Annotated in this window: 51 protein-coding genes and 2 pseudogenes (1 of these 53 cut by a window edge); 17 read left to right on the forward strand and 36 right to left on the reverse strand. The window is 44.0% G+C overall.

What is annotated here, in order from left to right:
- From QUB16_RS02615 to QUB16_RS02675, 13 genes are all read right to left on the reverse strand, one after another.
- Positions 1 to 1,053: FkbM family methyltransferase (locus tag QUB16_RS02615; protein ID WP_333313813.1), on the reverse strand; the 1,053-nt coding region annotated here is incomplete at its 3' end.
- A 237-nt stretch (positions 1,054 to 1,290) separates the two neighbouring features.
- Positions 1,291 to 2,409: a DegT/DnrJ/EryC1/StrS family aminotransferase gene (locus QUB16_RS02620; protein ID WP_333313815.1), complete on the reverse strand. Its 1,119-nt coding sequence runs from the start codon at positions 2,407 to 2,409 to the stop codon at positions 1,291 to 1,293.
- A 4-nt stretch (positions 2,410 to 2,413) separates the two neighbouring features.
- Positions 2,414 to 3,151, reverse strand: a complete 738-nt coding sequence (locus QUB16_RS02625; RefSeq protein WP_333313816.1) for a cephalosporin hydroxylase family protein — start codon at positions 3,149 to 3,151, stop codon at positions 2,414 to 2,416.
- On the reverse strand, positions 3,148 to 3,885 hold the full coding sequence (locus tag QUB16_RS02630) for a WbqC family protein (protein WP_333313818.1): 738 nt from the start codon (positions 3,883 to 3,885) through the stop codon (positions 3,148 to 3,150). Before QUB16_RS02630 ends, QUB16_RS02625 begins: the two co-directional genes overlap by 4 nt.
- Complete coding sequence (locus QUB16_RS02635; protein WP_333057126.1) at positions 3,872 to 4,399, reverse strand: GNAT family protein; 528 nt, start codon at positions 4,397 to 4,399, stop codon at positions 3,872 to 3,874. The genes QUB16_RS02630 and QUB16_RS02635 overlap by 14 nt, the downstream gene beginning before the upstream one ends.
- An 11-nt stretch (positions 4,400 to 4,410) precedes the next feature.
- Positions 4,411 to 5,571: a methyltransferase domain-containing protein gene (locus tag QUB16_RS02640; protein WP_333313819.1), complete on the reverse strand. Its 1,161-nt coding sequence runs from the start codon at positions 5,569 to 5,571 to the stop codon at positions 4,411 to 4,413.
- Between the two features lie 22 nt (positions 5,572 to 5,593).
- Entirely contained in the window at positions 5,594 to 6,424 is an 831-nt protein-coding gene (locus QUB16_RS02645) for a phytanoyl-CoA dioxygenase family protein (RefSeq protein WP_333313820.1), read from the reverse strand.
- 66 nt (positions 6,425 to 6,490) lie between these two features.
- Complete coding sequence (rfbC, locus tag QUB16_RS02650) at positions 6,491 to 7,045, reverse strand: dTDP-4-dehydrorhamnose 3,5-epimerase (protein WP_333313821.1); 555 nt, start codon at positions 7,043 to 7,045, stop codon at positions 6,491 to 6,493.
- On the reverse strand, positions 7,042 to 8,322 hold the full coding sequence (locus QUB16_RS02655) for a class I SAM-dependent methyltransferase (RefSeq protein WP_333313822.1): 1,281 nt from the start codon (positions 8,320 to 8,322) through the stop codon (positions 7,042 to 7,044). The genes rfbC and QUB16_RS02655 overlap by 4 nt, the downstream gene beginning before the upstream one ends.
- Entirely contained in the window at positions 8,319 to 9,317 is a 999-nt protein-coding gene (locus tag QUB16_RS02660) for a GDP-mannose 4,6-dehydratase (protein ID WP_333313823.1), read from the reverse strand. Before QUB16_RS02660 ends, QUB16_RS02655 begins: the two co-directional genes overlap by 4 nt.
- Positions 9,314 to 10,090, reverse strand: a complete 777-nt coding sequence (gene rfbF, locus QUB16_RS02665; RefSeq protein WP_333313825.1) for a glucose-1-phosphate cytidylyltransferase — start codon at positions 10,088 to 10,090, stop codon at positions 9,314 to 9,316. The genes QUB16_RS02660 and rfbF overlap by 4 nt, the downstream gene beginning before the upstream one ends.
- A gap of 138 nt (positions 10,091 to 10,228) precedes the next feature.
- Complete coding sequence (locus tag QUB16_RS02670; RefSeq protein WP_333313827.1) at positions 10,229 to 10,462, reverse strand: hypothetical protein; 234 nt, start codon at positions 10,460 to 10,462, stop codon at positions 10,229 to 10,231.
- A gap of 74 nt (positions 10,463 to 10,536) precedes the next feature.
- Complete coding sequence (locus tag QUB16_RS02675) at positions 10,537 to 11,148, reverse strand: DUF5678 domain-containing protein (protein WP_333313828.1); 612 nt, start codon at positions 11,146 to 11,148, stop codon at positions 10,537 to 10,539.
- Between the two features lie 246 nt (positions 11,149 to 11,394).
- Here QUB16_RS02675 and QUB16_RS02680 point away from each other — a divergent pair, with 246 nt between their 5' ends.
- A complete protein-coding gene (locus tag QUB16_RS02680; protein WP_333313830.1) occupies positions 11,395 to 12,639 on the forward strand; it encodes a methyltransferase domain-containing protein in 1,245 nt (414 codons plus the stop codon).
- 14 nt (positions 12,640 to 12,653) lie between these two features.
- Here QUB16_RS02680 and QUB16_RS02685 read toward each other — a convergent pair whose 3' ends face one another.
- The 5 genes from QUB16_RS02685 to nadD all read right to left on the reverse strand — a co-directional run bounded on the left by QUB16_RS02685 (position 12,654) and on the right by nadD (position 22,485).
- Complete coding sequence (locus tag QUB16_RS02685; protein ID WP_333313832.1) at positions 12,654 to 18,566, reverse strand: FkbM family methyltransferase; 5,913 nt, start codon at positions 18,564 to 18,566, stop codon at positions 12,654 to 12,656.
- 72 nt (positions 18,567 to 18,638) lie between these two features.
- Positions 18,639 to 18,917, reverse strand: a complete 279-nt coding sequence (locus QUB16_RS02690; protein ID WP_333313834.1) for a DUF5678 domain-containing protein — start codon at positions 18,915 to 18,917, stop codon at positions 18,639 to 18,641.
- Between the two features lie 22 nt (positions 18,918 to 18,939).
- Positions 18,940 to 19,893, reverse strand: coding sequence for a GDP-mannose 4,6-dehydratase (locus tag QUB16_RS02695; protein ID WP_333313835.1), 954 nt, complete (start codon positions 19,891 to 19,893; stop codon positions 18,940 to 18,942).
- 664 nt (positions 19,894 to 20,557) lie between these two features.
- Positions 20,558 to 21,577, reverse strand: a complete 1,020-nt coding sequence (locus QUB16_RS02700; RefSeq protein WP_333102385.1) for a type I glyceraldehyde-3-phosphate dehydrogenase — start codon at positions 21,575 to 21,577, stop codon at positions 20,558 to 20,560.
- Positions 21,578 to 21,768: 191 nt separating this feature from the next.
- The gene (nadD, locus tag QUB16_RS02705; protein WP_333313837.1) at positions 21,769 to 22,485 is read right to left on the reverse strand and encodes a nicotinate-nucleotide adenylyltransferase; all 717 of its coding nucleotides are present in this window, start codon (positions 22,483 to 22,485) and stop codon (positions 21,769 to 21,771) included.
- A gap of 620 nt (positions 22,486 to 23,105) precedes the next feature.
- On the opposite strand from nadD, the gene murC reads away from it, so the two are divergent.
- The 4 genes from murC to QUB16_RS02725 all read left to right on the forward strand — a co-directional run bounded on the left by murC (position 23,106) and on the right by QUB16_RS02725 (position 26,855).
- Positions 23,106 to 24,662 (forward strand): UDP-N-acetylmuramate--L-alanine ligase, encoded by a 1,557-nt coding sequence (gene murC, locus QUB16_RS02710; protein ID WP_333313838.1) that lies wholly within the window; start codon positions 23,106 to 23,108, stop codon positions 24,660 to 24,662.
- Positions 24,663 to 24,812: 150 nt separating this feature from the next.
- Complete coding sequence (gene murB / locus QUB16_RS02715) at positions 24,813 to 25,769, forward strand: UDP-N-acetylmuramate dehydrogenase (protein ID WP_333313938.1); 957 nt, start codon at positions 24,813 to 24,815, stop codon at positions 25,767 to 25,769.
- Positions 25,770 to 25,831: 62 nt separating this feature from the next.
- Positions 25,832 to 26,182: a YbaB/EbfC family nucleoid-associated protein gene (locus tag QUB16_RS02720; RefSeq protein WP_190742781.1), complete on the forward strand. Its 351-nt coding sequence runs from the start codon at positions 25,832 to 25,834 to the stop codon at positions 26,180 to 26,182.
- Between the two features lie 181 nt (positions 26,183 to 26,363).
- A complete protein-coding gene (locus tag QUB16_RS02725) occupies positions 26,364 to 26,855 on the forward strand; it encodes a low molecular weight protein-tyrosine-phosphatase (protein ID WP_333313840.1) in 492 nt (163 codons plus the stop codon).
- 10 nt (positions 26,856 to 26,865) lie between these two features.
- Here QUB16_RS02725 and QUB16_RS02730 read toward each other — a convergent pair whose 3' ends face one another.
- Together QUB16_RS02730 and QUB16_RS02735 are read right to left on the reverse strand one after the other, a co-directional pair.
- Entirely contained in the window at positions 26,866 to 27,606 is a 741-nt protein-coding gene (locus tag QUB16_RS02730) for a response regulator transcription factor (protein WP_333313842.1), read from the reverse strand.
- Between the two features lie 519 nt (positions 27,607 to 28,125).
- A complete protein-coding gene (locus tag QUB16_RS02735) occupies positions 28,126 to 29,724 on the reverse strand; it encodes a glucose-6-phosphate isomerase (protein ID WP_333313844.1) in 1,599 nt (532 codons plus the stop codon).
- A gap of 463 nt (positions 29,725 to 30,187) precedes the next feature.
- Between QUB16_RS02735 and dusB the strand changes: the two genes are divergently transcribed.
- From dusB to QUB16_RS02755, 4 genes are all read left to right on the forward strand, one after another.
- Entirely contained in the window at positions 30,188 to 31,201 is a 1,014-nt protein-coding gene (gene dusB / locus QUB16_RS02740; RefSeq protein WP_333313845.1) for a tRNA dihydrouridine synthase DusB, read from the forward strand.
- Between the two features lie 205 nt (positions 31,202 to 31,406).
- Positions 31,407 to 32,327 (forward strand): ornithine carbamoyltransferase, encoded by a 921-nt coding sequence (gene argF / locus QUB16_RS02745; RefSeq protein ID WP_333313847.1) that lies wholly within the window; start codon positions 31,407 to 31,409, stop codon positions 32,325 to 32,327.
- Between the two features lie 217 nt (positions 32,328 to 32,544).
- Complete coding sequence (locus tag QUB16_RS02750) at positions 32,545 to 33,855, forward strand: AAA family ATPase (protein WP_333313849.1); 1,311 nt, start codon at positions 32,545 to 32,547, stop codon at positions 33,853 to 33,855.
- Positions 33,852 to 34,334, forward strand: coding sequence for a type II toxin-antitoxin system VapC family toxin (locus QUB16_RS02755; protein WP_333313850.1), 483 nt, complete (start codon positions 33,852 to 33,854; stop codon positions 34,332 to 34,334). The genes QUB16_RS02750 and QUB16_RS02755 overlap by 4 nt, the downstream gene beginning before the upstream one ends.
- Before the next feature lie 101 nt (positions 34,335 to 34,435).
- On the opposite strand, the gene QUB16_RS02760 is transcribed toward QUB16_RS02755, so the two are convergent.
- From QUB16_RS02760 to QUB16_RS02775, 4 genes and pseudogenes are all read right to left on the reverse strand, one after another.
- Entirely contained in the window at positions 34,436 to 36,052 is a 1,617-nt protein-coding gene (locus QUB16_RS02760; RefSeq protein ID WP_333313852.1) for a family 10 glycosylhydrolase, read from the reverse strand.
- A gap of 107 nt (positions 36,053 to 36,159) precedes the next feature.
- Positions 36,160 to 36,285: pseudogene (locus tag QUB16_RS02765) on the reverse strand (alpha-E domain-containing protein); the annotation flags it as partial.
- Between the two features lie 4 nt (positions 36,286 to 36,289).
- Positions 36,290 to 37,072, reverse strand: coding sequence for a hypothetical protein (locus tag QUB16_RS02770; protein WP_333313853.1), 783 nt, complete (start codon positions 37,070 to 37,072; stop codon positions 36,290 to 36,292).
- Positions 37,065 to 38,432, reverse strand: coding sequence for an AAA family ATPase (locus QUB16_RS02775; protein WP_333313854.1), 1,368 nt, complete (start codon positions 38,430 to 38,432; stop codon positions 37,065 to 37,067). The genes QUB16_RS02770 and QUB16_RS02775 overlap by 8 nt, the downstream gene beginning before the upstream one ends.
- 201 nt (positions 38,433 to 38,633) lie before the next feature.
- Between QUB16_RS02775 and QUB16_RS02780 the strand changes: the two genes are divergently transcribed.
- Together QUB16_RS02780 and QUB16_RS02785 are read left to right on the forward strand one after the other, a co-directional pair.
- Positions 38,634 to 40,697, forward strand: a complete 2,064-nt coding sequence (locus QUB16_RS02780; RefSeq protein ID WP_333313855.1) for an Eco57I restriction-modification methylase domain-containing protein — start codon at positions 38,634 to 38,636, stop codon at positions 40,695 to 40,697.
- A 134-nt stretch (positions 40,698 to 40,831) separates the two neighbouring features.
- Positions 40,832 to 42,196, forward strand: coding sequence for an MFS transporter (locus QUB16_RS02785; RefSeq protein WP_333313856.1), 1,365 nt, complete (start codon positions 40,832 to 40,834; stop codon positions 42,194 to 42,196).
- Positions 42,197 to 42,209: 13 nt separating this feature from the next.
- Here QUB16_RS02785 and QUB16_RS02790 read toward each other — a convergent pair whose 3' ends face one another.
- The 4 genes from QUB16_RS02790 to QUB16_RS02805 form a co-directional block, all read right to left on the reverse strand.
- Positions 42,210 to 43,052 (reverse strand): transposase, encoded by an 843-nt coding sequence (locus QUB16_RS02790; protein WP_333313857.1) that lies wholly within the window; start codon positions 43,050 to 43,052, stop codon positions 42,210 to 42,212.
- On the reverse strand, positions 43,018 to 43,644 hold the full coding sequence (locus QUB16_RS02795; protein WP_333313858.1) for a helix-turn-helix domain-containing protein: 627 nt from the start codon (positions 43,642 to 43,644) through the stop codon (positions 43,018 to 43,020). The genes QUB16_RS02790 and QUB16_RS02795 overlap by 35 nt, the downstream gene beginning before the upstream one ends.
- Positions 43,645 to 44,362: 718 nt before the next feature.
- On the reverse strand, positions 44,363 to 45,721 hold the full coding sequence (locus QUB16_RS02800; RefSeq protein WP_333313860.1) for a calcium-binding protein: 1,359 nt from the start codon (positions 45,719 to 45,721) through the stop codon (positions 44,363 to 44,365).
- 215 nt (positions 45,722 to 45,936) lie between these two features.
- Positions 45,937 to 47,298: a calcium-binding protein gene (locus QUB16_RS02805; RefSeq protein WP_333313862.1), complete on the reverse strand. Its 1,362-nt coding sequence runs from the start codon at positions 47,296 to 47,298 to the stop codon at positions 45,937 to 45,939.
- Between the two features lie 134 nt (positions 47,299 to 47,432).
- On the opposite strand from QUB16_RS02805, the gene QUB16_RS02810 reads away from it, so the two are divergent.
- The 4 genes and pseudogenes from QUB16_RS02810 to QUB16_RS02825 form a co-directional block, all read left to right on the forward strand.
- Positions 47,433 to 47,636, forward strand: a complete 204-nt coding sequence (locus tag QUB16_RS02810; RefSeq protein WP_333036629.1) for a hypothetical protein — start codon at positions 47,433 to 47,435, stop codon at positions 47,634 to 47,636.
- A gap of 4 nt (positions 47,637 to 47,640) precedes the next feature.
- Complete coding sequence (locus tag QUB16_RS02815; protein ID WP_333313863.1) at positions 47,641 to 48,177, forward strand: GNAT family N-acetyltransferase; 537 nt, start codon at positions 47,641 to 47,643, stop codon at positions 48,175 to 48,177.
- A 452-nt stretch (positions 48,178 to 48,629) separates the two neighbouring features.
- Positions 48,630 to 49,376 (forward strand): HEAT repeat domain-containing protein, encoded by a 747-nt coding sequence (locus QUB16_RS02820; RefSeq protein ID WP_333313865.1) that lies wholly within the window; start codon positions 48,630 to 48,632, stop codon positions 49,374 to 49,376.
- 37 nt (positions 49,377 to 49,413) lie between these two features.
- Positions 49,414 to 49,674: pseudogene (locus QUB16_RS02825) on the forward strand (Rpn family recombination-promoting nuclease/putative transposase); the annotation flags it as partial.
- Between the two features lie 56 nt (positions 49,675 to 49,730).
- Here QUB16_RS02825 and QUB16_RS02830 read toward each other — a convergent pair.
- Positions 49,731 to 50,903: a transposase gene (locus QUB16_RS02830; RefSeq protein ID WP_333313867.1), complete on the reverse strand. Its 1,173-nt coding sequence runs from the start codon at positions 50,901 to 50,903 to the stop codon at positions 49,731 to 49,733.
- Between the two features lie 184 nt (positions 50,904 to 51,087).
- Between QUB16_RS02830 and QUB16_RS02835 the strand changes: the two genes are divergently transcribed.
- Positions 51,088 to 51,879 (forward strand): Rpn family recombination-promoting nuclease/putative transposase, encoded by a 792-nt coding sequence (locus tag QUB16_RS02835; RefSeq protein ID WP_333313869.1) that lies wholly within the window; start codon positions 51,088 to 51,090, stop codon positions 51,877 to 51,879.
- A gap of 111 nt (positions 51,880 to 51,990) precedes the next feature.
- On the opposite strand, the gene QUB16_RS02840 is transcribed toward QUB16_RS02835, so the two are convergent.
- From QUB16_RS02840 to QUB16_RS02870, 7 genes are all read right to left on the reverse strand, one after another.
- Entirely contained in the window at positions 51,991 to 52,764 is a 774-nt protein-coding gene (locus tag QUB16_RS02840) for a class II aldolase/adducin family protein (RefSeq protein ID WP_333052907.1), read from the reverse strand.
- A 132-nt stretch (positions 52,765 to 52,896) separates the two neighbouring features.
- Complete coding sequence (locus QUB16_RS02845; protein WP_333313870.1) at positions 52,897 to 53,565, reverse strand: hypothetical protein; 669 nt, start codon at positions 53,563 to 53,565, stop codon at positions 52,897 to 52,899.
- A 173-nt stretch (positions 53,566 to 53,738) separates the two neighbouring features.
- Positions 53,739 to 54,995, reverse strand: coding sequence for an NAD(P)/FAD-dependent oxidoreductase (locus QUB16_RS02850; protein ID WP_333313872.1), 1,257 nt, complete (start codon positions 54,993 to 54,995; stop codon positions 53,739 to 53,741).
- 24 nt (positions 54,996 to 55,019) lie between these two features.
- Positions 55,020 to 55,178 carry a rubredoxin gene (gene rd, locus QUB16_RS02855; RefSeq protein WP_333313874.1) on the reverse strand — a complete coding sequence of 53 codons (159 nt, stop codon included), beginning with the start codon at positions 55,176 to 55,178 and terminating at the stop codon, positions 55,020 to 55,022.
- 332 nt (positions 55,179 to 55,510) lie between these two features.
- Positions 55,511 to 56,278 (reverse strand): ChaB family protein, encoded by a 768-nt coding sequence (locus QUB16_RS02860; protein ID WP_333313875.1) that lies wholly within the window; start codon positions 56,276 to 56,278, stop codon positions 55,511 to 55,513.
- A 176-nt stretch (positions 56,279 to 56,454) separates the two neighbouring features.
- Entirely contained in the window at positions 56,455 to 56,826 is a 372-nt protein-coding gene (locus QUB16_RS02865; RefSeq protein ID WP_333313877.1) for a DUF5615 family PIN-like protein, read from the reverse strand.
- The gene (locus tag QUB16_RS02870; protein WP_333245239.1) at positions 56,823 to 57,116 is read right to left on the reverse strand and encodes a DUF433 domain-containing protein; all 294 of its coding nucleotides are present in this window, start codon (positions 57,114 to 57,116) and stop codon (positions 56,823 to 56,825) included. The genes QUB16_RS02865 and QUB16_RS02870 overlap by 4 nt, the downstream gene beginning before the upstream one ends.
- Before the next feature lie 79 nt (positions 57,117 to 57,195).
- On the opposite strand from QUB16_RS02870, the gene QUB16_RS02875 reads away from it, so the two are divergent.
- Positions 57,196 to 57,671: the 5' portion of a polysaccharide deacetylase family protein gene (locus tag QUB16_RS02875; protein WP_333313878.1), read on the forward strand. 214 nt of this gene lie beyond the right edge of the window; only the first 476 of its 690 coding nucleotides appear in the window; its start codon is at positions 57,196 to 57,198; its stop codon lies off the right edge, out of view.

The following is a 57,671-nucleotide window of genomic DNA, read 5'->3' on the forward strand; positions in this document are numbered from 1 at the left end:
TGCCTGCGTGGAATGCAGTTGAGCTTGATACTCTTGCAACAGTTTCTCAGCTTGTTGCATTTGATCTTGGAATTGTTCCAATACTTCCTGAGTTTGATGCAGTTGACTTTGACACTGTTGCGCTTCTCCCTGAGTCTGTTGAAGCAAAACCTTATACTGTTCCAATTCCTCTCTAGTCTGGTGCAACTGAAACTGAGACAGCTCTAGTTCTTCTGTTGCTGATATTGTTATTACATTTTTATTGCCTCCTGAACCATCATTGGGGGGGGTCATTTCATAATAGGGAGCGCAAACTTTTGCAACTTCCTCTGGGGCTATATGAAAATCACGAAAAGCAATAATGTTTCCGTAGCCGCCGTTCGGATAAAATATTGAATCTGGTTCTAAATTAGACGATTGCAAGTCAAATATCCGCGCTTCTGTGTCAAGTGCATTATCTATCATAATGCTGAAGTTGTATTCGCACTTTTTCAATGCTCTGAGGCACTCCATAGTAGCGTTCAAATACTTTGGAGACCAACCATCTTGACTTGTTTTTTTTGTCCCCGCCCCACCACCATACTCAAACATAACTATATTTGGCAGCCAAGCTTTAGGCAATCCTTCCAATTTAGTAATAACGGTAGACTCCGCACCTTCTATGTCTAGCTTTAAACAAGTTACTTTTTGAGCATTTAAGTTTAACAGTAATTTAGATAAAGTCAATGATTGTACTTCTAGTGTTTCTGTTGAAACACCAAACCAATCGGGTTCAATAGAAGCATAATTACTATCCAATCCAGCAGATTCATTTCCTAAATGAAGCATTTTGGTGCCGTTGACATCTGACAGACAGGCTTCTATCAAAGTGATGCCGTCATATTGGCACAAAACCCGCACTCCCTCGACAGGGAGGGGTTCAACGGCGATAGTTTTAAATCCCAGCATGGAAAACATCTCACAGTAAAATGCAAATGTTCCTACGCCAACATCAATACAAAGGCCCTCTCGTTTTTCGTCTACCAAGGGAAGAACATAGCTTAAAATTCTTTGACAACAAGCTTCAACCCGCATCAGCCATCCTCCTTACTTATGATTCTGATTCCAGAAATTACTATCTAATAAATATTCTATTTTTAACTTCCAATCAGCCTGCGACAACTTACTGCCACAATGGTTTCTCAGAATTTTACCACAAATGAGGGTAATTTTCGCCCGATCGCCCCCAATCAACTCCAAATGAACTTAAGGCGTTGCCTTGCCAAGGATATCAGACTTCAGCCCCTCTGAGGATGTTCCAGCAAAATCAGGTTAAGTTGTCACACACCTCTTTAAACCTTCAGTTACATATATTACTTGCTCTTGTGTGAGATTCAGTGCCGAAGGTAAATTTATACCGAATGGCGATAGACTCAAAGATACCGTATTTTGGGGTTGAAGTTCTGGTAAAACTCCTTGGTACGCTGGTAGAGTGCTGAGGGGATTAAAAAAAGGTCTAGCATCAATACCTTTTTCCTTAAGCCGCTCAATCAACTCTGGTTTTTGAACTCCCAACTTTTTATTCAGAATTGCCGTCACCATCCAGTAGGTATTTTTTACTCCCTCTGCCTCATGGTTCAGATTTATGCCAGAGAAACCGCCTAAAGATTCTTTGTACCAATCAAAAATCTGACGCTTGCGGATGACCAACTCTTCAATCCGCTCAAGTTGAGCTAAACCCAAAGCTGCTTGCATACTGCTCATTTTGTACTTGTACGCCACTTCCGTATTCCAAAACATTTTACTGTGGGGATCTCTGCCATGATCGCGGAGGAACAGACAACGCTGGTAAATATCCTCTCTATCTGTTACTAACATTCCCCCTTCTCCAGTGGTTAAAGTTTTGGAACCATGAAAGCTAAAGGTACTCACTTCACCAAAACTCCCAGCTTTTCTACCCTTATACTCAGAGCCGATCGCCTCTGCTGCATCCTCAATAACAGCTATACCATGTTTTTCTGCAAGTTCTAGAATCGCATCCATATCTGGCATATTGCCATATAAATCGACAATGATCACTGCCTTGGTTTTCGGTGTAATCCGTTCAGCAAAAGATTCAGCAGAAAGACACCAAGACAGCTCATCAATATCTGCAAAAACTGGACTAGCACCCACATAACTAATAGGTGCCGATGTCGCGATCCAAGTAATATCTGGTACAACTACTTCATCTCCAGTTCCTACCCCAAGAGACAGTAACGCTAAATGTAGACCTGATGTACAAGACGGTAAACTAATCCCGTATTTACGTCCCACATAAGCAGCAAAAGCATTCTCAAAGCGATCGTGGTATATATTAGCGTTGTTGTACCAAGCATTAGTAACAGCATCAGTAACATAGTCAATTTCTTTCTGGGTAATCCAAGGCCCAGCAACAGGGATACGTTCCATTTTTTTAATTTTCCACACACTTTAGATAACCGTCAGGTGCAACAGTAATAAGCAATTTTGCTTCGATATTTGTGTCAATTTCAAAACGTTTATTCGTCTTGAGAAATTCCCATACTGCTGTTTTAGGATTGTTGCCTTTTCCCCAGGGTCTATCTTGGAAAAAATTATCAGGCATATCTTCGATAAGTGTATCAAATACGACTAAATAACTGTTTTTAGTAACCAGTGGAGAGTAAAGCTGCAATTCCTTTAAAACATGATCGTGGATATGATTTGAATCCAGTAAAACTAATACCGTCTTTTTGCCTTTAGCAAAATCATAGACCTGGTGTGCTACTTTTTCATCTATTGAAGACCCCTCTATCATTGTGATCCGTTTAAACATAGAATGACTTTCTATTTCTAGACGATTGTGTTGGCGAATGTCAACATCAATCCCTAAAATTTCACCATCTCCGCCAATTAATTCGAGCAGTGAAGCATAAAGTATTAAGGAACCTCCATGAGCTATTCCTGTTTCAATAATCAAATCCGGTTTCACTTCCCAAATAATTTCTTGCATTGCCATGATATCTTGAGGAAATTGGATTATTGGTCGTCCCATCCAAGTAAAATTATATGGATACTTGTGAGGCGAGATTTCTCTAACCCAAATCCGCGACAGTGCCTGAATATCCTGATCTGCCTTCAATCCTTCAATATTAGTAGCCACTTGGGTGAAAAATTTTGCCATCTCGTTCATTTGAGAAACTCCTTCCAATTTATAGTTGTTGGACTAATTACTTTACCACCTTCTTTACCCATATTTGCAATTAAATCTAGGATAGACACATAAGGTGTAAAACCTCCATGTAACTGCGGGTAAGCTTTCTTTTGGTAATTCATATACTCCACAGTAACACCCTCTCGTTCAAATGATTCGTGATCGAGATAGTTTCGTGCCCCATGACCAGTCACATAAATTGTCCCTTTCAAATATTTAACAATCTCCAATACTCTCCGATCGCTTTTCCCTTCTATTCCTATATGTGAGGAGGATAAAAAATTTATATGATTACCTATTCCCAAATAGCTACAAACAGTTTCTATACTTGCTATAGCTAGTTCTGAGATATGAGTATAATCCTTGTTGTAAACTTGCTCAACTAACTTAATCATATCATTTTTATATGGAGCTTGAGCATAGGACTGAGAAAGAAAAGCAAGATGGGAAGCACGCCATTTTTTTTGACTTAGCTCAACCTCTCTAATTTCTTGTCCTAGAGTCAAATTTTGCAAAGGTACGGTTAACCATTGAGAACCTTTATTAGTTTTAATTTGGACTCGATTAACAAAACTTCCTTTGGAGAATTGAACGTCGTTATAATGAACATATATATCAGCCAGTTGAATCTGTTCAAACAAGCCAACCCAAGGAAAAAACATTGGCTGAGAAATTACTATTTTCATGTTGATTATATCTTTAACATCTACCACTTAAATCTAAAAACTTTTCCATTAAAACAATATCTGAAAAATTCCCTTGATTATAAAAATGTTTTTGATAACAACCTACTTTAGAATACCCTAATCTCTCATAAAGACTTATAGCATTCAGATTGTCAGCAAGCACCTTTAAAATTATTTTCCTGATATTAAATATTTCTTCCACATATTTTTCTAACACTTGAATAGCATCTTTTCCATAACCCTTACCTTGTGATGATTGTACCAAACAAATTCCCAACTCCCCAAAACGGTTAATAAAATCCATGTTGACAAGTTGAATATATCCACAAGGATTATTATCAGTTTTTGTTGCAACAATGAAAAACACTGTGTGAGGGTTATTTAGATGATTTGTTAGCCAGTCTTTAACTCTTTGGATTGTATTTGCCTTGGGAAAAGTCATCAACTTAATTTGTAAATCTATATCATTTCTCATCGAAACAAGTAAACTGATATCTGATTCCCAGGGTTCGCGTAAACATATCATATCTCCATTAAGCATAAACACCTCCTTTAAAGATAAAAGTAGTTAAAATTGCAATCTTTCCAAAACTCAATCTGTTCTATGCTTTTAACAGCAGTCGCTGGATTTAGAGCCACATATATAGTATCAATATTTTTGCTAATCTGTTGAGGATCGACAATTGGCTTATCCAATAAGAACTTACCTTGTAGATAAGGATTACGATCAATAAAACACTCTATTTTGCCAATGTCTTTAAGACATGATGCAATAAAAGTACCGTAAAATCCTGAGCCGTATATAGCCGAGGCTGAATTGTTTGTATGTTGCTCTTCAAATACGAGTATTTTTTCAGCAATATTTTGCCAGTACCCAGCCATTTCGTTAACTTTTTCTTGGAAAAAAATTATTTTTTGCTTGTCTAAAAGAACAGATTTTTGCTCATCTGAATCCGAATGACGTGCTACTACTACAAAAGCTCCTGCATGAGATTCACCATCAATATCAATTGAATCAAAACCCTCTTCTTCGAGTAAAAATTTTAAAGAAGTTTCGGAAAAATGATTAACATGATCGACTACTACGAAGTCAGCCGGATTAGTATATACATTGGGAATCACAAAATAGCACAAACCACCGGGTTTTAGTAGTTGGCTAATATTTTTTAGCATTTCTTTTGGGTTAGCAACGTGTTCAAGAGCAAAGAATGAAGTAACTAAATCGAAATATCCATACCAATGTGGTTTGATTGTATAGGTTGCCCAATTCTCAGACTTGACAAACTTGGCCCAAAAAGGAATATACATTTCACTAACATCAAATAAGTGGGGGATTATATCAGGTCTAGTTTGACCTAATTTTTTTAATGTTGCACTTTTGGCGCATCCGTAGTCAAGTATTTTAGCGTGCTGAGGCAAAGATACTTTATCAAGAAGCACTTTCACTTGATGATCGATCCTAAATATTTTTTGCCCATCAAAGACTTTATATAACTGATCTTCCTCTTCTGAATCAATCAAAATCTTATATATCGTATCATAGTATTCTTCCAAATTAGTTATTTCGGTTGTTTGAAGATGACCACAGTTTTCGCAGAAAAATACCTCTGTCTTTTCTGGATATATTTGACACAAAGAAGTGATAGATATATTTCCTGTAGAAACATATACGGGTTGCTTAATAGAGTTTTGACAAACATTGCATTTAGTCATTTTATTTCTCCTTTTGTGCTAGTTAATTTAAAAACAATTCTGGATGTACATTTTTGATGTTTGTAGCTGTAGCAAAAGAACCAGGCCACCCTAGCTTAATTCCTGTAGAATCATTAAAATTAAAGTAGCGCATTTGCATTGACCATCTTGCTCGTTCTCCTGTATTTAATCCCGATCTATGTATAGTAAGAAAATCAATAATAATCAAATCGCCAGGATTACTTTCATGTGATACACGCTCATAACGATTAATTAAATTTTCCTCATTTTCTAAAATTAAAGCATAAGCACCTGATTTTTCTGGATTTTTGGAATCTTTAGTATGAACTCTTACTAAACCATCATGATGCGATTTAAGACAAAAGTCAACAGGCCCCAAAGAATAAGTAACTGGAACTAAACTACTCCAAAATACGAGTCCATCTAAACTACGAAATTGGGCAGGATAATCCTGATGCCAAGGAGCTCTATACTTTTCCTCACAAGGATTGTCAATGCGAATACCATAACCTCCAGCAGCAATACCAGGTAGATTAGTTTGCCTGAGTTGAGAAACTAACTTACAATGAGACTCGGAAGCTACCAGCCTTACGAATTCAGGAATTTGCTTGATAGCATCGTATATTTCCCCGCCTATTTTACGATCAAAATTAATTAAATCTAAATAACCATAATCAAAAGTATCAGGAGAAAATGACAACTGATTGATTGGCAATTGATATTTGTGAATAACTATTCCAATTATTTGATAAATCCTATACTGAATGGGTTCTATTTCTTGTTCAAGGTTGTAAAAAGACTTGACAATAAGTAAGCCATTTTGATTGAATTCGCTCACTTGTTGTTCAGTCAACAAATTATTTCCTTTTATCAAAATAAAGTTCTCCTTGATTGAAGTAAAATTCAGCAACCTTTTAGATCAGTGAAAAACAGATTGGTTGTTTCTATCCACTAAAGGATAAAATTTATCTTTTTCGGAAATAACTAAATCCTGTTTAATCAACCATTTTATCTTAAACTCTGGGTCATCCCATCTTAACCCAGTAGCAGACTCAGAATTATAGAACTCTGACATCTGGTAAAAAACTTCTGTATTATCTACCAAAGTCTGAAACCCATGAGCCATTCCTTCGGGAATATAAAGCATTTTCCGACTGTCAGCAGTTAGCTCGACCCCAATCCACTGCTTAAACATCGGTGAATCTGAACGCAGATCAATAATGACATCATAGACGGCACCCATTGTACACCGAACTAGCTTCGCTTCTTGGTATGGTTTAGCCTGGTAGTGCATCCCCCGCAAAGTACCTTTCTTGAGGTTAAAAGAAATATTGCACTGCACTAGGTTAGGATTCAAACCATGTTCTGCAAACTCCTTTTGACACCAACTGCGGGCAAAAAATCCCCTCTCATCTGCTATGGGTTCTACCTCAATAACATAAGCTCCCTTAAGCTTGGTTTCAGTAAACTTCACCCTATCACCTCCACTTGAGGAATCAGCACCACAAACTTACCTCCCCACTCGCGGATATAATCCATCTGACTTACTATCTCATCTTTAATGTTCCAAGGCAAGATAGCCAAATAATCCGGTTTAGTCTCCCGAATTTTATCTGGATGATATATCGGAATCTGAGTTCCCGGCAAAAACAAACCCTGCTTGTGCGGGCTTAAATCCACCGTATAATCAATCAAATCCGTGCGGATACCGCAATAATTCAGCAGCGTATTAGCCTTCGCCGGCGCACCGTAGCCCGCAATTGATTGGCCCTGGTTTTTGGCATCAATTAGGAAACTGAGCATTTGGCGCTTAGTAGACTTAACCTGTTCGCAAAATCCTACATAAATTTGAATCTGATTTAACCCAGCTTGCACTTCCTTAGCTTTCAGTTGGGAAATGCGATCGCCAACTGCTATACTCTCAAAATCCTCATGCCTCCCGTAAATCCGCAGAGAACCGCCGTGCGTCTGTAATTCCTCCACATCAAACAAAGTTAAACCGTGACTTGCAAAAACTTTCTCAACCGTCAACAGCGAAAAATAAGAGAAATGCTCGTGGTAAATCGTGTCAAACAGATTGCCTTTAATTAGTTGCAATACATGAGGAAACTCCATTGTCAAGACGCCGTTTGGTTTCAGGATAATTTTCATCCCCGCCACAAAATCGTTCAAGTCAGGCACATGAGCCAATACATTATTTCCCAGCAACAAATCAGCCTGCTTTCCTTTTGAAACCAACTCTTTAGCCGTTTGAACGCCAAAAAACTTGACTAAAGTGGGAATCCCTTTTTCCTCAGCCACCTTAGCTACATTTGCAGCAGGTTCAATCCCCAATACGGGAATACCTTTCTGCTGAAAATACTGGAGTAAATAGCCATCATTGCTAGCGAGTTCAACTACCTGACTGGTTTCGTCAAATCCAAAGCGCTCCACCATCAAATCAGTGTAATTCTTGGCGTGCCGCAACCAAGAGTCTGAATAGGAAGAAAAATAAGCATAATCGCTAAAAATGCTATCCGGGGATTCAAACTCTTCTAACTGCACTAAAAAACAATTGCCACAGACATAAGTATGAAGAGGATAAAATTTCTCTGCACAATTGAGATGTTCTTGAGATAGAAAAGCATTCGCGAGCGGCGACATCCCCAGATTTACAAAAGTATACTCCAATGGGTGACTGCAAAAACGACATTTAGATGGCACAGAATTAGCCCCCTTTAAAAGTTTTGAGTTTTGAGTACGGTCAATCACACGCTGATGACACAGGGATTTTCATCCAGCAAAAATTGTTCATACCACTCGATTGTTTCTTTCAACCCGTCTTCTAGAGGATACTTAGATTCCCAATCGAGCATTTTTCGCGCCTTATCTGCCGAGAGATACTGATGTTTGATTTCATTCTTGGCCCGATTCAATACGACTGGCTCTAAATGACTCTTACCCATCAATTTCAAAACATTATCTACCATGCCCCGCACAGAAATTTGCAACTCGTTGCTGAAATTAAATGCTTCTCCCAAAATTTCTTTCCTATCCATGTGCTCAGCCAAATGGAGATAAGCTAAAACTCCATCCTTCACATAAAAATAGTCCCGGATAAAAGTGCCATCACTGCGGATGACTACCGGCTTGTCTCGTAATGCCGATCGAATTGTAGACGGAACGATGCGATTAAAATTCAAGTCTCCGCCGCCGTAAAAGTTGCCGCACCGAGTAATGCACACGGGCAAACCATAACTGACGTAATAAGCCCGACTGATTAAATCAGCACAGCTTTTAGAAACATCATAAGGGTGTTCTCCTTGCAGCGAAGTTGTTTCACTATAAGGCAACACTAGCTGGTCTCCATAGGCTTTATCGCTGGATGCTATGACAATTCGAGTCACACCACCGACGCGGCGACAAGCTTCTAGAATATTCCAAGTACCTTTAATGTTCGTTTCAAAAGTTGCCACAGGCTCTCTATTTGCAACTCCCACAATTGTCTGAGCTGCTAAGTGAAATACTGTATCGACTTCATACTCATTGATGGCTCGTTCTACCGTTGGCAAATCTTCGACACAACCGCGCACGATATTAATTTGCCGATACCACTCTCCAGCATACAGTCGGGATTGGGGAACCAAGTCACGGACTAATCCCGTTACCAAAGCCCCTCTTTCCAGTAACTCAGCCACTAACCAGTTGCCCAAAAGGCCTGTGCAACCTGTCACCAATACCGATCGATCGCGCCAAAATTCACTCATTCCCACACCCTCCAAGGAGCCTCTCCATTATCCCAAAGTTCGTTCAAATATTTATACTCGCGGTAAGTATCCATCGCAAAAAAGAAACCTTCGTGGCGGTACGCCATCAATTGTCCCTGGGCCGCTAACCGCTCTAGAGGTTCCCGTTCGAGAAAACAATCATCCCCGCTCAAATCCTCAAATATGCTGCGGTGAAGTACCAAAAATCCCGCACTAGCCCAGCCATCTATTTGAGGTTTTTCGGTGAATTCCAGAACTTTGCCTTGGTTGTCCACCTCTAAAATGCCATATCGAGATATCGGACGCACTGTACTAACAGTTGCCAGCTTACCGTGAGACTTATGAAAATCCAGCAGCGCCCCAATATCGATATCAGCAACTCCATCACCGTATGTCACCATAAAGGTATCATCAGTAATGTATTTCTCCACACGTTTCACCCGCCCCCCAGTCATAGTGTCCGAGCCAGTTTCCGCCAGTGTCACCTTAAAATCTTGCTCGCGATGCTCCTCGTGATAAGTAATGCAATTCTGGCGGCCCAAGCAAATAGTAAAGTCATTATTCATAGCTTCATAATTCAGGAAATACTCCTTAATCATGTTGCCGCGATAGCCCAAACACACAATAAAGTCCAGGAATCCGTAGTGGGCATATGTCTTCATAATGTGCCAGAGAATCGGACGCCCACCGACATCTACTAGGGGCTTAGGACGAAATTCTGTTTCTTCTCGGAGACGTGTCCCCAAACCGCCGGCTAATATAACTACTTGCATTGTTTCACATCTTTAAAATGGTAAATAATTTTCAGTTCCTAGTTGCCCAGACACAAGCGACTGCCACAAATCTTTTTGAGGAGTCTACCACAAATTTGGGGGATTTTTGCAGATCCCCCCAATGAACTCGCAATGAACTCAAGCCGTTGCCTTCCCAAGGATATCAGACTTCAGCCCTCTGAGGATGTTCCCGCACGCACCAGGTATTATAGATGGTCGATCGCCCCCACGCCCTAAACAATTGAGCTTAACAATAGATATTACCCCAAAAATCAACACAGGAAGACGATCGCACTCAATCGATCGACCAACACCCGCGATCGGGTAAACTAGAAAGGTCGATCGAGTTCTACCCGCGTGCCCTTGACTCAAAGCCCAACTTCTGCATCAGAGTGAAGCACTGGACTCGGCACATACAAAATTAACTTAAACTCGATCGAGGCAGTTCACTGCGATCGCCGCTTAAAAATAATCGTCTCCTCAGCTTGCTTAAATTCTATATCAAACAAGTCAAATACTACCTCTCTCCCTAAAAGAACCTCTTGACAAAAATCTGTTTGTGCCCAAGCTACAGGAGAAGTAAAAATATGACCATCCAACTCCATTTCAATATCTCGTAACAGATATTCAATACTGCCGCCAACTCCCTCAGCTTTACTGATAATCTCTCTAGCAGTTCTACTCAAACCCAAATCTTCACCAAGCTGCTTAGTAATTAAGCTGAGTTCGGCTCCAGAATCCACCAGCATTTCGACTCTTGCGGAGTTTTGAGCTTTTAGATGCAGTTCATATCTTGGCTGCCAATCATGAGCCTTTAATGCCCTCATTCTAACAGGATAAAACCTGACTGGTTCAACAAACTCGCTTTCATATATACGACCGATTACATAACTTAAATTAGGCACATCAGTCGGAATCGCATCCTTCATCTTTCGATAATCGCGATCGTGACTAATCACCCCTTTGTTAGTATAAGCTATCCACTCACCCCGATATTTTTTTAACTCCGATCGATGAGCTTTATACCAATCATTGGCTGTAGGATACTCTGGTTCCATAATTAAATCACTTTTTTGTATTTTAGAAAATTATCTATCGTGGGGTTAATGATATCTGTCGCTACAAAATTTTCTCAAACATAATTTACTTTTGTCGCGATCGGGCTTTTGTATCCCATTCTACTACATAGGGTAAGTTTTGCCCGATCGCCCCCAAGGAACTCCAAATGAACTCAAGCCGTTGCCTTCCCAAGGATATCCGACTTCAGCCCTCTGAGGATGTTCCCGCAAAACCATGTATTATATATGGGCGCTCGCCCCCCAAGCCCGCTTGCCATCGAGCTTAACAATAGATATTACCCCAAAAATCAACACACGAAGACGATCGCACTCATTCGATCGACCTTCCCCGGGCGATCGGGTAAACTAGAAAGGTCGATCGCAGCCTACCCTTGTACTGAGGAGTCAAATCCCAACAGATGTATGAGAGTAGAGAACTATAATTGGCCGACAAAAAATCAACTTAAAGTCAATCAAATAGCAAAAGGATACTCAATGGCAGTAGTAGACCAAGACGAGAACTTGATACTGGCGATCGACCATTCGTGGTCTGATGACTGCGGACTCGGAATCCAAGGATGGATTGTGGGCAAAAAAGAAGGTGTTCTCGATGAAGTCGTAGTGGGCGCGGGCGATACCCTCGTTCCCATCTCCGCTTGGTATCCCCGCCCAGACGTAGCCGCAGCCTACCCGCAATACAATAGCAACCCCAACTGCGGCTTCATTGTCTACCTACCTCGGACTGCAAAACATCAACTTACTTTCCAGGCAAAAGCTCAAGGTGTAACCTACAGCAAAAATGTAACCTTTGCCGGGTCGCAGCCGTCAGTATACGATTTCGCAGCCTTTACCAATGACGACGACGGTATTTTCCTTGATTTTATCAACCTGGTTAATAACAATAATCTCCGGGTTCTAGAAATTGGTTCCCGAATCGTAAGTCCCGGAACCAGCAGCAAAAGATCTTTATTTTCAGGGGCAGCATCCTACACGGGGTTTGACTACTACGCAGACGCTAACACAGATGTAGTTGGGGATGCTCACAAACTCTCTCAATACTTCAGCGGCCAGAAGTTTGATGCCATCTTTTCCACATCTGTGTTTGAACACTTAGCAATGCCTTGGGTAGTAGCAATGGAAATTAATAAGTTGCTAGCAGTAGGTGGAATAACGTTCCACAGTACCCACTTTGCCTGGCCTCTTCACGAAAGACCGTGGGACTTCTGGCGCTTCTCTGACGAGGGTCTCAAAGTTTTATTTTCTCAGGCTCTAGGATTTGAAGTGATAAGATCTGAACTTTACGTTCCTTTACGAATGCACTTAGACACCATGATACAAGGTCAAGAAACACTAACAACTCAGCCGGCATTTGGAGGAGTTGCCATCCTTGCGAAAAAGGTAGCTGAAATTAATTCAGACAAATTTAGATGGGATGTAACGCTAACAGATATTTTGACATCAGAAAGCCATTACCCGAAGCCAAAAGCTTAACTTTTGGGATTGTCCTACTCTTCAACAACCGCCATAATTTCCCCTAATTTTTCCTGAGCCTCAGAAAAATTGGGGTTTAAATATATGGCACGACGATAACACACGATCGCCCGCTCTTGCTTCCCTTGCTGTAACAGAGTATTCCCCAGGTTAAAGTATTCCTCTGCCGTTGTTTTGGGTTCCAAAATCGCGGCCGCATAACAACACTCGACAGCTTCATCTAGCTTGCCAATTTGCGAAAAAATCTTAGCCAAGTTGCGGTAAACGCCAGCAAAATTCGGTTGAATCGCGATCGCCTTTTGGTAACAGGCTATCGCCTCTTGCCACTGTTGCTGCTGTGCGTGAATAGTCCCCAGGTTGGCTAAAGCTGGAGCAAAATCAGGTTGAACTTCCAGAGCGCGAATGTACCAACTCTTTGCCTCATCCAGTTTACCCTGAGCTTGCAAGGCATTGCCCAAAGTCTTGTACGCCGGAGCAAATTTGGGTTGAATCTTTAATGCTTGCTCGCAAACGGAGATCGCATCTTCTAACTTTGCTTGAACTAAATACAACTCGGCCAGTTGATTTAACGGAGCAGCCGCACCCTCCATCTCTCGCAGTTGAGTCTGAGCTTCGATTAGCTGAGACTTGGTGTGTGCGAGTTCTTCCTGACTTTTGTGGTATTGAATCTGCCTAAGTTCAAGCTCTTCTTTGATTGCTTGTAGTTCGTCTTTAACTTGTTGCAGTTTAGCTGTAAATTGCTCAAATCCCCCTGAATTTTGGTGACGTTGGGTCTGAGATTGCGCCAATTCTTCGCGAGCCTCCTTTAACTGAGGCGCCACCTCTTCGCATTCTGCTATTTGAAGCAAAATTCCTGCATCTAGCTCTTCAATTTTTTCGTAGATGAATTCCCAAATTCCCGTGTTCAGCCAATAAAAACCATTAGCCAGCAACATAGAACTCGCAGGTGCTATTTGATTTTTTATCTCTTCTGCTTGAGTGGGTTTAGGTCCGTGAAAATGGATGATTTTTGCTTCAGGACTAAAATGCCAGTAGGATTTCCAATTTAGCTGGATGTCCAATCTCTCCCACTTGTCTTTGAAAAATAAGTTATAAGCTCCTTGGTCATAAGCTAGCTGTAATATTTGATCCAAGTTTTTGTCAATAAAATCATCAAATTCTTTCTGTGTCTTTTGAAGATTTTTGACATTCATGTATAAAACACCACTATTGAAATATTCCCAGTTGTTGGGATCGTTTTCGGGTGTTGCTGCCAAATACTCGCAGGTTACACCCTGCAAATAGTCAACGACATCATGAAAAAACATGACATCACAGTCTGTATATAAAACATACTCATCCGGCATCTCATAAATCTCTACAATTTTGGGAATCTCAATTCTCAAAAATGCACCAAAAGCTACAGTCGAATAGCACGGATATTGAGTTTGCAGTTTCTCGTAATGAGGTATTCTGTGATAGATAATCTTCACACCATTTTTTTGTAGCCAATCTGTCAATTCATTCTCTTCGCCGTCATAAATGCAATATGGTTCTAGCGAAGTATTTTGTTGAGCAGTATAAACTGCTACTTTAATCATTTGCGAATAAATTTCAAAACCAGGACTAGCTTCATTTATTGCAAAAAACCATTTCATCCGGTACTTTTGTTTCTGATTACCTAGAGGAAACTTATACTCAACTTCCTGCAATCGAACTACTCCCAACTTCACGCGAGTTTCATTGGCTAAAACTGCTTGGATTAGCACCTCAGATTCCTGCTGCTTTCCTGCTATTTTCAGCCTAGCCTCGTAAGCGCTATTTGCTGCTACCGGTAATTCTGGATAAGCGCTGACCACATCCGAGCGATACCCGTTAACTGGGATTGTAAGAACAGTTTCGTCATTATAAATAAACTCAACTGCCACAGATCGATCGCTCTTACCCAACACCCAACCTGAGATCAAAATTTCATTGTTATCTACTTTACCGACAGTAGGCGAATCTAGATTAAATCCACGCAGCCATTCCAGAGCTTCAGGGTAAGCCGGTGTAACATCCACAACAGCCAAGATTTTTCGTTGGAGGGGATTTAATTCCTGAATTTTCGGAATTTTTTGTAAGTCTACATCAAACTGCTGAAGCCGATAGTTACTCAGTTTTAGTTGTTGTTCAGTCTGATGGAGTTTAGATTCGGACAAAGCCAACTTCTTTTGAGTATCATCAAGCTCAGTCTGAAATTCCTCTAATTGTATTTGCATCTCGTAAAGCTTAGATTGCAAACGTGACTGTTCCGTTAAAATGGGAGCCATTGGAGATGGAGAAATGATCTTATCAACTGCCTCCCTCAGTTTGGGGACAAAACGCTGTATCGTTAAATCTTCAACCTCATTGCGATCGCTCAAGTCAAACATCCAAGGTCTTGGATCGAGTGTATCTGCTTTACCTCGAAGCATTTTTTCTTGGCTTTCTTGCAAGGAGCGAGTAATATAGTGATTTATACGCAGTTTTTGCACTGAATTTACTGTAGACCAAGGCCCCACTATTGGTTCTTTATTTTCTGTGGTGGCAACTCGATCGTTCAAGTATCTAAAATCGTGAGGTGAATCAGGGCCTATAGCTTCTACAGGACGCACTATAGACTTGATATGCTTGTTAATTTCCCAATCGTTTACGCCTCGCTTAGTAAAATTTTCTATTTGCAAACCCTCTGGTCTAGTTTTGTGACCCGAAGATCCAAAAACCAGCCAATTAACTGCCACTGCTGGAGAATCATAGAATTCCTCTAACACCTCTTTGATGTCGTCCTTTTCAGTAGGAAATAGAAATTCATCCATATCAATAAAAGCTATCCACTCCGAGCCTTGCCTATAGGTTTCTAGACAATGTGCATAAGCTTTAATTTGTCCGGGTATCCACGGCCAATCGTGCCAAATAACTTCGCCTGATTCAATGTAGGGTTGAACAATGTCAAAAGGGTTGTCCGTGCTGTTGTTATTGTATAAATAAAACCTTTCAACACCCACTATTTTATGAAATTCCAACCACTCAATCAAATAGGGAGCCTCATTTTTGAGAATCGCACACACACTAAGTGTGCACTTATTCCTGATATTGTATGGTTGCGGCTGAGGTGTGCGATCCTGACTGGGATTTTCCCGCAGCAACGGCTCGCTATTCCAAGGATCGAATGGAATCAGTTTATTTTTTTGTAAATTCGGCCGTAAGAAAAATTTGCCTCGTTCGTTCAGCATCGCGGCTGCAAACGAGAATGTGCTATTGGAAATTGCCAAAACATCGCATTGGCTCAAAATGTAAAAATCAGGATAAAAAGGCGCTTCTGGCATCTCAACACCCAAATCTTTGACTGTTATTGGGTTGTAATCAGCAAAATCCCCGACAACATTTTCGATTTCATCGCTAGCGATAAACAATACCGGTTTATCCAGAGTTGCCCACAAACCGTCCAACCATTCTCTGTACCATTCATTAGGAGCAATGGCTAGATAAGGAACAATATCTTGAGCCCAACTATAATCGCCGCGCCGCAAATGCAATCCTACAACTGTTTTGCCTCTTTCTCGCAGACGGCCGACAGCTTCTTTCATCTTAGCTTCAACTTCTGACACGGGTTTGAAGAGCGAACAAAAATATTCTTTATGCTGAGCGTAATATTGAGTGTGAAACTGAAAATAGCCTATAAAATCAACGTTTTTGAATGGTTCAGGAGCATTAAGTATTGCTGATTCTGAAAGTTTATAGGGAGTTTCTTGCTCCACAACTTGAGGTAATGGATGAGAAATGGGCCGCTCATTGTGACCAAAAAGATATTGACCGGACCACGCTGGCAACTCAAGTCGCATCCCGTGTTCTTTGGTGTAAATTTTCAAGAAAGCATAGTCAAATATCTGATTGCCAAATCGCGCGATCGCAAATGCTGCCATCGTAATCAGCGGTTTCTTGATGTAGAAAGCATCGCCCCAGTAGGGATGGTGGGTTATCGTCGCCACCCGCTGAAAGCCGTGCAGTTCCAGAAATTCGTCCAACTGGTCGATTAAAGCGCAACCTTCATACAGTTCCTCATAATTAACTTCTGTGTTAATTCCCGCCACATATTTCAACCAGTTAGTTGCTCCTTGCAAAGCCAACAGTTCAGCCCCTTGAATATCTATGTTTAAGATATTAAAGTCATAGGGATTGAGTTGCATTTCTTGCAGCAGCGTGTCAATAGTTTTTGAATCTACTGTAACTTGATGAGTTTCCTGAATGCTTGGGTAAAGTTCTAGATGGCGCTTCAGTTGCAAAATAGAACTGCTTTGATCGATCGAAGTCACCCGCAAGTTTACCGTACCATTTTCATTGCTAACAGCACAGTTGACGGCTTGCACATTTGGCACCCCAGCAATATTAGCTTGCAACCGTTCAAACACAACCGGGTTAGCTTCCACAAACAGCACTTTTTGAACGCCCATTGCTTGATAAGTGCTGATTTCTGTACCCTCGTGAGCTCCAACGTGAATAACTCCGTGTGGCACAATCCCATATTGACTGAAAATTTGTTGCAAGTCGAGCATTCGCAGGGGTTCACCGAGAACATTTTGGCGGAATCGCTCATTTACAGCCAAGAAATTACTGAACTCAAAATTTTCATCCTCTGGCAAAAAGGTGGGTTTGTACTCTAATCTATCTGGGAGAATCTTAAAAATTGAATAGCGGAATTTTTGCAAATACTCAAATGCTTCTTTCAAGCTCGTTTTAGCATCTCGATAAGTTCCTCCATATTCAAATTGCAGATAATCTATTCTGCCTGTTTCTATAAAATATTTAGCTCCATAAATAACATCTAATTCGCTACCACCGGCATCTATTTTGAGAAAATTAATTCTCTTAATGCCGTGGCGCTGACAGTAATTGTCGATATTTGTCGTCAAAACAGGTATTTCTTTTGGCCGATTCAGCCATCCTTGTTTTTCCACATCGAATCGGCGGTAAAAAGTGCTCAATAATGGATTAGCTTCGTAATAAAAAAATGTCTTAACTTCTTCCTTATGCGCCACTCCTAAATTATTGAAAATTACTTGTTTTTCTACGTTCTTAATCAGGGTTTTATAAACGTGAGGAATTGGTTCAAATAAGTGAATTTCTACGTCAAGTCCTTGATTCAAAACTTCTGCAGTCCAATCCCCAGCATTAGCACCTACATCAAAAACCACATTACCGGCCTTAATAAATCTAGCGATCACTTGGGTCTCACCACTACCTTGAAAGGTGGTATTTATTATTTTTTCTGTGTCTTTCTTCTCTTCTGGATGCTTGGGCAAGGCAGTAGCTACCCGGATTTCACCTGTTCGCGAAAACTCTTCCCATGCCTTAGTATTAGCATCTTGACAAAACTTAGCTATAACTGATTTTGCTTCTTCAGGCACGGAAACTATGGCATCTTCAAAAATAACGATATATCTGCTTGTTTTCGCCGATAGTGTAGCGATTACTTCATTAAGGCTCGGCCACTGTTCTATACGGTGAGGACTTGGTGGGGGAGACAAAAACAATCGGGCATCGTCTATCAGGATAAAATGTTCGCATTCAGAATTATTGATTATTTGCAATTCTTCAAGCAGCGGACATTCATCATTTTCTCCAGCAGTGCCGCCGCCCATCCAATGAGCATCTAACCAGAATAGAGCAGGCTCCTTGAGTTGAGGGACAACTAATTTAAGCTGCTCTTTTGTATGACCCCACAAAAATTCTATATTTTTTACATGGCTGTAAGCACTGGATGTAGATTCATATATGTGCTTAGCAAATTCTATTGTGAATACCTTTTGAAAATGCTCTGCCGCCCACACAGATGTGCTGCCTTGAAAAGTCCCCGTCTCTACAAATGTTGGCAAATTATATTCATTTTTCAGCACCAACATTAGCTGTTTGCAATCTCCCAAACCCATCTCAATTACTCCTATACATTTTTTTTCAAGAGATAACTACAGTCTCTCTCTACCCTGTTGTTTTGGCAGTGTTTAGATATCAACATATCTTGGCTGCACATCGTGAGATTTAAAATACCTCATCCTGACAGGATAAAACCTAACAGGCTCAATAAACTCGCTTTCCAATATGCGACCGATTACATAACTCAATTTAGGTGTATCAGGGGGAATCCCGTCCTTCATCCGATAATCCCGATCGCAACTAATCACCCCTTTGTTAGTATAAGCGATCCACTGACCCCGATATTTCTTCAACTCACGGCGATTGGCCTTATACCACTCCTTAGCCGTTGGATATTCTGCCTCCATATTTTCACCTCATACTTTTCCCTCAAATCATCCTCGCCTCCACCATCATCCGCACCACATCAGGCATCTTATACTTCGCCTCCCACCCCAACTTTTGCTTCGCCTTAGCCGGATTTCCCCTCCCAACTGCAATCTCCGTCGGTCTGTAAAGACTCGCATCGGTTACTAAATGTTCCCGCCAATCCAAACCCGCAGAAACAAACGCTGTCTGCACAAACTCTTCCAAAGGATAACTTACACCCGTGGCAATTACATAATCGTCCGGTTCTTCCTGCTGCAACATCAAATACATCGCCTCCACATATTCCGGCGCCCAACCCCAGTCCCGCTGCACTGAAATATTTCCCAAATGCAGTTTTTCCGAACTACCCGCAACAATTCGGCAGACAACAGATACAATTTTTTGGGTGACGAACCTCTCCGGCCGCAGCGGCGACTCGTGATTGAACAGAATACCAGAACACGCAAACAAATTGTACGCTTCCCGATAATTCGCTACTTCCCAAAATGCCGTTGCTTTCGCTACCGCGTAGGGACTTCTGGGGCGAAAAGGCGTATTTTCATCCGCTGGATTGCCTCGGGTATCCCCAAAACATTCGCTAGAACTGGCATTGTAAAGTTTAATTTTCCCGCCTGTAAACCGAATTGCTTCTAAGAGATTCAATGTGCCTGTGGCAATGCTTTCGAGGGTTTCTACGGGCTGTTCAAAAGACAGACCTACGGAACTTTGGCCTGCTAGATTGTACACCTCATCTGGCTCAATTTTCGCTAGAACCTGTAAGACGCTGCGAAAGTCGTTGAGAGACATGGATTCTAGTTTTACTCTGTCTCGGATTCCCAAACGCGCCAGGTTTCCGAAACTAGAGATTTGGGCGTCCCTGGATGTGCCGCAAACTTCATAACCTCGATCGAGCAACAGTTTAGCTAAATAAGCTCCGTCCTGACCTGATATACCACAAATTAGCGCTTTTTTCATATCAGATTTTGTGGGCAAAACTACACCGTAGCTGTTGCTATTTTTCCAGGTTTTTAACTTTTATAGTCGGAATTTTTATTTTTTTAATGTTTGGGATTTTCCGAGAACTTAACCAAAGCAATTTTAAGCGCTTACTAGGAACAAACAACAAATTTATCATCAAGCAGAGCCGAAAGCCCGATCGAAGTATTATTGCAAAAAGTTCGATAGCTGGGAGTAACAGCATACGGATATCCTAGGGACACCGCACTGCCGTCTCCCACGGATATCGGGTAGGGACACCGCACTGCCCATAGGTATCAACTTAACGTACCACCCATAGTCCGACCGGGGTTGAAACCCCTGCCTCAAAGCTAAAGTCCTCTGAAGAGGACTAAAAAACTCATTAGTCCTCTTCAGAGGACTTTAGCTATTAGACAGGGAATTCATTCCCTGGCGGACTAACGGGTGGGCGGGAGGACTGGTGGACAAAAAGCTTAAGTTGACACCATTGCCCACTGCCGTCTCCCTACCATATTTCATCTTCTACTCGCCAACTATCGGCTGCCAAAAGTCTCTACCGCTGGAAAACAGAAATAACCAGTCAGCTAGAAATCGACTCAAAAGTAAAAAATATCAGCATTTTTTAGCTTCTGCCGAATGACTAATGCCTTCTACCTTCGGATTAAGCTTCCCACCTTTGGGCGACCAATTCAGCCAAGTCAACCACCCGCTGACTGTAGCCCCACTCATTGTCGTACCAAGCCAAAACCTTTACCATGTCGCCATCCATCACCAGCGTTAAGCTGGAATCCAGAATCGAAGAAGCATCACTTCCGCGATAGTCGCATGAAACTAAAGGCAAATCGTTGTACTCCAAAATCCCTTTCATGGAGCCAGAGGCAGCTTCTTTGAACACTTGATTTACTTGCTCGGTAAAAGTCTTTTTCTCTACCTGAGCCACAAAATCAACTACCGACACATTGGGAGTCGGCACGCGCATGGCGATACCATTTAACTTGCCCTTCAATTCTGGAATCACCAAAGCCACAGCTTGGGCTGCTCCGGTAGAAGTCGGCACAATATTCATTGCTGCCGCCCGGGCCCGCCGCAAGTCGCGGTGGCTGGCATCCAGCAAGCGCTGGTCCCCAGTATAGCTGTGGGTAGTGGTCATCATGCCTTTGACGATGCCAAAATTTTCGTGCAGCACTTTCAGTACAGGAGCTAGACAGTTAGTAGTACAGCTAGCATTGCTGATGACTGTGTAGTCACTGTGCTTGTAGTTGTGGTGGTTGACTCCCATCACATAAGTGCCAACTTCAGAACCCTTGCCGGGAGCGGTAATTAGCACTTTTTTAGCGCCGGCAGTGATATGCTTCGATGCACCAGCTTGGTCAACGAAGACGCCGGTCGCTTCAATAATCAGATCAATACCCCAATCTTTCCAAGGCAAGTTTAGCGGGTTGCGATCGCTCACGCATTTAACTGTCTTCCCATTTAAGGTAATGGAATTTTCATCCGCACTGATGTCCACATTCTTCAACGTTCCCATCATGGAATCGTATCTGAGCAAGTGAGCATTACTTCTGGGATCGGAAGTGTCATTAATAGCTACCAACTCTAGCTGGCTGTTTTCTCTGCCCAACCAGCAGCGCGCAAAACTGCGCCCGATACGTCCAAAACCATTGATCGCGACTCGAATCACTTTAGTACCTCCTAACGATGGCAGCCCTTAGCTTAGGCTTAAATTTTGGAAAAATTTAAGAATTGAGTTATGAGACAAGATCATATCGCAAAGGTCGATCCTTTATAACTTTTTGTGTCGATCAAAAAAACCTGAACTTTTCTAGAAGGCTGAAATTGCAAGGCAGAAGGCATTAGGCTTTCTGCCGCTGGTTACTGGTAAAGCTGATGGGCTGCAATATAAGTCCCGACAACTTCCGGGACTAAGTAGCGGAGGTCGAGCCTTTCGGCGCAGCAGCGGCGGATGTGGCTCGACGAAATCTCGATCGCAGCCATCGAAAGCACATCCCAGCGCATTTCCACGTCCAAAAGAGCCATTTGTTCGGCAACTCGTCGGCCCACAGCAGTCGCCTGAACCTGCATCCTGCCCCCCCCGGAATCGAGGGGTTTTCCACCCGGACAATCTCCCCACTCGGACAGTCCCCCAATCTCCCCGCTTTCTGCTGTCACTCGATCTCCGTGACTCGGACGTGGGGCCACCAACCAGTCGCACAACCCGGCCATTTCGGCGCACCGGTGCCATTTGGGAAGAGTAAGGAGTGCGTCACTACCAATAATCCAGTACCAGCGATGATCGCCGGGATACAATTTTTGCAAATACAGCAGGGTGTCGATCGCAAAACAACTGCCTCTGGGATTTGCCGACCGCGGCGAAATTACGAAGTCTGGGCGATTGGCGATCGCCAAAGCCAGCATTTCCCGCCGCCGCTCAAAACTTGCCAAATCCAGGCGCCACTTGTGAGGAGGAGAGCGATCCGGTACCCAAATGACTCGATCGAGAGCAAATTGACTCGCAGCCGTCTCGGCTACCAAAACGTGACCCCAGTGAACCGGGTCAAAAGTCCCCCCCAAAATCGCTATTTTCCCCATATTTCCCCAAAATCAGGATTAATACAGACATCGCGCCAATTTTATGTTTATACACTTTTAACCGTAAACTCTATCGCTTTTCGACTTATTCGACTAACTGCATAACTTGGTATATATACAATTAAGTGAGAATACATATTATCTATAGTTGAGTTGCGATCGTGTCAATCTCTGACTTTCAAGAAAAAATAACCGTAGGAGTAGATAAATGACTACAAAATGAGCGAAATTTTGTTGTTCGTGGTAGTGTTTGTAAATCCTTATGGGTTTTACCCTCAATCTTGGTAGAAAGGTTGTGGGGCTTTTGCTGCCGTATCCCAGCACAGCAGGCGGATAGAAATAGAAAGAATGCAGGAGTATGCAACCACCCAAAATTAGTCTATTGGCACAGGCCCCAGACCCCGTTTTCTCTTACCTGCAATTTTCGAGCTGTGACTGTTCCGGAAAACTACTCGGTACTAAGTCATATAGGATACAAGACAAACATCTCTACAAGTCCCTCAAATCTAGGGACGCGCAGAGAATTTTGTACAAAATCTCTAGCGAACTGTATCCTGAAAAAACAATTCTTGATATGATATCGCGTGTTATTGGCGTGGTGTGGTGTGTGAGGAGCAAAGATGCCGAGTTCTGTTGATTTTAGCGGTAGACCATTTCATTTCATCGGCATTGGTGGGATTGGGATGTCAGCCCTTGCCTACATTCTAGCTAAACGCAAGTTGCCTGTGTACGGCTCTGATATTAAATCGAGTCACATAACCGAGCGCTTGCAAGGAATGGGAGCTCATATTTTTTGGAGTCAAGACGCCAGCAATTTTGAACTATTTCAAACGGCCCTTAACGGTAGCAGTCCCGACTGCGGGCAACAGGAAAGGGCAGTATCCTCGGCAGTGGGGGGTACGGTAGGGACTTCTGTCGCGACAGCCAAAGCTGTCCAATTGAACGGCAACGGTTCAAGCGCCCAAGCAATTCCGGGATTGCCTCAAGTAGTATGTTCGACGGCTATTCACCCAGCCAATGCCGAATATAGAGCTGCTTTAGATTTGGGCTGTCCGATTTTTCATCGATCGGATGTGTTGGCAGCGTTAATTCAAGATTACCAAAGCATAGCCGTAGCCGGGACTCATGGCAAAACTACTACTAGCAGCTTAATCGGCTTCATGCTGATGGCTGCGGGTCTAGACCCGACCATCGTAGTAGGAGGCGAGGTAAATGCTTGGGAAGGCAATGCCCGTTTGGGGGAAGGCCCCTACTTAGTGGCCGAGGCTGATGAATCTGACGGTTCTCTCGTTAAGCTGGTAGCCAAAATTGGCATAGTAACGAACGTGGAACTGGATCATCCAGACCATTACGATACCCTTGACCAGGTAATAGACACATTTAAGGTGTTTGCCCAAAACTGTCAAACCTTGGTGGGCTGCATTGACGACCAAATCGTCAAAGACTGCCTTCAGCCTGATGTCAGTTATAGTTTGCAGCCGGATAGCGGTGCTGACTACACGGCATCGGGCGTGGAGTACGGGGCCGAAAGTACCAAGGCTCGGATTTGGGAGCGAGGAGCTTTCCTGGGGGAAATGGAGTTGAAGTTGCTGGGTACACACAATCTCAGCAATGCACTAGCTGCGGTAGCAGTAGGCCGATTGTTGGGGTTAGAGTTTTCGGCGATTGCCAAAGCGATTGCTGGCTTTGAAGGAGCTCGCCGCCGTTTTGAGGTGCGGGGTTTTCACAATGACATCCTGTTTGTGGATGACTACGCCCACCATCCTAGCGAAATTCGTGTCACCTTGGCGGCGGCTCGCTTGCGTATCGAAGGTAGCGAAAAAAATCCTAAATCCCGAAGAGTGGTTGCAATTTTTCAACCCCACCGTTACAGCCGGACTCTGACATTTTTACCAGAATTTTCTCAATCTTTTGGGGATGCTGATTTGGTTGTGGCTTGCGATATTTATAGTGCTGGGGAACCGAATTTAGGAGAGATTAGCGGGCAGCAGGTTGCTGATTTGATTGCTAAAGAAGGCCGAGAGGTTGAGTTTGCGCCTTCCCTGGAGTCAGTCACTAAGTTTTTAACCCAAAATCTGCAACCGGGGGATTTGGCTCTGTTTTTGGGTGCTGGTAATCTGAATCAGATTATTCCAGAGGTTATGGCTTTTTATCAACAAGCCGATCGCCCCGATTAGCTCGCGAACTGAGTAGAGTCGATCGACATTATGGCGTTGCACGTTGGGCCGAAACTTCTGTCGGACGGCTCGCTCAAAGGGGCGACATAAGTTAGCTAAATGGATTTTAAACCACGTCTTCGAGCGAAGGTATTTTTAAGGATTTTCAAGATGGTGACTATCTCGAATGACTCCTCTGTTAAGGACAATCGGCGAGTGTATTCTCCTATTTCTTTGCGGGGAACTGATTGCAAGATTAACTCCCAAGTTTCGCTGGCGGGCCTGACTTCCTTCCGAGTCGGCGGCCCGGCCGAGTGGTACGTTGCTCCCCGCAGTATGGAGGCTTTGCAAGCGAGTTTTGCCTGGGCACACGATGAAGGGATGCCGGTGACTCTGCTGGGTGCAGGTTCTAATTTGTTGGTGAGCGATCGGGGTTTGTCCGGTTTGGTCGTCGGCACTCGCTACCTGAAACAGGTGAATTTTAACCCAGAAACAGGTCAAGTTACAGCGGGGGCAGGGGAGTCAATTCCCCGCCTTGCTTGGTTGGCGGCTAAACGGGGCTGGAAAGGTCTAGAATGGGCAGTCGGCATACCGGGCACCGTGGGAGGGGCTGTGGTGATGAATGCAGGCGCTCATAGAGGCTGTACTGCTGATATTCTGGTCAACGCTCGCGTCCTATCCCCTGGTGGCAAGGTGGAAATTCTGACTCCCCAAGAGTTGGAGTACCGCTACCGGACTTCGGTGCTGCAAGGGGGCGATCGGCTAGTAACAGAAGCGACTTTCCAGTTACAGCCGGGATTCGACCGATCGCAAGTAATGGCAGAAACTAATGCCCATTTCAGCCAGCGGCGGACAACTCAACCTTACCATCTGCCTAGCTGTGGCTCAGTCTTCCGCAACCCCGGCCCCAAGACTGCCGGTTGGTTCATCGAACAAGCGGGACTGAAGGGATATCAGATCGGAGGCGCACAAGTAGCTCAGCGCCATGCTAATTTTATTCTTAACTGCGGGTCGGCAACGGCCAATGATATTTTTCAAGTGATCCGCCACGTTCAACAGCAAGTCGAGCAGCGGTGGTCGCTGTTGTTGGAGCCAGAAGTTAGAATACTGGGAGAGTTTCCCTTCTAAGGCATCATTGAAGTAATACGGAAACGGCAGACTGCCAGCCCACACACCATCACAAAGTAGTTATGACAAAATCAGGACAAGGATTTGGCTTCGGCCTGGGCAAAATGAAAGAACTGACTGAAGCTTTCAAAAAAGCTCAGCAGGTTCAAGAAGGAGCTAAAAAGCTCCAAGAAGAGTTGGATGTCATGGAAATTGAGGGAACAGCAGGCGGCGGCTTGGTCAAGGTTTTTCTCAGCGGCAACCAAGAACCCCGCCGCGTGGAAATCTCACCGGATGCCCTCGGTGAAGGTGCTGATGTGGTTTCTGAACTCGTCACTGTGGCGATGCAGGATGCTTACACTAAGTCTACGATGACGATGCGGGAGAAAATGGAAGAACTCACCGGTGGACTAAATCTCCCCGGTTTCGGTTAGTCATTAGTCATCAGTCATTAGTCATCAGTCATTAGTTGTTAGCTATCTGTGTTTAAAAAGGAAGCTAACAACTAATGACTGATTGATTTGTCTGAAGCACAAAACGTTGGGAAAAAGGGGAAAGGAAAAATTTTCTTTCTTCCTTCCCATTAAAAATTACCAATTACTAATTATCAATTTAATGTCTTATAAATTATTGTTTGTCTGCCTCGGAAACATCTGCCGATCGCCCTCAGCAGAAAATATTATGAATCACTTAATTGAACAAGCTGGTTTGAGCGATCGCATCACCTGCGATTCTGCTGGAACTGCTAGCTATCACATTGGCAGCCCCCCTGACAGGCGGATGGCATTGGCGGCGAAGAAGCGAGACATTGAATTGCTAGGCGAAGCCCGCCAATTTACCAGGAAAGATTTTGAAAATTTTGATTTGATTCTGGCTATGGATCGGGACAATTATCGCAATATTCTTGCCCTGGATGCGGCTGGAAAGTATAAAGATAAAGTGCGACTGATGTGCGATTTTTGCCAGAAATACGACCTTAAAGAAGTGCCAGATCCTTACTACGGTGGCCCGGAGGGATTTGATCGAGTAATTGATTTGCTGCTGGACGCTCAAGCGGGTTTGTTGGAGTACGTTATCAATCAGGAAAAATTAAGAATTACCAATTAACAATTACCAATTACCAATTACCGACTAAATGATGTTCCATCGCAAAGCGAACGAGTTCTGCACGGTTGTTGCTGTCGGTTTTTCTGAACAACCTGCTGACGTGCTTTTCGACAGTTCGAGGACTCAGGTGGAGTCGATCGCCTATTTGAATATTAGAAAGACCTTCTGTTAGCAACTCTAGCACTTCTCGCTCTCGCTGAGTCAAACTCGGAGCATTTTGGCTGGGAGATGGGCGTGAAGCGGAGCTATCCCGTAGGGAATCGCCTGTGTTTGACTTTTGAGTAAAAAAATCCGCTTCTGGCTGGCTGTTGGCTCTGCTGCGTGCCTCTGTTGGCGTCGGTTCAGGTTTTGGGGAATGAGACGGTGCCTGAGCGATTAGAGCGTAGCGATCGAGCAAAGAGCGAATTACCGCCCCCAATTCTTGGAGTTCAAAAGGCTTAGCCAGATAATTGTCGCACCCCATCTGATAGCCGCGAATCCGTTCCTGCGTGCTCGTGCGTTCCGTCAAAAAAATCACCGGCAGCAAGCGGAAAGCGGGACGAGTCCGAACTCGCCGCACAAATTCGTAGCCATCCATCTCGGGCATTGTAATGTCGGTAACAATCAAGTGGGGCTGAAATTCCTCTACCAAACCTAAAGCTTCTTTGCCATTCTCAGCAGGGATTACAGAGTATCCGGAAATTTCCAGATAATCGGTAATCGACAAGCGAGTCGCGAAATCGTCGTCAGCAACCAGAATGGTCAAGGGCATGAGGGGAATTTAAAAATTAAACATTAAAAATTAAAAGTGAAATTAGTCACTTTTAATTTTTAATTCTACTGTTTAATTCTGTTTTTGACACTCCCTGACCTAAAGGACAGGGATTCTTAATTCAGCGACTGACCTTAAAATGTTGCGTCCTTTCGGCAATACTCAAACTTTTTAACCGTAGAAAGCCTACCAATTAACGAGCCCGATTCGCAGTCACCCGCCTAGGGTCTATCTCCAAAAGCGTACTAGGATATTCACCTAGAGTTCGGGTATGCCCTACCCTACTTAACAAGACTAAATAGTTTGTTTCTCTGGTTAAAGGAACTGTGTTAAGCCCCTAGCTGTTTATAGAGTTTTCGCCGCTCTTTGTCCCCCGGTTTACGCGCCAAAGTGTGTCGTTAACTGTTTTTATACACTCCGGGCGAAGGAGTTTAACCTTGACTACTCTAGTATACTAGAAATTGCCTCACTTTTAGGAAGGGATTTAAGAAATTAAAGCCGTCCTAGAAGGACAGGGTTTTAGACCCCATTTCGTTGATAACTTGCTGTTAAAGTAGCAGGCTGCCCTAATGTTCCCTCCAAAGCTACGCCGCGCCCGTTGGCTGCCAAATGTCGCAGAGTTTTGTAAATTGTCTCGATTTGCTCTGGTTTTCCTGATTTTTTAGCTATTTCTGCGACAGAAAGAGGTTTTTGGGCGTCTTTGAGCACTTGCAGTACCCGTTGCTGCAAGTCCAATACAGCAGCGGCTGCTTTTTTGCCTGCTTCAACCCCTGGCTGGTGATAGGCATTGACATTCACCAAGGAACCGTAAAAACCTACGGCTCTTTCGTAGAGGGCGATTAATGCTCCTACTGTCCGAGGGTTGACTTCGGGAATTGTGACAGTAATGGAATCTCGGTGATTTTCGTACAAGGCTTGCCGAGTTCCCTGCAACAAACCAGACAAATAATCTCCCGAAGTGACGCCGGTTTCTACTTCTGGGGAAATGCCTTGCCTGTCTTGCAAAACTTCGATAAATGTTAGGAAGAAATTCGGCACCCCGTCTCGCAGTTGCTGGACGTAGGCGTGTTGGTCGGTGCTGCCTTTGTTGCCGTAAACTGCGATTCCTTGATGAACTGTATTGCCGTCTAAATCTTCCTGTTTGCCGATCGATTCCATGACTAATTGCTGCAAGTAGCGGCTGAACAATAGCAGTGAATCTTTATACGGCAAAACTACCATATCTTTTTCGCCACGTCCGTTGCAAGCAAAATACCAGGACATTGCTAACAGGGCGGCGGGATTATTTTTAATGTCGGGAATTCTGCTAGCTTCGTCCATGACTTTAGCGCCGTCGAGCATCGCCCGAATGTCGATGCCTTGCAAAGCTGCGGGCAAAAGTCCTACTGCTGACAATTCGGAAGTGCGTCCTCCCACCCAGTCGGCCATTGGGAAGCTGCCAATCCAGCCTTCGGATTTGGCTAAGTTGTCTAGTTTGCTGTCACATCCAGTGATGGCAACTGCCTGTTTGGCGAAGTCGAGTTTTTGGGCGGCGAAGGCTTTTTGAACTTCGATCATGCCGTTGCGGGGTTCGGGGGTGCCGCCGGATTTGGAGATAGTAATTACTAGGGTGCTGGCGAGTTTGTCTTTGATTTTGTTGAGGACTCGATCGATCCCAGCCGGATCTGTGTTGTCGATAAAATGTATTGCTAGGGGCGGAATGTCTGGGGATAAAGCTTCGGCGACAAATTGGGGGCCCAGGGCGGAACCACCGATGCCGATCGAAATTATGTCGGTAAATTGCGGAGCAAAGGGCGGTTTAATATCGCGGTTTTGAACTTTCTTGACAAATGCTTCGACTTGTGCTATCCCTTCAACTATTTCTTGTTTTAATTCTGGAGTGGGAGCTAAATCGGGGTTTCGCAGCCAGTAGTGGCCCACCATGCGGTTTTCGTCGGGATTGGCGATCGCACCTGCTTCTAAAGCTGCCATGTCTTTGAAAGCTTTGTCAAATTTGGGCTTCAGTGCTGCTGCGAAAGCGTCGTCGAATCCCATGCGGCTGATATCGAGGTAAAGTCCCAATCCAGAGTGATAGTAAAGCCAGTCTTGATAGCGTTGCCAGAGTGCTGCGGCGTCCATAGGAATTCTCTACAATTTTTTTAATGTTCGATCGGCGTCGTCAGGAATCCACCAATTGTAGTTTAAAACGATCTGATGTACGGCTTTTGCAGAATCCTAATAAATTTAAGCATTAATCGTCTGAAGGCAGCCGGAACAGAAGGCAGTCAGAGCATTCGGCAGAATTAAACAATAAAAATATGACTTGGGCAACAGTCTTAGTAGGTAGATCCCCCATTAATGGCCACACCCCATAGATAGATCGAAGTGGCACAGAGATTTAACTGTGGTCGGGGTTGGCGTTTGGGCCCTGGTTTGACAATATTCAAATTCGGGCGATCGGGATGTGTAAAATAGGCATTGCGGTCAGGTTAAATATACTTTTAGCTGTCACTCAATAATCGGCTAAAAATATAGTTAACAACAGTCAACTATCTGAAGTGTAGTATAATATACAGATATTAGAATTTAAGTGCGATCGACTATGCTTGCTCTATCTCCCGAATTAAAAGAAAGGTTAGCAACTCCGCTCAAAATCGGCGATTTTGAAGTTAAAAGCCGCGTCCTGCAATCGCCCTTATCCGGCGTTACCGATTTGGTATTTCGCCGCCTGGTGCGCCGCTACGCGCCGGATTCGATGATGTACACGGAAATGGTGAACGCTACGGGTTTGCACTACGTGAAGCAACTGCCGAGAATTATGGAAGTTGACCCGAACGAACGCCCGATTAGCATTCAATTGTTTGACTGCCGGCCGGATTTCTTGGCAGAAGCGGCCCAGAAAGCAGTGGCCGAAGGAGCGGATACTGTTGATATTAATATGGGCTGTCCGGTTAACAAAATTACTAAAAACGGCGGCGGTTCTTCGCTGCTGCGCGACCCGGAAACGGCCGAGGCAATTGTGCGGGCTGTGGTGGAAGCGGTAGATGTTCCTGTCACCGTTAAAACTAGAATCGGTTGGACAGACAAAGAAATTAATATTTTGGAATTTGCGAAGCGGATGGAAGATGCGGGAGCAAAAATGATTACCGTGCACGGCCGAACTCGATCGCAAGGTTACACCGGCCCGGCAAAATGGGAGTGGATTCGCCGAGTGAAAGAAGTTTTATCGATTCCAGTTATTGCTAACGGGGATATTTTTTCAGTGGAAGCAGCGATGCGATGTCTGGAAGAAACGGGCGCGGATGGAGTGATGTGTTCGCGGGGAACTTTGGGCTATCCTTTTTTGGTGGGAGAAGTTGATTATTTCTTGAAAACTGGTGAAGAAAAGATAGCTCCGACACCAATTGAACGCCTCGAATGTGCTAAGGAACATTTGCGGGCTTTGTGGGAATATAAAGGTGAAAGCGGTGTTTGCCAAGCGCGCAAGCACTTAACCTGGTATGCTAAGGGTTTCCCCGGCGCTGGGGAATTGCGGGGCGTGTTGGCTGTGGTAGAAACGGTGGAACAAGGTTGCGATTCGATCGATCGGGCGATCGAGCAATTGCCCGCAAGTTGAAATAAACTTAGATATTGCACCATTGTTAATAAGCCTTTCACGGGCGGGTTCTCCTGCCCAACCCCTACTTCCCAAAATAAAATCTAATCTTTGTGGAACAGGCATCTTGCCTGTTCTTGAGAATGGTGCAAGCTAAAATAAACAAAACCCGCCTCTGCGGGCTAAGATTTAAGACACAGTTAAAAATTTGTGTGTGGGGGAAAGCATGGACTCATTAAAAGGGCGAGATTTATTAAGTCTGGCAGATTTAAGCATTGACGAATTAAATTATTTGCTGGATCTAGCAGCCAGTTTAAAATCGGGAATGGTCAAGCTGAAACGCAATAAAGTTCTGGGCTTGTTATTTTCCAAAGCTTCAACGCGAACGCGGGTAAGTTTTACAGTAGCAATGTATAAATTGGGAGGGCAAGTGATTGACCTCAATCCCAACGTTACACAAGTCAGCCGCGGTGAACCTTTGGTAGATACAGCCAGGGTTTTAGACAGATATTTAGACATTTTGGCGATTCGGACTTTCGAGCAAAAGGACTTAGCAACTTTTGCCAATTATGCCAAAATTCCTGTGATTAATGCGCTGACAGATGACGAACACCCATGTCAAGTGCTGGCGGATTTAATGACAGTAAAAGAGTGTTTTGGCAAGTTGGAAGGATTGACCCTGACTTATTTAGGCGATGGCAATAATATGGCAAATTCGCTGATGTTGGGCTGTGCAATGACGGGAATGAATGTAAGAATTGCTTGCCCTCAAGATTTCCAGCCGAATGCTGAGATAGTGGAAAAAGCTAAGAATATTGCTCAGGGAAAAACAGAAGTTACTGTGACGACGGACGCAGAAGCTGCTGTGAAGAATGCTCAAGTGATTTATACTGATGTTTGGGCGAGTATGGGACAGGAAGAGGAAGCAAAAATCAGGATTCCTTTGTTTGAACCCTATCAGGTAAATGAACAATTGCTGAAGTTAGCAGATAAGAATGCAATTGTATTGCACTGTTTGCCCGCACACCGAGATGAAGAGATTACCGATGCAGTGATTGAAGGCGGTCAATCGCGCGTTTGGGATCAGGCAGAAAATCGGATGCACGCTCAGCAAGCTTTGCTCGCAAGCATTCTAGAAAGCGATTAGGAATAGAGAAGGGAAGAGAAGAATAGCCCGACTGCAGAATAAGAGAAAAGTCATTCTCTCAATCTCAATCTCAATCTCTTCTATTCTCTTTCTCTGCGCCCTCTGCGCCCTCTGCGGTTAATAAAAAAAACATAATTCACAAAAGGTTATCGGAAAACATGAAGTTGTCGCTAATTCACATTTAACACCCAATAATCGACAATTCCAGATCGACACCATGCTAACAGAATTTACCCTCGCAAACTTCAAGAGTTACAAAACAAGCCGATTACCGCTTGGAGCGCTGACTGTGCTCATCGGAGCCAACGCTGCAGGCAAAAGTAATGCAATTGAAGCTTTGCGCTTTTTGTCATGGTTGGCACAAGGTCAAAAACTCACCACTATTCAATATGCGGTCAATAATGCCGATCGCATTATACGCGGTCGAGTCGATGATTTATCTTATCAAGGAGAGTCAAGTTTTACCATCGGTTGCCATTTAGACTCAACAAAATGGAACCAACTTGATATAACCCTCAATGTGCGTGAGGGAGAACTGCATATTAGTAGTGAGCGGATTGTTGGCTCGACAACTGAAACAAGTCAAATACCTCTATATGAGCTAAATAAACCATCTCAAGGAATAGGGACGGATGTTGATGTTTCCTATAACAACTTTACCAAAGGAAAAAATAAGCCACGAGTAATTTGCAGCGATCAAATGGCTATCTTTGTTCAATTAGACACACCTGCTCGTTTTGATGCAAAAAACCATAAATCCCAAAAAGTCATTCCTGAAACAGTCCACGAATATCAAAGAGTATTACAAAACATCCTATTTCTAGATCCCGTTCCCGCCAAAATGCGCGAGTACAGTTTCAAATCGGATAAACGCTTACAGGAGGATGGCACTAATCTTTCCAGTGTTTTGTTTCGCCTCTGGGAAAATAAACCCGATAATCAAAAAACTATTTTAAACTTGATTCAGAGCTTACCAGAACAGGCTATAGAAAAGCTAGATTTCATTTCTGGCCCGCGAGATGAAGTGATGGTACGCCTAGCAGAAACCTTTGGTAATAAACCGCGCTATTGCGAGGCGGCTTTGTTATCAGATGGCACTTTGCGGGTGTTAGCAATTACAGCAGCCATGCTATCAGCAACCGAAGGTAGTTTAGTAGTCATCGAAGAAATCGATAATGGCGTTCATCCCAACCGCGCCCAACATCTACTAACCTGCATTCGAGATATTGCCGAGCGTCGTAATTTGCGGGTGCTGCTTTCTACTCACAACCCCGCTCTCATGGATGCCTTACCTGATGCTGCTCTCGGTGATGTAGTGTTTTGTTACCGAGATCCGCAAGCAGGGGATAGCCGCCTTGTACGACTCGGAGATATGTATGAGTTTCCTAGCCTGATATCGCAAGGCCCTCTTGGTCAATTGGTAACTGCTGGAGTAGTCGATCGGTTTGTCAAGTCGCCGCACACGCCTGATGAGAGAAAACAGCAAGCAATGGCATGGCTGTCTCGTTTGCAGGAGTACGGGGAATGAGTAGTATTTGCCTAATCGATACTAGCATTTTCCTCAACTTTCTTAATGTTCCCAACTGTAATCAGGATAGGGCATTAGTCCTCGAAGATTTTAAGGTTTATGCTGAATCTGGTTGTACTTTTTTGTTACCGATGGCAACCATAATAGAAACAGGCAACCACATTGCCCAGAATGGCGACGGTACAATGAGAAGGAAAACAGCCATGCGTTTTGTTAAAGAAGTTAAAGCTGCATTTAAGGGTGAAGCTCCTTGGTCACTTACTCAATTCCCCACTACAACAGAGATACTAGAGTGGATTGACAATTTTCCCGATGGAGCTGGCAAAAACAAAGCCCCTGATAAGCCTGAAGGAACTAGCTTCGGCGATCTCAGTATCATTGAAGAATTTAATAAGTCGTGCAAGCGCTTCCCCATGAGTGAAGTGTTTATTTGGTCACTGGACAGTGATTTAAGTCGCTATCACCAAAACGCAAAATAATGATCGGTTCGCCCGAGGTTTAAACGCCGGCTTTTCAACTGAAGATGACTTTCGCCCGACGCCAGGGGTTTAACCCGCTGGCGTCGGGCTAAGTTGAAACCCTACAAACTGGCAAAATTCACTTTTGTGACTTCACCTGCGACAACATTAACTGTTTGTTGAATTTGACTACCGTCAACTTTCAACTGATAAGTTCCCGGAGAAAGCTCGATCGCCCCAAACCATCCTTTACCATCGGCGCGCAGTTGACGCACCTTGCCAGCAGCATCGATCGACTGCAATGTCAAGCTCGCACCGTCGCAATTTTGAGCGCACCGCTGCAAATTTCCGGCGATCGCACCTGTAGTCGGCCGCGACTTCCAAGGCATATCGGGAACCGCTGCGGTTGTCGCCCACACAGGCTGAGTTTGAACGGTTTTGCCCGTGGCAGCATCAACGTATTGACTCGGCTGCGACAGCGCAGTGTAAAACAAATCGTTGCTTTGGGGAACGTATTTCCAAGGCTGGCGGGGCAAATCACCGCTACCGCCCGATCGCCATTCCACATTCGTGTACACGTTGCTGCTAGCGTAGGAATAGAGCACCGTACCTGCAACGTGATTTCCTTTCGCAGAAGGCCCTTCGGCGCGACGAATCTGGCCTAGAGTGTCTTCGATGTAGTTGAGGTAATTGCCGGGGCCGATCGCAATTTGGCGGTTGTACTGGTGGTCTTTGGCGAACTCGATCCAGTGGTCATAAGCGAGTTTTTGCGATCGTTTGTACTCGCGCTGGTAAGTCATCGGCATCGCCATGTCTACGATCCCTTCTTCCAGCCAAGCGCGCCAATCTTGCAATACTTCTTTGTAAGGCTGCGTTTGATACCACCCTGCATCGTTTTGTGGGCCGTCTCCCCAGGCGATCGTGGCGGCAGTAATTTTAACACGCGGTTTAATCGCAAGGCTTTCTACATAAAGCTTCCGCACTAAATTTGTCACCTGATCGCGCCGCCACTGCATCCACGCGGGATCGGTGGGTGCGGGTTTGCCCGATCGACCTGTTTGCTGATTGAAACGGGCGATCGCAGTCGGATTGTAGCCCCAAGTCGGCCCGCCGTAGCGCACATAATCCAACTGTACGCCGTCCACATCGTAGCGCTTGATCAAGTCCAAATAGACGGAAACAGTATAATCTACGGCGTCTGGATGGCCGGGATCGAGGAAACCGGGTGATTCCCCCCCGTAAGTCAGCATTGCCCAATTGTCGTTTCCTGGGGCAGAAGGCCCGTGTTGTTGCCAAACGTGACCGGCGGGAAGTTTGGTACCCGAAACCACCGGCAGCGTCACCATCCAAGCGTGTACTTCAATGCCTGCGGCGTGGGCTTTGTCAATCAAATCTTGCAGGGGATCGAAACCCGCCGGAACGTTGGGATCGAGGGTGCGGGGTTCGATCGCACTCGTGTAAAAGGCATCGCCACGGCGGCGGACTTGGGCGACAATCGCGTTGGCATTTGCCCGCTGCGCGTCTGCAATCAATTTTGTGACTTCTTGAGGAGTTTTGAAGCCGGGGTTGAAAGCGTCCACCCAGAATGCGCGAAATTCGGCGGTTTGGGTTTGTGGGGGCATCGTTGCGTTAGCGCGGTTTGGGAACCAGTTTGATAACCAACCAGGAGTCAGCAGAAAACTAATTGTTAAGCCAATCAGGAACAAGCTTGACAAAAAGAATGTTTTGGTATTTCGCATCAGAAATGTGTGAGAGAGCGTTTAACAGTCCTTTACGGACTTTTGGTTTGAGCGTCCGCTTGACATTTTCGCACAATGGTAAATTAAGTGGGCCGATCGGTAAATAGTTGAGCAATATCGCTGGGAGAGTCGAGAATGAGATTAAAATTGACCTCGGCAAAATCGGCGATATTTTCCGATATTTCAATATAGCGGTTGAGCCAGTAAATTGAATCCGCGACACCACTTAACATAGTTTTACAGGCTAAATAGGGTTTTAATGATTTTCATTTTGGCTGTATCAAGGCCGCATTCAAGCTTGGCAATTGGAGTTAGGCTTTTCCACTTGCCTTTATTCGCGGTGAAGATAGCATCGGCTGTTTTTTCGGCATCAATATTTTCAAAGCCGCCTATTTTATTAGTTGATAAGTAATTGAGGCGATCGAAAATTTCATCTCTTGATGCACGTTTCACGCTAACCGCTTCAGGAGGTGGCGGTGGTGGTGGTGGTGGCGATATAGAAAACACTTTAGTAATACAATCTAATCTCGCCTTACTCAAACCACATGGTAGCTTAGTCAGAGGGATAAAATCTGACCATTGCTCCCGGTTAGAAGCTAAAATTTTATTTGCAGCTTCAACTGGTTTTACATTCTTCCACTTCTGTTCTTTAACTAAGTATTCAAGTGCAGCTATAATAGTATCTTTTGATGCTGTACTTAGATTGACTGTGGGATTTGCTTCTCGCCCTAGAATCTTCGCTTGTTCAATATTTGATGGTTTTGGGTCAATGACAATACACCATGCTCGCTCTAATTGAGCTTTTTTAGCAACAGCATAGACAAAGTTATTGCTCACAACTTCATACTGATAATCGCCTGTTTCTTTGACGATAATCGGAATCCAATTGCGATTACCCGATTGTAAGATGGCTTCGGCTGCTCCGGCAATAACAAACTCTGACTCAGAGCAGGATTCTGCTGATTCAATTTTAGCTAACTCCAAGTGCATTAACTTACCGATGTTTTCTGAATTATTCATACAAGAAATACTCCCTAGCTAATTTTAAGTAATACTCGGCCGCCTTTTTGTGTAGAAAAACTGCTGGCTTTCGAGAAAAAGCAGCAGTTGAAACAACTTCATATTCTGGAACTGTAAATATACTTTTATCGCTCACCGCTTTTGTATATTTAGGCCAATAATAGGGTAACAAATTAGGATCTTTAATATAAGTGTCTCCTTTCTTAACTGTAAGAATTGCTTCAATTTCTGCATTGGCTCTTTTGATTGAAGCCTCTGTTTCTTTATGTCTATTGAAAAAAATCGGCAAGGCAATAGGGCCACCGTCCTGCCTAAGCTTCTTAACTTCAGGTAAGAATACTTTAATAACTTTAGCAGCATTTTTTAAAGATGAAAAGTTATTGTGTTCTGTTGGCATGAGGATTACATCCGAAGCTCCCACACAGCTTTTACTAAAAAAAGTCCAGTTCGTAGGTGCATCAATTAAGATGTAATCATAATTACTAACAAAAATATCAAGCAAATCTCGCAGCCTTGCTGAACCTTTCTCAATTTGTGATTCATAATCATGAGTCATGAACTTCGATAATCCTGAATCAGATGGGATGACATCAAACACCTTAACTAATAGACCTGCTTTATTCTTCACATTAAATGCTTGAAGAGTTTCTTTAACATTAAGTGCTGTCTTAATCAGGCAATCAGATAGTTTGACTTTTCCCTCCTGTAAGCCTAATGAATCTGTTAAATCTCCTTGTTGTGGATCGAAGTCAACAACAAGCACTTTTTTCTGCTGTTGTCGAAGAATCGCCGCCAAGTTGATTGTCGTTGTAGTTTTTCCCACACCTCCCTTATCATTATAGATGCAAATTGTTAAAGCTGTGGGTGGTTTTTCCAGCAAGTTCTTAATTTTAGTAATAATTTTAATAATATTATTTTTGGTTATTCTCATGCAGTCAGTAGCAGGCAATACGATTTTACCATGTTTACGGAATAGCTGGATATCTGTTGAGTTAGTGATCATACCCCATTGAGATGTTTGGCACTTAGCATCCAGAAGATAACGTGTTATCTGTTCTTTAGTTTTTTTGTACGTGGGAGTACCTTCTGCTAAGTTATTGATGGCCTTTCCTGATACTCTCCCTTTAACTTCAATGATTAAGTATGGGTTAATCTTAGAAACTGAAAATTTATCCTCATCGTGATTCTTGCGAGCAGCAAAATCAGCAGGACCCTTTCCTGTTTTAAACTGTTGTACCCACTCATCAGAGCTGAATCCAAGTGCATTTAGAAGGCGTTTGACAAATCTATCTTCGACTTCTGGCTCTTCTGCATTCTCTGAAATACTATCTAAAACTTCATTCCAGTTGATAGTTGTCATGATTTAAACCTAGATACTTAAGTAAAATCATAACGCTTGGTTTGAGTTTGTGTCATCGTTAGCTACCTCCCGATCTAGCTATATGAACAGTCAACATACTTTTGGATAAGTTATATATTTTCTAGTGAGCTTGACATTTTCGCACATCGGTGCAATTTTAGGCGAAAATAAACTGAACTCGAAATCGCACTTTTTGAACAAATGATAGTACCGCACTTTCAAACGCTAGCCCTTCCGGGTAACAGCTACTCAACTGCAAGCAATTTACTCGATCGAGTAGATGGCTGGCGCCAAGAAGCAACCCGAAAGTTGCAGCAAAGCCAGAGAGGAGAAAAGGGACAATTTTTAACACCTTCCTCAGTCGCAAGTTTGATGGCGGGAATGTTTGAATTTAACTGTCCCGATATATCGCTTTTAGATGCCGGGGCTGGTATTGGTTCCCTGTTAGCAGCCGTTGTTTGCGAACTTTGCCAGCGCCCAAACAAACCGCACAGCCTGCACGTTACAGCTTATGAAATTGACCTTGTTTTGATTGAATACCTCAAGGAAACCTTAGAATTGTGCAGAATTGAATGTCAGCGTTTTGGCATATCTTTTACCTGTGAACTTCGCGAAATAGATTTTATTCAAGACAGCGCCGATATGTTGCAGCCCAATCTATTTACACAACCAGTAAAACGGGAATTTACCCATGCAATTATCAATCCTCCCTATGCCAAGATAGACGCTAAGTCCCAAGCCCGCACCTTGCTGCGTTCTATAGGACTAGAAACCAGCAATCTCTACGCTGGATTCACAGTTGCTGCTGCTCACCTGCTCAAACCAAACGGTGAATTAGTGTCGATTACTCCCCGCAGTTGTTGCAACGGTTTATACTTTCGAGACTTCCGCAAAGTATTCCTTCAAATGATGGCTTTACGCCAAGTACATATATTTGAATCCCGACAGTTGGCATTTCGCGATGATGCAGTGCTGCAAGAAACTATTATTGTGCGCGCCACCAAACAAATAGAACAGCCAGATACTGTACTAATTACCTCAAGCAGCAGCGTGGGCGACGACCTGGTTTTGTCTCACCAACTGCCCTATACCGCCCTAATTAATCCCCAAGATTCCGAGCAATTTATTCGGATTTTACCGGATTCTGTCAGCCAGAAAGTAGTCGAGCAAATAGCTCAATTTACTTGCACCCTAGAGGAATTAGGCTTAACAGTTTCTACCGGAAAAGTTGTAGATTTTCGTGTTCGCTCTGACTTGCGGCTAACACCTGAAGACGGTACTGTTCCGCTGATTTATCCCGCACACTTCTCGGCTGGCGGTGTTGAATATCCCACAGCAACGAGAAAGCATCAAGCTTTAGCTGTCACGGAAAAAACTGCTGCACTCCTCGTACCTAACGAACATTATGTTTTGAACAAGCGCTTCTCCTCAAAGGAAGAGAAAAAGCGAATTGTTGCAGTTGTCTGGGATGCCAATAAAATTAATAGTTCTCGCGTGGGTTTTGAGAACCATTTGAATTACTTTCACCAACAGGGACGCGGATTAGACCTCACCCTGGCGCGGGGATTGGCCGTTTATCTAAATTCGAGTTTGGTAGATGCGTTTTTTCGCCTGTTCAACGGACACACTCAAGTTAATGCTACTGATTTACGCACTTTGAAGTATCCTAATGTAGAGCAATTACTTTTACTTGGCGCTCAAATAGGAGACATATTTCCTACACAGCGGGAGATCGATCGACTTGTCGAGACACAACTGCTGAACGATCCCAATCCGTTAGAAAATAGCCCAATCACAATCAAGAACCGTATTGATGAATCTCTAGAAATACTTGCAGCGCTGGGTTTTCCAAAAGGTCAGCTTAACGAACGTTCCGCCTTAACCCTTCTGGCTTTGCTTGACCTCAAGCCAAAGGATGCTTGGGGATTGGCAAAATCTCCACTTCGGGGAATCACACCAATTATGGAATTTATGGCTCAGCAATACGGTAAAAAGTATGCGCCAAATACGCGGGAAACTGTGCGCCGCCAAACGGTGCATCAGTTTCTCGATGCAGGTTTAATTGTTGTTAATCCTGACAGTCCCGAACGTCCGGTGAATAGTCCAAAAACTGCATATCAGATAGAAGAAAGTGCTTTGGAACTGCTGCGAACTTATGACTCTTCTGACTGGGACAAGAATCTTCGCGCTTACCTCGTTCATTTTAACGGAGAAAAATTATTGCAGGCTTATTCCAAAAATGAAAATATTTGTGAGCCAGAATAATGCTAAAATACACTATTTATATGGCTGCCGCTGGCATCGGAATGACATATACTGTGATGCAAACGGTTTAATTGACCGGAATTGTCGATCGCACTCAGTAAATCAAATAAGTAAGTAGGTAAAATATCTCTCCAATGGAAAAAAAGCATAACGCTGGATTGTGGGTATCAGTATTATACTTCGCTCAAGGTCTCCCTTACACCGTCGTTAATTTAATGTCGGTGATTTTTTTGAAAGGTATGGGAACCAGCAACGAGCTCATCGGATTGACAAGTCTGTTGTCTTTTCCTTGGGTTTTAAAAGGTTTGTGGGGGCCAGTTGTTGATTTGTATTCCACCAAACGCAAATGGATTTTAGCAACCGAAATCATTTGTGCTTTTCTGTTTGCTTTCCTAGCTTTTGGCGTATTAACGCCGGCACCGATTATTATATCGCTTGTTATCTTTACCGCGATCGCCTTTGTGTCAGCTACTCACGACATCGCCATTGACGGATTTTATTTAAACACTCTAAATAAAGACCAACAAGCACTATTTGTCGGGCTTCGCAACACGGCTTATAGAGGTGCTGTCATTGCCGGTAGCGGTTTATTGGTGTTCTTAGCGGGGAAACTGGCAGAGCAGCATTTAGTCAGCGGAAATACAGGTGACACCAAAATATATCAAAACATTCCGCTGTCACTTTTCGGTTCGGATTTTAGCGTGTCGGCGCTTAACTACGGATGGGCGACAGCTTTTGGCATTTGTGCGATTATGTTTGTGCTGATATATCTTTTTCAGCGGTGGTATCTTCCCTATCCTCGCAATTACGATCTGGAATCCGACATTCCTCAACGAACAACCAGCTTTATCGAAGCATTCAAAACTTATTTTCAGCAAGATAAAATAGGTTGGATTGTGGCTTACGTCTTGATTTTTCGCTTGGGCGATGCCTTGACGTTTAAAATGGCTCCTCCATTTTTAATGGATAAAGTTGAGAAAGGAGGATTAGCAGTTTCTACGTCGGATATGGGCTTATTATCCGGTACTTTAGGGGTAATGTTTTTGTTAATAGGAGGGTTGCTGGGCGGCTATTTGATTGCTAAACAAGGATTGAAAAAATGGATGTGGCCGACGGCAATTCTGCAAAATTCAACTAACGTGCTGTATTGGCTGTTGGCAATCAATCAGCCGGGGATTGAATGGGCTTATGCTGTAAATTCGATCGAGCAATTTACTTACGGACTTGGCGTAGCTGCGTATACAGTGTTCTTGATGCGGACTGTCCGCCCTGAATACGAAGCATCTCACTATGCAATTACAACGGCTTTTATGGCCGCAGGAGTGCTGATTCCGGGCGTTTTTAGCGGCTACTTGCAGGCGAGTCTCGGCTATCAAAATTATTTTTTGATGAGCGCGCTGGCTGTGATTCCCGGTATGCTGACGATTTTCTTTCTGCCCCTAGACGATGAGAAAAAATTAGCATCCATGCCCAGACCTGGACTTGACGATTTCGAGTGAACGAACCTGACGGTCAACTGAGTACAGTTAGACCGCAGGCTTCTTTTTCCTTTTTTGCAAAGGCTTTTTTGAGTGACGGAGTTCCCCCGCCACTTTCGCAACTTAGACCAATCTTTTTTATAAGTTTGGCTGAATTCTCATCGCGATCCAAAGATTCTCCACACTGACAAGAATGCCATCTATCTGACAATTCTTTCGGTACTTTGTTAAGGCAATTCCAGCAATGCCCAGATGTGCCTTTGGGGTCAACAAACAGAACAATTTTACCTAACTTCCAAGCAACATACTTGAGGACGCTGGCGAATTGCCCATGAGCAACATCAAGCATTGATTTATTCAAGCCACTTTTAGCTGATTGACCATTCGGCAAGTAAACTAAATTACCGTTGTCAATCTCAGTCTTCGGCTTGGCACGTCTAGTCAGGTTTTTGACACTCAAATCTTCAACAACTAAAACATCACATTTACCGAAGAGCTGCTGTGCCGTTTTAAACTGAAAATCCAATCTAGCTCTAGCTACAAACTGATGGAGTTTAGAAATCCTGTCCTTGATAACTTTCCAAGGCTTGGAACCCTTCATTTTTTTAGCTAACTTCGTTTGAAGTCTTGCCAATCTCTGGGCCGACTTCCTCAAGAATTTAGGATTTTCAACTCTTTCGCCATTAGAAAGATAAACGTAATTAGTAATTCCCAAGTCGATACCAACAGTATTTTCATCAGTCGGTTGAATTTCTGCAACCGTTACGGGAACCGTCTTATCTCCTAGCGTCAGGGAAATATACCACCCATCCGCTTCTCTGATAACCGTTCCCGTCTTAACCTTAAATCCTGTTGGTATTGAACGATGGAAAACCATAGGCACGCTTACCTATTTTCGCCAGGTTAATACAAATCCTATTTTGCTCATCCTTAGCAATATCTAAGTTGTCTAATTGAGAGTAAGTGAAAGATTTGTAGTAGTGAAACCCTTTGAACTTGGGTTTGCCTCTACGATTGCCATTTTTGTCCGGCGTGGTGAAATTTGAAAAGGAAGTTTCCACCCTGTTTACAACATCCTGCAAAACCTGCGAATCCAACACTTTGTAATCAGGAAATAGTTTTTTAGTGTTTTTCAGGTCAGCAAGCTGTATGGTTTGCCACTGGACGTAACCGCCTTCAATATTTGAGAAAATGTCACCTTTTCTGGTCAAAGGATTGCCTGACTCATCCTTTTTTCTGCCATCCCTAGTCTGCACCCTAGTTAAGGGAATATTTTGATAAATCTCCTCAACAGGGACTATAGAAACAATCAAGGGGCAGGCATTGATAGGTGTTCTCGTCGCTTCCCACCACCTAAATCTTTCGCCGAGTCGGTAGTTGTACTGCCGACGACAGAGTTCTAAATGAGCCACCATTGTTGCTAGTTGGGCTTTTGTGGGTTTGAGGCGGTATTTGTATGTCAGTTGCATGGAAAACTTCCTTTTTTCGACCTACTTTAATGTACCATTTTTTCAATTTAATGTTTAGAAAGTACATCAAAGTTAAAGGTACTTGCAATGTCTAATTGTCGGCTTCCGTCCGCGACCTCCGACGCTTCTTTCCATCACGCGGGCGTAATTCCCAACGGGGTACTTCGCGCAGCGCTCAGATTAATCCCCTTTAAATATACCGAGGGACTTCCCGGCTGATAGTTAATATCAAGTCCGATGGCTATAATTATCAGATACGGGTGGGGCGGGTTTACCCGCGTTGCACAATTTGAGGATGATTCTTGTGGGGAGTAGGGGTTAGCCGTCCCGCCTGCTGTGAAAATACACGCTTTCGGGCGGGACGCCCATCCCACAAAGCAATCAAAATCATCCCGCAATTATGCAAGGCCCGCGTTGCACAATTTGAGGATGATTCTTGTGGGGAGTAGGGGTTAGCCGTCCCGCCTGCTGTGAAAATACACGCTTTCGGGCGGGACGCCCATCCCACAAAGCAATCAAAATCATCCCGCAATTATGCAACGCCGGTTTACCAATGTCTGCACTACTTTTTCGAGATTTCGGTGAACCCGCCCCTGCTGCAATATTGATGTTTTTAATCATCGAACGAGTATAAATTCTGTGCGCTTGCGTTCCTAAGACAAAATAAGGACACAACAATGTTGTGTCCCTACCGAATATCTGTATTGCCAGCCGCCAACTAAATCGCAATAAAATCGCTAGCTGTTAGCGGACTACTTGGAATGCCAGGAATACTGGCCAGAACTTCGCCGTTACTGGCAATTTCAATCGTCGTTATAAAATCGCCTGCAGTAACTCTCAATTGGTTGAAGCTCAAACCTCGGCTCAAACCGATTAAATCTTCACCCTTTTGAAAGTCTACAAGTGTATCTGTACCGGCCCCTAGTCCTAACACCAATACGTCGCGTCCCGCGCCACCAATTAAGAGATCAGCACCCATTGCGCCAATGAGTGTATCGTCTCCTTCTCCACCGCTCAAATTGTCATCCCCTTTGCCGCCTAATAGCTGGTCGTTGCCGACGCCACCGCTGATAATATCGTTGCCTTTGTTGCCGCTGAGAGTGTCGTTTCCCCCATTGCCAGTGATAATATCGTCCCCTGCAAAACCTGATGCTGTATTGTTGGCATCGTCGCCTACTAAATTATTAATTTGGGAGACATCGAGAGCAGTTTTCATTGCCGCAACGTTTCCTAAAAAGGAGCTTCCCGGAGCCGTTCTTAATTGTTCTAAACTGCTGCGCGATTCCAGCGATGCTCCCAAGGCAGGCAGTGCAAAGTCTAAGCCAGCTAACAGTTCTAAATAATCGGAATCTGTGAAAGTGAAATCAGGGCGGTTCAACTGGTCTACAGAGATTTCTGCCTGAGTTAAGCCGGGAGGAGGAACACTTAACAAACCGCTCTGGGTGTGCTTGTCCAAGACAAGTAGTGGGTTGATAATCGGGTTAGTAAATGTTTGAAGAACTACTTTTCCGGGGAGAAAAGCTTCTCCTCCCAAACTAACAAAATCCCCGTTAACTATGTAGTGAGTTACATTTTTTCCTGCCCCGGCTTTCTGCTTAAATGTATTGACGGTACTCTGCTCAACTCCGGGAGAATTGAAGGTGACAATATCTCCGATAGTAGAGGTAAATTCGGTGGCGGCTAGTTGCGTTATGGCGCCGCCCAAGCTGTGTCCGAGAAGGTCTGGTGGCAAGCGGCTGGGGTTTTTTGCTGTATCTTGACTGATTTGTGTCAGCCAATTTCCTAATGCTTGTTTGTTGGCTTCAAATTGGTTGAAACCGGCGCCGCGCGGGTCTGCGTTGGCAATATCGTCTACGGGCGTGTCAGTGCCGCGAAATACCAAAACAGGCGGTTTGTCTGGGGTGGTGGAAATTAAGCCGATCGCGTGAAATCCAGTTCCGGGATCGTCAAAAGTGCGATCGATTTGGTAGCCAGCAGCGGTCAAACCCGTTTGAAATAAAGTTTGAGACTGGGGGTTGTTATCTATGTAAACAAGTTGCTTGGCTATAGTTTCGTAAGCGGCGGGGGATGAGGGCATATTTTTTAATTTCCTGTCGTTAGATTGGGAATTAGTGTTTAAGCTACTTAATTAAGTTTACTGTAAACTCCGGTTATTAACCATATTAATTTGTCATATTTCGTTGCTTTGTAGGGGCAGCTTTAGCCGACATTTTTTGTGGATACAAACAATTTTGCTACAAAACCCACCCCGGTTTCGCGCCACCCAAACTACAAATTTTTCTCCCCCTAAAGCTATACAAAATCTACCCGCGTAATATCGCTGGCAACTACGCCTCTGAGAGTAGCAAGAATTTCCCCAGTAATCGGGATACTAATTAAAGCTCCGTCACCACCTTGGGTTACTCTAATTTGAGGAAAAGTTAGACCCCTCGACAGTGTAATTAAATCTTCACTATCTTGAAAATCTAAAATCACATCTGCTCCGCCGCCGGATTCCAATACAAAGCGATCGCGTCCCGCGCCACCAATTAAAAAATCGTTGCCAAACTCGCCGGAAACCAAATCGTTTCCGTCGCCACCCTCGAAATAATCGTTATCTCTGCCGCCGTACAAGAAATCGTCGCCATCACCACCGGTGATGCTGTCATTACCTCGATTGCCTCTGAGAGTATCGTTACCGCCGTTGCCGATAACTGTATCCTCTCCAGGGCCGCCGGTAGCAGTATTGTTGCGAGCGTCGCCTGATAAATAATTCGGTTGTAAGGGAGCTAAACCGTATTGCATTTCTCTGATCAACTGCACAAAAGAAAATTCTGGTGCTGTTCTCACCCTCTCTGCACCGCCTCTGCTTCTGATGGCGACTGACACATTGGGCAGGGCGAAATTCATCGCAGCGATAAACTCGTTAAAATCTGAATCGTTGTTATAAGTAAATTCGGGACTGTTTAATTGTTCTACGGAAATTTGCCTCTGCAAAAAACCCACGGGCGGAGTAGTTAACAAATTTTCAGTTCGATGTTTTGCCAACACAGTTAAGGGATTAATACTCGGATCGGTAAAACTTTGGATAAATACTTTACCCGGAATAAATGCTTCGCCAAACAAGCTGACGAAATCTCCGCTGACAATGTAGTGAGTGACATTTTTGTTGCCTGCCCTGCTGAGATTTCTCCGAAAACTGGTGAAGGTACTCGCTGATACTCCCGGAGAGTTGAAAGTAAAGATATCGCCGGTCAGAGTTGTGTATTCCGTTGCTACAAGTTGAGCGATTGCTCCGCCCCAACTGTGCCCGATGACATCGGGCAATAATTTGCTGGGGTTTTTACCAGTATTTTGACCGATTTCTGTGAGCCAATTTTGGATATTATCTTTGTTCTTTTCAAATTCAGGTACACCAATGTCCCGCGAGTCGGAAAAGATAGCGTCGCCGTCGATGAAGTCTGTACCTTTAAATACCAGGGCGGGCGGGTTTTCGGGATTGGATGAACCGAACCCGATCGCATAAAAGTTTGTTTCTGGGTCGTCGAATATGCGATCGATATAGTAGCCATTAGTATCCAGGAAACTCGAAACTTCATTTTGCTCGCTCGGCTTTTGATTCAAAAAAACAATTGATTTAGCCAGAGCTTCATAAACAGCAGGCGAGGCAGCCATAATATTATATTTTGTGTTTGTTGGTATTTGCGATCGCTCTCTTCTTGAGCTAAGTGTCCAATCAACCATTATAGCTGACAAGATTTGTATGGTACACTTGATAATATCAACTCAAGAATAAAGTTTTTGCGGTTATGGGTATCATTCGTCAATACATTGCTCCATTAATAGCGGTATTAGTATTTTTCGCGGCTCTGGTAGCAGTCAGCGCTCGCATCTTTTTGCCTGGTGACATGGCTGCCCCGGCGCCGATTGAGGAAGCGATCCCCCAAAAGCAAGCGGCAGTAGTGAATCCAATTTTCTTGGGGCTAAATTATTCAGCTTTCCGTGTCCGCTGAGCTGATGTCTGCTCAACTAATACCGGGCTACTGGCTGCGATCGGGATCGGGACTCGATCGAGCAAAACTGGTAAAGTTTATGCACCGGACTTACCGAGAGCTTTACCCGGATGGCGAATTGGGACATTTGGCTCAAACTGTCGAGCAGTATTTTTCTAACCAGACGCCGGTTTGGTGGGTAGAGTGCCAGAAAAACACCCAGGAAGAGGCAGAAATTTTGCCGGCGCTGCCCTCGCAGCATCTCAATCCCCAATCTCAAGCCCAAAATCTGACATCGGTTGTCGGATGTTTGTGGTTGGGAAATGCGATCGACCAAACCACCGGAGAACGCTACGCTTACATTTTTTTGCTGTACGTCGCACCGGAACATCGCCGTCTAGGAGTCGGTGCAGCTTTAGTTATTCATGCTGAAAATTGGGCGCGGGAAAGAGGCGATCGGCAAATTGGTTTGCAAGTATTTCTGAGCAATCAGCCTGCGGTGAATCTCTATCAAAAATTAGGCTATCAAACTCATTCCCTCTCGATGCTCAAATCCCTTTGAAATATAAATTCTACTGGTTTGGAATCAGGGCTAAAATCCTGATTCGTCCAAATTATGAGGACTGAAGTCCTCACTACCAACTTAAGTAACAGCATAGATATTCGTTTGTAGTAAGGATTTTAGTCCTGATTTATCCAAATTATGACGACTGAAGTCCTCACTACAAACTTAGGTGACAGCAATTATGAGGACTGAAGTCCTCGCTACCAACTTAGGTGACAGCAGAGGAATTTGTTTGTAGTAAGTCATATGTTGCACCATTCTCAATTAGCCTTTTATGAACAGGCAAGATGCCTGTTCCACAACAGACAAATTTTCTTGTGGAACAGGCATCTTGCCTGTTGCTGACAATGGTGCAATATCTCAGTAGTAAGGTAGTGCGCGCGCACCCTACAATTATTGACTGCTGACTGAGTTGCTTAGGAGCATCCTCTGTGCGGTAAAGTTTTTTTATGAACAATAACGACTACTCCAACGCCCTTGATACTGACACGGAACTGGAAAGCCCTTTGGATCAATTTGACGAATCCGAACCCTCGCTGCCAGATCCCGATGAAATGCTGCCAATGCTTGCATCCCCGGAACCTCAGCACCGGATGATTGCGGCGCGGGCTTTTTGCGAACTGCAGGACGATCGAGCAATTTCGCATTTAATTAATTTATTGAGAGACGGTTGCCCCTTGGTGCGAGTGAGCGCGGCTTATGCGTTGGGGCGAAATCCGAGTCCCGATGCTGTGGAACCGCTGATTCTTCAGCTTAACTGCGACTGGAACGGTTACGTTCGCAAAGGGGTAGTTTGGGCCCTGGGAAATTGCAGGGATCACCGCGCTTTGCCATCTTTAATTGATGCTCTGAAAACAGATATTTCGGCGGTGCGTTTGTGGGCGGCGAGTTCTCTGGGTCAAATGGCAAAAGTTGGTTACTATGTGGTGATTGCGGCGATTCCACCGTTGATTCAAGCGCTGCGGGGAGATCCTGTATCTGCCGTGCGGAGCAACTGCGCTTGGGCGATCGGGCAACTGGCACGCGAATTGCCGAATAATATAGTGTACGCTGGGGCGATCGACGGTTTGATTGAAGCTTTAGAAGAAGATGAAGATATGGGCGTGCGGGAAGATGCTAAATCTTCACTTTTGCGAGTGGGCGACCCGCGCGGATTGCAGATAATTGAAGATTTAGAAATGGAAGGACTTTTGTGATTTAAGCGCCCCCATTACCAATTACCCACTATTAATTATGCCTTTCATCAGTGCTAAAACAGATTTTGGTTTCAAAAAAATTTTTGGTTCGCCCCAGAGCAAAGACATTTTGATTAGCTTCCTCAATGCGATGCTCTATGACGCACAGCCAACCATTGAAGACTTAGAAATTATTGACCCTTACGCCGCGCCGAGCGTTACTGGATTAAAAGACACTTACCTGGATGTTAAAGCCAAAATTACAGGCAACAAAACTGTGATTATCGAAAAAATGCAGGTAATAAATGTAGAAGCTTTTAGTGACGTACTCCACACACTCCCTTTCGAGTGAGTGTGGGCTTCTCAACGACTCCTCTATGAGGACATTAATTGAGCTTTGAGGGCGTGCGTCCCACGCGCCTTTATGTTTATAGCCGCATTCAAATCCCTGCACAAACTTGTATGGCATACCGGGCAATTGTGCATTCTTTGGGATAGCAGCTTTTTAACTTTGTGACCGCAGTTAGAACATTCTTGGCTTGTGCCGTTCGGATTTACAGTTATTACTTTCAAGCCAGCATTTTCGGCTTTGTTTGAAAGTATGAGGATAAACTGTCCCCACCCAGCATCATTAATACTTTTAGCCAGTTTAGTTTTAACGAGTCCTTTGATATTCAACTTTTCCACAGCTATGACATCGTACTTATCGAGCAGCGTTCTAGCTGTCTTAAAGTGGAAGTCTTTACGAGTATCCGCAACTTTTTTGTGCTGGATAGCTAGTTTTTTAATAGCTTTCTTGCGACGGTTAGAACCTTTTTTTCTCCGAGAAACATGACGTTGCGCTGATTTTAATTTGCGTTCAGCTTTACGTAGATGTTTGGGCGCGTTAATTCTCGCACCATCCGAAGCAACATAGAAATCGATTAAGCCTACATCAATACCAACGATATTGTCCGAGTTAAAATCAGGTTTGATTGTGGGAACCGTTTGGTCATCAAGACTTAGGGTTACATAATAACCATCTGCTTTTTTGGTGACAGATACGGTCTTGATATAAAACCCTACAGGTATGGGACGGTGAACAATTACCTTAACATCCCCAATTTTTGACAGTGTGATTTTGTTGTTAGCAAAATGATGTCTCTTGAATTGAGGGTACGTCAATGTTTTGTATTGCCCCACGCCTTTAAATCTCGGTCTACCAGATTTCTTTCCATTACTATCACCTTTTAACCATCGTTCAAAAGTTATCTTGACTTTCTTAGGGACTTCTTGCAATACTTGAGAGTGAATCTCTTTATACCAAGGTCTATCTACTTTAAGTTGGGTGACAGATGACTTTTGACTGTAATAGTTAGGCTGCTCTTTTAACTCTGGTATCTGGCAAATTAAGGGACATCTATCTAGAGGACAACAATTTTGCTCATGCCAATCAAACCTTTGAGAAAGTAGATAATTATATTGACAACGCAGCATTTCGAGCGTTCGAGCGATTTTTTCTACTTGCTCTTTAGTTGGTTTAATTTTGTACTGGTATGAAGTTCTCATTGCTATCCTTGGTTTTCGACCTACAAATAGTATAACATCAATGCAAAGACGTTATGTAGGCATTGATGAAAAACAAAGCATTAAATTTGAGGAGATCCGAGCGTAGATTAAACAAACTACGCTTATACTCATCTCAAAACGATAAAACCATGACTTATGTAATCGAAGATTTTATAGATTCGCTATGAGTGTTAAAAATAGCGATTCCTCCTCGACCCACCGGGGAAGTCAATCCTACGGATTGAATCGGTTGTTGGTCAATTCGTCATCGCCCAAAAATTCATCTCATCGCCTCCGCAACGGGCGAGGCGAGAGGCTTCTTTTTGTTTCAGCTAAACGGGGAGTGTACAATGCCGCCAAAACCTACGCAACTCAACTAAAACCCAGGGAAGGATACTCTAAATTAAATCCTCTGATTGCTTTAAAAATTACAGATTTTATTCTATTTGAAAATACCGAAAAATTTCTTACCCATTTTGTATTTAAAGAACTCGAAGAAAACTTCGAGTATTATAACAGAGAAATCGAATTAGTGTTTGTCGAACTTCCCAAGTTTAACAAAGAACTAGAACAAATCGAAAACCTAATTCAAAGCTGGATTTATTTTATTAAAAATGCTCCCATCTTCGATGAAATGCCAGAAAAATTTGCATCAATTCCCGAAATTCAAACAGCTTTTTCCATCGCCAGCCGAACTAATTTAACCCTTAAGGAATTAGAAGAATTGGAAAAGCGGGAAATGTTTTTTGAAGACCAGCGCGGTGCTATTATTAAAAGTCGCAAAGAAGGCATAATTGAGGGGCAAACAGCATTAATCCTGCGTCTACTCGTGCGGCGCACTGGTGAAATTTCGCCGGAAATTCAAACTCGCATCCAACAGTTATCTCTCGAACAATTAGATGATTTAGGAGAAATCTTGTTAGATTTTACCAGTCAAGAGGATTTGATAGCTTGGCTGGAATCCGTGTCAGCATGAATTTATAAATTTTGCACTTCTGATACTAAATCCGGCTTTAATACCCCCTTCATTCTTGATTCGCCGCAGGCGGACTGTGTTTGTGTAGTAGCGGTTTCAACCGCCGAGTTTCTAATCTAATAAGTCAGGTTCCCGACGCACTATCATGTCATAAAGCGGTTGAAAGCTAAACCATCCCATACGGTGAGACCCTACTTGCTGCTGTGTTAAACGCGCACATTCTGGCTTGATGAGAATTGGTTTTCCCGCGGCTTCGGCCATTAACTGCGCTTGACAAGAACGTTCCATTGCAATAAACCACCAAGCCGCTTCATCTACTGTTTGACCTACTGTTAACAGTCCGTGATTTTGTAAAATAATCGCTTTTTTCTCACCTAAAGTTTTGGCGATGCGTTTAGCTTCTTCGATTTCCAAAACAACTCCGGTGTAATCGTCAAATAAACTTTGGTCTTCATAAAAAGAACAAGCATCTTGCGTCAGCGGGTCAAGCAGGCGGCCCAAACTCGACCAACTTTTGCCGTAGGGAGAATGAGCGTGGGCTGCTGCGATTACGTCGGGGCGGGCGCTGTGGACTTGGGAATGAATGGCAAATGCTGCTTCGTTTACGGGTTTATTTCCTTCAACAACTTCGCCTTTGTGGTTGACTAAAATTAGGTCGCTGACTCGAATTAAACTAAAGTGCATTCCAAAAGAATTAACCCAGAAATGGTCGAGGTGTTCGGGGTCGCGGACGGTGATGTGTCCGGCAATTCCTTCGCTGAATCCGAAGCGGGCAAATAATCGGAATGCGGCGGCTAAACGTTGTTTGCGGTGGCGGCGTTCTTCTTCAACTGAGTTGAATGTCGGGGGTTGAAAAGTGACTTTGGGGATTTTTATTGCAACCATAGATTTTATTAGTGAAAAGACACGAGGCAGAGCCTCCGAATCGGCATTCCCAGTCAGAGACTGGGAACGAGATAAATTTTGAATGGGGAAATTTGAATTGGGAACTGTGGGGCCGGCATCTTGTCTGCCCTACTAAACTGCGATTTCGCTAAGGCGCAAACCTGCGATGTTTTTGCAGTCAAAGGTGGCGTTGTTGCCGGGGCGACGTTCTATTAATTCGATGATTTGTCCGGCGGGGTTTTGCAGAAACCACTGGGTTAATGAGCCGTAGTCTAGAGGACGCTCTGATAGCGGTTTAAAGTTTTTATTTTGCCATATTGTAGCAGCATTCTGCACATTTTCGACTCGAAGCGCGACGTGGTGAACTGCTTCTAATCCTCTTTCTTGCTGGAAGCGGTTTTTTTGGTCGCCGGCTGCGTGGGGCGCATCTAATACTACTAAGCCGCCCGCTGGCATTAATAAGGTCATTAAATGCAGCCACAAATCGGAGGGAACGTTAATGTTTTCCGCACAAAAGTTAATCGGGAACAAGTCTGGGCCTTCAACTGTTTTGGCGCCGAAGCGGTAAAAAGATTCGGCGTAGTTTTCGAGTTCGGTTCGGCTGGGAAATGTGATGACAAAGTGGTCGATCGCAACTTGTTCGTCGTACAGGTGTGTTTCAAACGTCCAGGTTGTTAAAAATTCGGGAGTGATAAATTTGGGGTTGAATTCCACCAAGCCATTTTTTTCGATGAATGGTGAGTCAATATGGCCCTCAAGGTTGCGATCGAACTTTAGGGTTTTTTGATTCAAGTTTTTCATGTATCTCACCCGATGTTGAAGGACGCAAAACTGCGAATTGTGTCTACAAGCTGAAGTTGACACACATTTGGTGCGCCTTAATTCAAAAATAACACAAAACTTAATATTGGCAAGCCGATCGCCCGATCGCAACTCCCAAACCTTTACACAGCAAATATTCCCCAATCTAAAATCTACAATCTAAAATCGGATGGTTTGCCGATCGCGTTTCCGGCCAACCAAGCCGTAGTCCAGGCACTTTGGAAGTTGAAACCGCCCGTCACGCCGTCGATATCCAAGATTTCGCCGGCAAAGAAAAGTCCGGGACAGCGGCGGCTTTCCATTGTCTTAAAATCGACTTCTTTGAGGTTGACACCGCCGCAGGTGACGAACTCTTCTTTAAATGCGCCTTTTCCGGCAATCTGATATTCGCCTTGAACGAGTTCTTGCAGGAGGCGATCGAGGATTTTGTTAGATAAGTCGGCCCAGCGTTTTTGCTCATCAATGCCGATCGAACTTGTCAAGCGTTCCCAGAGGCGGCGCGGCACCGGAAACGGACAGCTAGAGACAATCAATCGGTGTGACAACTGCGACTTAACTGCTAGTAGTTGCTGCCGCAAAACTTCCGCATTGTACTGGGGAAGCCAATTAATCAGCACAGAGGTTTTATAATGGCGATCGTGCAAAAATCTCGCACCCCAAGCCGAAAGTTTTAGTACAGCAGGCCCGCTTAAACCCCAGTGAGTAATTAGCAAAGGCCCGCTTTGTTCTAATTTAGCTCCCGGCAATTTCACCTTAGCATTAGGAACAGAAATTCCGGCTAAATCTTTGATTCTGCTGTCGGAAATATTAAAAGTAAATAGAGAAGGAACGGGCAGTTCTACAGTATTACCTAACTCTTTTGCCCACTTATAACCCGACGGATTGCTGCCTGTAGCGAGAAGAATGCGATCGCACTTAAAACTCTCCCCCGACTTCAACTCAATTTCAAATGTAGGGGCGGTGCCCCCGTGCCCGCCCTCCAATATTAATTTCTTTACAGAAACGACTGCATCACCCGTGCGAATTTTAACCCCTGCATCCTCAGCAGCCCGGATCAAACAGTTAACAATTGTCCCCGAATCGTCTGTAATCGGAAACATTCGCCCGTCTTCTTCTGTTTTCAACTTCACACCGTGACCGGCAAACCATTCTACAGTATCGCGGGGTTGAAATCGAGTAAAAGCACCGCGCAGAGCTTTCCCTCCTCTGGGGTAATTCTGCACTAAAACACCAGGGTCAAAACAAGCGTGAGTCACATTGCAGCGCCCGCCGCCCGAAATGCGAACTTTTGCCAGGAGTTGCCGGCCAGCTTCTAGTAAAGTGACGCGGGCCTGCGGGTAGGTTTTGGCACAGGTAATTGCACTAAAAAAACCAGCAGCACCGCCACCGATAACTGTAATTTTGAGCATTCGATCGGACAATTTTTTTCTCGCTTATTCTGGTTCAAAATCGGATTTTTTCGCCCCGCAAGTGGGACAAACCCAATCGTCGGGGATATCTTCAAAGGCAGTACCGGGCTCTATGCCTCCGTCGGGGTCGCCTACTTCTGGATCGTAGACATAATTGCAAACTGTACAAACGTATTTTTGCATTTGCTTAACTTAATTTTTTATTGTAAGCTTATAGATTGTACTGGACAACGCAACCTAGTGCAATATAGCAATCCTAAATTAGTCGTAAATTTTTAACCCCACCCCAACCCTCCCCTTACCAAGGGGAGGGAGTAAGAAATTCACAAATGATGCGAGGATTGCTATATCACTTTTAAAAAGTAATGAGACTTTCGGTAATTTCCCAGTTTTTACGAATTAAGTTTTGCACCATTTTTAAATCTAAAATCTAAAATCTAAAATCGTCAAAGCCTCCAAAACCGCAGTTCTAGAGGCTTGATTGTATTTTTTATTAGTTTACGGCGATTGGAAGACTAGACTTTCGCTAAAGGCTTAGTCCAAACGCCGTTTTCATCCTCTTCGTATTGCTGATGAATGGCGTCCCAAGCGGTGTGTTCCGCTTGTATCGAGTCGTTGCTTTCATCAAATGAGGCGTTGTAGGATTCCATAAAGGTTTTTTGAGCTGCTTCCGACAGGTGCGATCGCACTTCTGGAGATAAGTCTGCCGGACTATTGCAGCGACCTTTAACGGCGCGCGGCAGCGTCATTTCGCTAACTGAAACTTCTTCGCCACCTGCACTTTCTAGCAAGAGTTGAAATTCGCCCGAACGGTCGGCGGCGACTTCTGCCATCACGAGAAATTCGCCAGCTTCAACGCGCGTTTGATAGATAGTTGCTTTGTCTTCGGGCATTCCCAAGGTGACTAAAGCAGAAACTAGACCCGCACCGGCCGAACCTGCGATCGCGCCGCTAGCTGCACCCAACAGTACCGCACCCAGCGGGCCCGCCGATACTACTGCGCCAACAAAGGGAATAAACAGCACGCCGACGCCAGTTAGCAAACCCAAAAAAGAACCGAATAAGGAACCAAAAATTGCCCCGCTTCGCAGACCGCCTAAAATTACATCTTTTTTAGTAATAAAGCCGGCAATTTTAGTTTTAGACTGAAAGTTTTTTCCCATTACTGAGATGTGGTCGCGGGAAACTCCGCGATCGAGCAACCGCCGAATTACGCCGTCTAATTGTTCTTCTTCCTTAAATACGGCTGAAACTGTTCGTTCGGCTAAATATTCCTCGGTCATTGTTCCTCCTTGATGGTTGGTAGATTAGTTGTGCTAGTTTTTAGTATAGGAAGACACTGTAGGGCGATCGCATCGACCGCGAGATAGAGGTCGATGCGATCGGAGATAGTTTGAGGCTATATCAAAAGAGTTAAACCATTAAGTATTCGGCACTCACTCAAGTTTATTTCATATTTTTATTCATCTCTTATATAAGTTCCAAGATACTCCAGTTGGTCGATCATTTCCTCTGCTGACTTAGCAGCAATCAAATTCAAAAGTCCCCGCAACTGTGCGCCCACTGAATACCGCTGCTGTTGTGCAAGAATGATTCCAGCATGACTTCTCTCTTCTGCAATACAGATATTGTGTAAACGGCTGAAATCTCTCCTATTAAAACTGTAAACGACTCGCCCTTGCTCGGTTGCCCAAGTGAGCTGTTCTTCATCTGAAAAACTCAGCCTGTTAGCCTCCGAGGTTGTTATCACATCTACACCCGAATTTCGCAGAGCTAAGATTAGAGCTTGTTCCTGAATATCCTCATCAAGATATAAACGAATCTTACTCACGATAGCTTACCTGCCATAGAGTCTGCTTCCAAGCGCTCCCACTCAGCATTTTCTGCTGCTATTTCCGCGTCAATTTGCTTTTTGTTCGCATAATAGTAAGCTAAGGCTGCATAAACCTGTGCTAAATTCAAGTGCGTTCTCTTTTGAACAATTACTTCAGGAGTCCATCCCGCATTAAAATCAATAGCAATGTTCTCTACCGTAATTCTAGTTCCTGCAATTCGCGGGCGGCCGCCGCAAGTTCCGGGCGTGCGGACAATTAGCGTTCCAATCTCAACGGCAGTTGTCATATTTACCTCGATTGAGTTAACTTTATTCTATTGTAACGCAGCTTCATTTCTACCCGATCGCAATAAACAACATTAACCAATGCCATTAGCACCCCTGTTTCCTGTCGTTCATCCCATTCTCAAATCGGCTTTTCCCGGATGTCTGTGGACGGGAGATATCAACAGCCGAGAAATTGCCCTCACATTTGACGACGGGCCGCACCGTCAGCACACACCTCAACTGTTAAAAATTTTAGATAAATACGACATCAAAGCGAGTTTTTTCTGGCTAGGTTTTTGCGTGGACAGGCATCCCGAAACGGCTAAAGAAGTGTACGATCGCGGACACTGGATCGGTCTCCACGGCTATCAGCATATATCGTTTCCCAAACTAAAAACCCACGAACTTAAACAAAGTTTAGAAGACACGCAAAAAGCAATTGCCAAAGCTTGCGATTTAGATCCAAAATTAATCCTGGACGTGCGGCCACCCAACGGCATTTTTACGCCGCGAACATTAGAGTTACTGCAACAGTGGGAATATCGCCCTGTAATGTGGAGTGTCGTCCCGGAAGA

The sequence above is a fragment of the Microcoleus sp. D3_18a_C4 genome (genome assembly GCF_036702415.1).
Classification (GTDB): domain Bacteria; phylum Cyanobacteriota; class Cyanobacteriia; order Cyanobacteriales; family Microcoleaceae; genus Microcoleus.

Bases quoted from the DNA above. Each gene is read 5' to 3' on its own strand.
- QUB16_RS02620 (WP_333313815.1), bottom strand. From the start codon at position 2,409: ATGGAACGTATCCCTGTTGCTGGGCCTTGGATTACCCAGAAAGAAATT.
- QUB16_RS02625 (WP_333313816.1), bottom strand. From the start codon at position 3,151: ATGAACGAGATGGCAAAATTTTTCACCCAAGTGGCTACTAATATTGAA.
- QUB16_RS02635 (WP_333057126.1), bottom strand. From the start codon at position 4,399: ATGCTTAATGGAGATATGATATGTTTACGCGAACCCTGGGAATCAGAT.
- QUB16_RS02640 (WP_333313819.1), bottom strand. From the start codon at position 5,571: ATGACTAAATGCAATGTTTGTCAAAACTCTATTAAGCAACCCGTATAT.
- QUB16_RS02660 (WP_333313823.1), bottom strand. From the start codon at position 9,317: ATGAGTGAATTTTGGCGCGATCGATCGGTATTGGTGACAGGTTGCACA.
- rfbF (WP_333313825.1), bottom strand. From the start codon at position 10,090: ATGCAAGTAGTTATATTAGCCGGCGGTTTGGGGACACGTCTCCGAGAA.
- QUB16_RS02675 (WP_333313828.1), bottom strand. From the start codon at position 11,148: ATGGAACCAGAGTATCCTACAGCCAATGATTGGTATAAAGCTCATCGA.
- QUB16_RS02680 (WP_333313830.1), top strand. From the start codon at position 11,395: ATGGGCGCTCGCCCCCCAAGCCCGCTTGCCATCGAGCTTAACAATAGA.
- QUB16_RS02685 (WP_333313832.1), bottom strand. From the start codon at position 18,566: ATGGGTTTGGGAGATTGCAAACAGCTAATGTTGGTGCTGAAAAATGAA.
- QUB16_RS02690 (WP_333313834.1), bottom strand. From the start codon at position 18,917: ATGGAGGCAGAATATCCAACGGCTAAGGAGTGGTATAAGGCCAATCGC.
- QUB16_RS02695 (WP_333313835.1), bottom strand. From the start codon at position 19,893: ATGAAAAAAGCGCTAATTTGTGGTATATCAGGTCAGGACGGAGCTTAT.
- nadD (WP_333313837.1), bottom strand. From the start codon at position 22,485: ATGGGGAAAATAGCGATTTTGGGGGGGACTTTTGACCCGGTTCACTGG.
- murC (WP_333313838.1), top strand. From the start codon at position 23,106: ATGCCGAGTTCTGTTGATTTTAGCGGTAGACCATTTCATTTCATCGGC.
- murB (WP_333313938.1), top strand. From the start codon at position 24,813: ATGGTGACTATCTCGAATGACTCCTCTGTTAAGGACAATCGGCGAGTG.
- QUB16_RS02720 (WP_190742781.1), top strand. From the start codon at position 25,832: ATGACAAAATCAGGACAAGGATTTGGCTTCGGCCTGGGCAAAATGAAA.
- QUB16_RS02725 (WP_333313840.1), top strand. From the start codon at position 26,364: ATGTCTTATAAATTATTGTTTGTCTGCCTCGGAAACATCTGCCGATCG.
- QUB16_RS02730 (WP_333313842.1), bottom strand. From the start codon at position 27,606: ATGCCCTTGACCATTCTGGTTGCTGACGACGATTTCGCGACTCGCTTG.
- QUB16_RS02735 (WP_333313844.1), bottom strand. From the start codon at position 29,724: ATGGACGCCGCAGCACTCTGGCAACGCTATCAAGACTGGCTTTACTAT.
- dusB (WP_333313845.1), top strand. From the start codon at position 30,188: ATGCTTGCTCTATCTCCCGAATTAAAAGAAAGGTTAGCAACTCCGCTC.
- argF (WP_333313847.1), top strand. From the start codon at position 31,407: ATGGACTCATTAAAAGGGCGAGATTTATTAAGTCTGGCAGATTTAAGC.
- QUB16_RS02750 (WP_333313849.1), top strand. From the start codon at position 32,545: ATGCTAACAGAATTTACCCTCGCAAACTTCAAGAGTTACAAAACAAGC.
- QUB16_RS02755 (WP_333313850.1), top strand. From the start codon at position 33,852: ATGAGTAGTATTTGCCTAATCGATACTAGCATTTTCCTCAACTTTCTT.
- QUB16_RS02760 (WP_333313852.1), bottom strand. From the start codon at position 36,052: ATGCGAAATACCAAAACATTCTTTTTGTCAAGCTTGTTCCTGATTGGC.
- QUB16_RS02770 (WP_333313853.1), bottom strand. From the start codon at position 37,072: ATGAATAATTCAGAAAACATCGGTAAGTTAATGCACTTGGAGTTAGCT.
- QUB16_RS02775 (WP_333313854.1), bottom strand. From the start codon at position 38,432: ATGACAACTATCAACTGGAATGAAGTTTTAGATAGTATTTCAGAGAAT.
- QUB16_RS02780 (WP_333313855.1), top strand. From the start codon at position 38,634: ATGATAGTACCGCACTTTCAAACGCTAGCCCTTCCGGGTAACAGCTAC.
- QUB16_RS02785 (WP_333313856.1), top strand. From the start codon at position 40,832: ATGGAAAAAAAGCATAACGCTGGATTGTGGGTATCAGTATTATACTTC.
- QUB16_RS02790 (WP_333313857.1), bottom strand. From the start codon at position 43,052: ATGGTTTTCCATCGTTCAATACCAACAGGATTTAAGGTTAAGACGGGA.
- QUB16_RS02795 (WP_333313858.1), bottom strand. From the start codon at position 43,644: ATGCAACTGACATACAAATACCGCCTCAAACCCACAAAAGCCCAACTA.
- QUB16_RS02800 (WP_333313860.1), bottom strand. From the start codon at position 45,721: ATGCCCTCATCCCCCGCCGCTTACGAAACTATAGCCAAGCAACTTGTT.
- QUB16_RS02805 (WP_333313862.1), bottom strand. From the start codon at position 47,298: ATGGCTGCCTCGCCTGCTGTTTATGAAGCTCTGGCTAAATCAATTGTT.
- QUB16_RS02810 (WP_333036629.1), top strand. From the start codon at position 47,433: ATGGGTATCATTCGTCAATACATTGCTCCATTAATAGCGGTATTAGTA.
- QUB16_RS02815 (WP_333313863.1), top strand. From the start codon at position 47,641: ATGTCTGCTCAACTAATACCGGGCTACTGGCTGCGATCGGGATCGGGA.
- QUB16_RS02820 (WP_333313865.1), top strand. From the start codon at position 48,630: ATGAACAATAACGACTACTCCAACGCCCTTGATACTGACACGGAACTG.
- QUB16_RS02830 (WP_333313867.1), bottom strand. From the start codon at position 50,903: ATGAGAACTTCATACCAGTACAAAATTAAACCAACTAAAGAGCAAGTA.
- QUB16_RS02835 (WP_333313869.1), top strand. From the start codon at position 51,088: ATGAGTGTTAAAAATAGCGATTCCTCCTCGACCCACCGGGGAAGTCAA.
- QUB16_RS02840 (WP_333052907.1), bottom strand. From the start codon at position 52,764: ATGGTTGCAATAAAAATCCCCAAAGTCACTTTTCAACCCCCGACATTC.
- QUB16_RS02845 (WP_333313870.1), bottom strand. From the start codon at position 53,565: ATGAAAAACTTGAATCAAAAAACCCTAAAGTTCGATCGCAACCTTGAG.
- QUB16_RS02850 (WP_333313872.1), bottom strand. From the start codon at position 54,995: ATGCTCAAAATTACAGTTATCGGTGGCGGTGCTGCTGGTTTTTTTAGT.
- rd (WP_333313874.1), bottom strand. From the start codon at position 55,178: ATGCAAAAATACGTTTGTACAGTTTGCAATTATGTCTACGATCCAGAA.
- QUB16_RS02860 (WP_333313875.1), bottom strand. From the start codon at position 56,278: ATGACCGAGGAATATTTAGCCGAACGAACAGTTTCAGCCGTATTTAAG.
- QUB16_RS02870 (WP_333245239.1), bottom strand. From the start codon at position 57,116: ATGACAACTGCCGTTGAGATTGGAACGCTAATTGTCCGCACGCCCGGA.